A 57,671-nucleotide genomic window follows, 5' to 3' on the forward strand; every position below is an offset into this window, starting at 1 on the left:
ACCAATTCAAGGCTTTAATCATACGCTATGAAACCAGAGTAGATACGTGGGTAAATTTGTTAATTTTATCCTTTATGGTCATTTTTATCCGAAGAATTATCAAAAAAAATAAATCCTAAACAACCTCTAAATTAAAAAAAGGAAAATAAAGAAAGCTCAAAAAGAAACTTTATGTTATTTTCTTTGGTTTGGAGGGGCTATTTATCTTGAAAAGAAATTCCCTTGTAAATTGTATTCAGGGGCAATTCAACTCCTAATTTTTCAAGCCTGATGCTTTCGTTCAGATTTTCAAAGAAGCGGAAAATCCAGAAATCGCCGTTTCGTTCAAAGAGTTCTACTCGTGTTTTTTTGGAAAAGATAAGCAAATAATATTGCAAAGCAGGGATTTTGAAGTACCACGCTTTTTTATCTTGCATATCATAGCTTTGCGTACTTTCGGAAAGCACTTCGGCAATGAGCGAGGGGTATTTGATGAAAGTTTGCTCATCATCGCTAATATCTTCGGAGTGGCAAGTGAGTAAAATATCAGGATATACGTAGTAAGCGTTGGGGGCAAGCTCTAATTTAACATTTTCGGAAAAAACTTCACATTTTTGCTCTGCAAGTATTTCTTGCAAATAGCTCCATAGATTTCTTACGATTTTGTTATGCCGTAAAGTAGTACCTGCCATAGCAAACACTTCGCCGTAGTAATACAGAAAACGTTCTCCTGTTTCTTTTTCAAGGGTTTCGTATTCGGTGAAGGTGTAATGTTGTTTTTTTTCTTGGAGTTGCATATTGTTAGAAGTTAATACCTTTGTAAATTACGTTCAAAGGGAGTTTAAGGTTTAATTTTTCAAGGTTAATGTTATCGGTTAGATTTTCAAAGAAGCGGAAAATCCAGAAATCGCCGTTTCGTTCAAAGACTTCTACCCGAGGTTTTTTGGGAAAAATAAGCAAATAGTACTGCAAAGTAGGGATTTTGAAATACCACGCTTTTTTATCTTGCATATCATAGCTTTGTGTACTTTCGGAAAGCACTTCGGCAATGAGCGAGGGGTATTTGATGAAAGTTTGCTCATCATCGCTAATATCTTCGGAGTGGCAAGTGAGTAAAATATCAGGATATACGTAGTAAGCGTTGGGGGCAAGTTCTAATTTTACGTTTTCGGAAAAAACTTCACATTTTTGCTCTGCAAGTATTTCTTGCAAATAGCTCCATAGATTTCTTACGATTTTGTTATGCCGTAAAGTAGTACCAGCCATAGCGAATACTTCGCCGTGGTAGTACAGGAAACGTTCTCCTGTTTCTTGTTCTAACGTTTCGTATTCGGTGAAGGTGTAATGTTGTTTTTTTTCTTGGAGTTGCATATTGTTAGAAGTTAATACCTTTGTAAATTACGTTCAAAGGGAGTTTAAGGTTTAATTTTTCAAGGTTAATGTTATCGGTTAGATTTTCAAAGAAGCGGAAAATCCAGAAATCGCCGTTTCGTTCAAAGACTTCTACTCGAGGTTTTTTGGGAAAAATAAGCAAATAATACTGCAAAGTAGGGATTTTGAAATACCACGCTTTTTTATCTTGCATATCATAGCTTTGCGTACTTTCGGAAAGCACTTCGGCAATGAGCGAGGGGTATTTGATGAAAGTTTGCTCATCATCGCTAATATCTTCGGAGTGGCAAGTAAGTAAAATATCAGGATATACGTAGTAAGCGTTGGGGACAAGTTCTAATTTTACGTTTTCTGCGAAAACCTTGCATCTGTTTCTAAAAGTATCTTTCAAATAGTATGCAGTTTCAAGAACAATATCATTATGTCTTTTGGTAGTACCAGCCATAGCGAATACTTCGCCGTGGTAGTACAGGAAACGTTCTCCTGTTTCTTGTTCTAACGTTTCATATTCGGTGAAGGTGTAATGTTGTTTTTTTTCTTGGAGTTGCATATGGCTTTGATTTTGGTAAATTTACCCAAATTCTATAAAATTTGCAAGGCAATAAAGAACAAAATCTCACAGAAATATAAAGCAATAGCCACCGAATTAGTTTGAAAAGATTTTGAAAGAGTAAAAATCGTATGCAATATCAAGGCAGTTCCTGCCCAGCCTGCGTAGTTTTGTAAAGGTACGATGCCCCCTGCCCAATCCCAAAAATCAAAACGAATGGCAACGGGTTCTATGAGTACATCTAAACCCACCGTAAGCAATGTAGCAAGCAATATGTGTAACATCGGCGAAATTTTGAACAAACTCACTACCGCCTGACTCGTATAGATTACAATAAGCCAATTGACGGCAATTAGTAGGGGAACACCCCAAATTTTATAGCCCAAAGTGGTTTCGTACCAGTAATTTCCAAAAATAATTTGCGTCTGTACGCCCACGACTTCTATGCCAAAACCTGCAAGCATTACAAAAAGACAAGTTATGATAAACTTTTTTGTCCAATTTTGGTGAAAATGTAGCACCAGAGCTAAGTTAGCAAGCAAATTGAAAGGAACGAGCGAAAGAAAAACATTGCGAGTAAGTTCCCAAGAAAGACCCACAATGCCTGCCAAATGCATAGCTACGAGCAGAAAAATAGCGTTTATTTCTATGAAATTAATCGTCGAAAATGGATTTGAGAGGTTCTTCTTGATTGTTTTCATCAATTTCTAAAACTTGAATACTTACGCCATTATCTTTTTCCGTAGAGCCTTGTATTTGCACACGTTTTTTATCAATTTTTTTACTTATCAGAAAGTTCTGCACGGCTTTGGCTCTTTTTTCAGCTAAAACCAAATTTTGGGAATCTTGTTTATTTCCTTGTGCAAAAGCAATGATTTTGATAGCTACGTCAGGATTGTTTTCCATAGTTTTCTGCAAAACCTCCAATTCTGCGAAGCTATTTTTAGTAGGTTTATCGCTATTTTTCTCAAATAAAATTTGTGTGAGGTATAATTCATTTTTTCGTAAAGGTTTAAGACGAAAAAGCTTGAAAGTACGGTCTTTTTTATCGGCAACTTTTATGATTTCTGCATCACCAAAATAACCTTTTGTCCATACGGAAACCTCATACGAACCTTTATCCAAATTTTTTTCAAATTTTCCATCAGTATCTTGGTTGAATATTACTTTCTTGGCAGTAGTATTCACAATTCGCATAAAAACGGGGATTTTAGTTTGCGAAAAATCGTCAATTGCTTTTAAGATTGTAATACTTTTACGTTCGGGGTAGAGGTCAATTTCCAAAGTATCTCCTTCGGGGTGGCTCGCAATTTGTTCGGGAATAAGGGTGATTTCGGTGGTTTCAAAACCTTGCTTACTCACCGTGATTTGATAGTGCAAACGTTTATTGAAAAAATGCCTTGTGTTGCCATTTACATCTGTAAAATATACAGCAGTTTTTTGTTCGGTATTGATTTTAATTTCGGTGAGTGGTACAGGTTCGTTATTAGTTTCGTTGCGTGTGAGAATAATCATTTCATTGAAGCTACTCAATGGTTTTCGGGCAATTACTTCATAAATATCATCTTTGCCGGGTCCATCGCCTCGGTTAGAGGAAAGGAAGCCTCTTTTCGTTTTCGGATTGAAGAAAAATCCAAAATCATCTTTAGTAGAATTGATAGGGTAACCTAAATTTACCGGTGCAAGTAACTTGCCTCCTACGTTTTCTGCTATAAAAATATCTAAGCCGCCCAGTCCGCCGTGTCCGTTAGAAGCAAAATACAAATTTCCTTTGCTATCCACATAGGGAAAAACTTCGTGCCCGCGTGTGTTGAAAGTTTCGCCGAGATTTTGAGGTTCGCTCCACTTGTCGTTTTCAAAGCGAGAAACCCACAAATCCATTCCGCCGTGTCCGCCTGTTCTATCAGAAACAAAATAAAGTGTTTTGCCATCGGGGCTGAGAGCGGGGTGCATCGTAGAAAAATCAGCAGAATTGTGGGGAAATTCTTTTTCTTTGCCCCAAGTCCCATTTGCTTGTTTGTAGGCAAAAAAGAGTTTTAGTCTATTGAATTTGCTTGTGGAAGCAGGTGTTTTGGCATCAGCGGTGGGTTTAGACTTTTTTTGGCTGTTGCGGGTGTAAATAATGGTATCGCCTTTGGCTGAAAATACCGCAGGACCCTCGTGGTAGTTTGTTTTTTGTGAAAGAGGAAAAGGCTTTACTTTCTTTTTTTCATACATAAAAAGTTCCACAAAAGGAGAATTGTCCCACTGAAATTGTGTCCGCGAACGATAGTTTCGGTTTGAGGCAAAAACAATATTATTGCCACAATATACGGGTGAAAAATCAGATTCCGTGGAATTGAAGGGGGCTAAACGAATTTCATAATTCAAAGAGTCCTTGTAGAAATCTTGCAGATTTTGATAGGCAAGTGAAAAAGCCAAAGCCCTGCTATCATCTTTTACTTGCTTGGCATAGGCATTGTACCAAAGTTGGGCTTCGGCGTGCTTGTTGTTGCTGGCGAGGGCTTGGGCGTAATAAATTTTATCTTCGGGGTCTGTAATGGGTGAATGTACCACTTTGGCATACCAAATTTCTGCATTTTCGGTATCTTGCAATTTACGGTAGCAGTGGGCAATTTTTTCTTTGATAATAATATTGGCTGTGTCGTTTTGAAAGGCTTTCTGATATAACTCTAATGCTTTTGCATATTGCATTTTTTTGTAAGCCTTCTGAGCCTCTTCAAAGTTTTTATCTGCTTTGGGTTGTGCCCAAAGTCCAAAGCTCAACAGAAATAAAGTAAGGCTGATAAAATTTTTCATTGTTACTAAGTTCAATTTGAGTTTTGAGCTAAAATTACATATTTTTGGATAAATTTAAGCAATTTTTTGTTGAAAAGTTTTTTTATTTTGACAAAATTGCTATTTTCACAAACAAAATATAATTTTTCTAATGCAATTTCAATATTCTATTGTTCAAGAACTTTACGGCAACGATTACCGCATAGCTCGTGAGGTAATTCAGGAAATTAGGCAGTTAGGCTCGGCAGTAGAACAAGATTTGCTTGCTATTCTTGATGATGCCTTCCAAAATGCTGACTACTACGAAACTTTGCCTTCGGACGAAGGCAGATTTGCACCTTTGCACGCTGTTTTGTTATTGCGTGAAATTAGAAGCGGTAAAGTATGTAAGAAAATTTTGCAAATGCTTCAAGGTGATATTTGGGATATTGATCGCCTCTTTCACCCCGATTTTCTCACCGAAGAAATTTGGACGTATATTTGCCATTTAGGTCATCAAGACCTTGATGCCTGCAAAAGCATACTTTTTGAAGGTAATGCAGATGTGTATGCTCGTACAGCTATTTCTACGGGGCTTGCTCAAATGGCTTTGCATTATCCTGAAAAGAGAGAGAGTATCAAGAAAATTTACAAAAAGATTTTAGATTTTATTTTGGCGGAAGAGAGCCTTGAAATTTTAGCAGATGAGGAGGGTATTTTTGGCGATGAGCCTGATTTTGAAGCAGATATTGAGTTTATTTCTAATTTCGCTTGCGACCTCTTGGACGCTGATTTCAAAGAGTTTCAGACAGAATTGGATAGTCTTTTTGAAAACGGCTTGATTGATGAGGAAATTTTAGAGGAAACAAATGCTGTATTCAAGAAAAATCCACTTTCCTACAAAAGCATTGAAGAGTTTTATTTAGAAATGGAAAAATCCGCTCAAAGTGCTTTGGAAGAAGTTGATGAAGAGGAAAATGATGAACCCAAAATCAAAAAAATGAAGGAATAATTTGCAAGAAACAAAACTTTTGCTTACCTTTGCAGTCCTTAAATGGTCGAATGGCCGAGTGGCTAGGCAGAGGTCTGCAAAACCTTTTACAGCGGTTCGAATCCGCTTTCGACCTCTTAAACCCTAAGAGTTTTCTTGGGGTTTTTGTTTTTTATACTCTGCATTTAATTTTACACAATTTACTAAAATGACTTTCCAAGAAGCTACTGATTTTCTCTTACAAAAATTGCCTATTTTTCAAAATATTGGCGGGCAAGCCTACAAAAGTGGGTTAGAACGCATACAATTGCTTTGTAATGTACTGAAAAATCCTGAAAAGAAATTCAAATCAATTCATATTGCAGGTACCAACGGAAAAGGTAGTACTTCGCATTTTTTAGCATCTATTTTGCAAGAAGCAGGGTACAAGGTAGGACTAACTACTTCGCCACATCTTAAATCTTTCACAGAACGCATCAAAATCAACGGAAAAGAAATAGAACAAATCGCTCTTGCTGATTTTGTGAGTAAATATCAAAACCTTATAGAGCAAACGCAAGCCTCATTTTTTGAGGCTATGATTGCACTTGCTTTTTGGTATTTTGCAGAAAATCAAGTAGATATTGCTGTGGTAGAAACAGGTATGGGGGGAAGGTTAGACGCTACGAACATCATTTTACCTGAAATTTCCGTTATTACAACCATAGGCTATGACCATCAGCAGTGGCTTGGAAATACGCTTGCTCAAATTGCGTCTGAAAAAGCAGGCATTATTAAACGCCAAACACCCATAGTGATTAGTGAAAAACACCCCGAAACCATTTCTGTTTTCATACAAAAAGCTCAACAAGAAAATGCTCCTATTTATTTTGCACAGGAAAATTTTATTTTGTTGGAAAGCCATTTACAAATGCCTTTTTTAGAGCTTATTTACCAGAATACACGTACAGAGCAAATTTTAGATTTACAATCGGGTCTGCTTGGCAATTATCAGAAAAAAAACTTAGTAGGAGTACTTAAAACCATTGAGATTTTGCGGGAAAAAGGCTATCAAGTTTCAGAAAAAGCTCTCAAAGACGGCATAAAAAATGTTATTTCAAACACAGATTTACGGGGTAGGTGGCAAATATTGCAAGAAAATCCTCTGACCATTGCTGATATTGCTCACAATGAACAAGGAATCAGGGAAGTCGTAGAGCAAATCAATCAGACACCTCATCAAGATTTGCATTTGGTTTTGGGTTTTGTGAGTGATAAAGATGTAGAAAAATTGCTGTCTATTTTTCCGAAAAAAGCCTCATTTTATTTCTGCCAACCGAATATTCAGCGGGCTATGCCTGTGGAGAAGATTAGTTATTTTGCTGATAAAATATCTTTGAAATACAAAGTTTTTAATAGTGTAGTTGATGCTTATATTTTTGCACAAAAACAAGCACAGAAAGACGATTTGATTTTTGTAGGAGGAAGTACCTTTGTAGTTGCAGAAATTTGAATTTTTTGATTATTTTTAGGACGAACAGCGTAGAAGTTTAAGAGGGGTTTCTCAAAATATTTAGGTCTTAAATTTTTACTTATCTTTACGAAACTATTAGAATTTTATGTCCAAAGTGCAATATATCTATCGCGATGAGCATTTTCAAAATTCTGAACCTACTAAATTTCAGGAAATAGATTTGGCTGATGATGAAATGCTTATCAACTTTGGTCCTCAACACCCTTCTACACACGGGGTTTTGCGTTTGGAAGTAATTACAGATGGAGAGCTTGTAAAAAAAGTTGTGCCTCATATTGGTTATTTACATAGATGTTTTGAAAAGCACGCCGAAGCCTTACCCTACAATCAAATTATTCCCTACACCGACAGAATGGACTATGTAGCGGCAATGAATAATGAATGGGCTTTTGTAATGGGGGTTGAGCGTATGCTTGGCATTGAAAAAGATTTGCCCAAGCGTGTAGAATACATCAGGGTTCTGGTGGCAGAACTGAATCGGCTTGCTTCACATTTTATTGCCATTGGTACGTATGCTATTGATATTGGTGCTTTTACGCCTTTTTTGTGGATGATGCGAGATAGAGAGCATATCTTGCGTATGTTAGAATGGACTTGTGGTGCGAGATTGCTCTACAATTATATCTGGATAGGGGGGCTTTTTTACGACTTACCTATTGGTTTTGAGGAAAAATGCCAAGAGTTTATCCATTACCTTTTGCCTAAATTGCAAGAAACCGAAACCGTGCTTTTAGAGAATAAAATTTTTATTCAAAGAACTGCCAATGTGGGGGTATTGCCCTTGCAGGTGGCTATCAATTATGGTGTTTCGGGACCTATTTTGCGGGCTTCGGGGCTAAAATACGATTTGCGAAAAATAGATGCTTATTCCGTATATTCGGAAATAGATTTTGATGTACCCATAGGGCAGGGTATTGTAGGAAGTGTGGGCGATTGTTGGGATAGAACCTGGGTGCGTATGCAAGAATGTAAAGAAAGTGTGAAAATTATTCAGCAATGTCTGCAAAAACTTACTACTGACTGCAAACGAGGTAAAGAATTTGACCCACAGGCGCTTGTTCCCAAGAAAATTCGTCCCAAGGCAATGGACTTTTATATCCGAGCAGAAAACCCCAAAGGAGAACTTGGTTTTTTCTTTCGCAGTGATGGTAAAACAGATATTCCATTTCGTTGCAAAGCTCGTGGAGCTTCCTTTTGCAACCTTTCTGTACTGCCTGCACTTACTGAAAATGTACTCATTGCCGATTTAATAGCTATCGTTGGCTCACTAGACTTTGTAATGGGTGAAGTGGATAGATGAATGATGATGATGAGACATTAGAATATTTAGACATAAGGCATTTTGTTTGCTCTATTTTGATATTTCAACTATGTTTGATATTCAGTTAGGGAGGAAAAATTAACTTTTTAACCGAAACTATTTGTTTGCTCACGTAAATTTTCGTAATTTTTCACGGAAACAATTTCTGCTTTGTTCAAAAAAATTTACATAGCGAGTATTTTTTTGCTCTTTGGGCTTACAAGTTGTTGGAAAGAGAAACAGCATTTTGTAGCCCGAAAGGGGGTTTTAGACCTTTCTAACGAAAAAAAAATAGAACTCTTACGATTGAAAGGAGAGTTTTTTTTTGCTTGGCAGAAAGAATTTTCACCCAAAGAAATTTTGCGAAGCCAAACCTTTTTGCCCCTTCCTACCGAGTGGAACAAAAAGGGCTATCCACCGCAGGGCTTTGCTACATACAGCCTACTTATCAAATTGCCTCGTGGGAGTAAAGATTTAGGTTTGGAACTGCCTAATGTAGCTACGGCATATCGCTTGTGGTTCAATGATTCGCTTTATACAAGTATGGGTAATTTTGCTACCTCGGCAGATAGTTCGGTGGCTTCCTATCAGAAAAATATTATCAAGATACCCAATCAATTTCTTGTAAATAACACCCTACAAATTACACTTCAAATCAGCAATTATGAGCATTTTCGTGGGGGGATTTATTATCCAATGTATTTAGGTGCCTGGCAAGAGGTATATCGGAAGAATAAAAAAATACACGACTTTGAGCTTTTCATAATGGGGGCTTTGGTATTTATGGCGGTATTTCATAGTATTTTGTACTTTTTCCTTTCTCGACGCCAAAGCAATCACGATTCGCTTTACTTGGCTATTATATGTTTGTTGGTAGTTTTAAGAACTTCTTTGTTGAGTGTTGGTTCGCAGTATTGGCGTGAAATTTTCCCCAATAGTAGTTTTGAACTAATGATGAGAACCGAGTTTTTTTCGGCTTATGCTTTACCACTTGCTATTTTGCTTTTTCTTGATGCTCTTTTACCTGGGGTTTTGAGCCGAAAAGCATTTCGCATAGCTGTAATTATGGCTGTTGCGATGCTTTTACTAGCTTTTTTACCTATTCCTACTTATTTGCATACAATTCTTATTTACTACTTGGTGATTTATGCTTTGTATATTTTAGAAATTTATGCTTGCATAAAAGCCAAGCGAAAAGGAGTAAAAGAAGCATATTTGATTCTACTAGCTTTTCTTATGCCTCTGGTTTTCAGTTTTTTAGAAATATTGCATCATCAGGGTATTATTTTATTCAATTATGCCAACATTACTTCGTTGGGAATGCTTTTGTTTTTGTTTTTTCAATCTTTTGTAATTTCTTATCGTATTGCTCGTGCATATGCTCGTGCAGCTTATTTGAGTAAAAATTTAGAAAGGGAAGTTCTGAAAAGAACTCGCGAATTAGAGGAGCAGAAAGAAGAACTCACCCAAAGTAATGCAGCATTGGAAAATGCTAAAAATGAAATTGAACGTACAAGAGAAAATATTTTATCCAGTATTCGCTATGCTCAACGAATCCAGAATGCGATTTTGCCCAGTGAAAAGTATATGAGCAAATTTTTGAAAGAGCATTTTATATTTTATCAGCCTCGTGATGTAGTGAGTGGAGACTTCTATTGGTTTCAGGGAGATGAGAATTGTTTTTACATTGCTGTTGCCGATTGTACAGGACACGGCGTGCCAGGAGCTATTATGGCTACTATGGCAAACATCAGTTTGGATTATGCTTTTTTTAGAAAGGAGCATCAAAACTTGGGCGAGCTACTTACTATTTTTGATAGGGGGCTTGTCAAATTGCTTCATAAAAATGTTCAGCCTGATGAAGAACCAACCCAAGATGGGCTTGTAATAGCTTTTTGTAAAATCAATATGAAAACGCTTGAGCTACAATATGTTTCAGCAAGTACGCCTGTGTATATCGTAAGAAACGATGTACTTATAGAGCTATCCTTTGATAGGCACATCATTGGAGGAATGAGCAGAGAAGCAAAAGATTTCGTAGAGCAGAGCTTTCAGTTAGAAAAAGGTGATATGTTGTACCTATTTTCTGATGGCTATCAAGATCAATTCGGGGGTGAAAAAAAGAAAAAACTTGGCTACCGAAAATTCAAGGAACTATTGCAGAAAGCCGCTTTGATGAAAATAGATGAACAAAAAATTTTCTTGGAAAAAGAATTTAACGAATGGAAAGGCAATTTTAGTCAGATTGATGACGTGCTGGTTATAGGGATAAAAATTGAATAGAGTATAACAAAATTTCTAAAAAAGCGTTATCTTAACAGGCTTTTTGAATTTTTATGGAAACTACTACCTACACCGAAGCCGAAAAGCATAAAATATTCAATGAGGAACTTATCCCCCATTTGGATTCTATGTATAATTTTGCTTTTCGGCTTACCCTTGATGAAGATGATGCCAACGATCTTGTCCAAGATACTTATCTGAAAGCCTTTCGTTTCATAGACTCCTTTGAAAAAGGAACTAATGCCAAGGCTTGGTTGTTTAGAATATTAAAAAATAGTTTCATCAACGATTTTCGCAGAAAAAGCAAACAACCATCAAAAGTTGATTATCAGGAAGTTGAAACTTATTACAATTCCGAAGAGTTTGAGCCAGAAATTGAAGCTACTACCGACTTACGCAATGAAACCGTCCAAGAACTTATAGGTGATGAAGTAGCTAATGCAATCAACTCATTGGACGTAGATTTTAGAATAGCTATCATTCTTTGCGATATAGAAGGATTTACTTACGAAGAAATGGCAAAAATTCTGGATATTCCAATAGGTACGGTGCGTTCTCGTTTGCATAGAGCCCGTGGTTTATTGCGAGAAAAACTCACTGATTACGCTAAAAAACTCGGTTATTTGCAAAAATCTTGAAATATGAAGCCGCAAGAAACTACACCTAAATCACAACCTTGTACTTGTTGCTGTATAGAAACGCTCTATACTATTTTGGATAGTGAAAATGTTGTAGAAATTACACCTCAGTTGGTAAGTAAAATTGAAAAATGCCTGCCCTGCTACGAAGAGCACGATTTAGAAAAATCTATCAAAGAATTATTGCAAAGTCGTTTGCAGAAAATTTCTCCCCCCCAAGTTCTTTTAGATACTATCAGGGCTAAAATAGAAATTATCAATAGATTGGCTCAATAATTAGGCTGTTTCGCAAAGAAAATGTTTGTTTTCGTTAAATGTTTTGCCTCCTAATTATGGTTGAAAAATCCTTTGACGAAAAGAATAAAACCCCTCAATTTCTTTTTGAAGTAGGTAGTAGTTTTGAAAACAAGAACTTCAAAATTTCCTATTTTTTGCAAAAGCGATTTTGTTAAAAAAACACTTTTTTTTCTTGTCTTTTTGCTCTGAAAAGCATATATTTTCGCATTTAACACAAAATTTACGAAAATTTTATGATGTATAGCAAAGAGCAAATTACGAGAATGTTATTTTTGGACATTGAAACAGCACGAGCTACCCAAAATTTTCAGGAACTTTCCGAAGGAATGCAAAAAATGTGGGAATATAAGTCCCAGAACCTTGAACCCAAAGAAGCTACCGCCGAGGAAAAATACTACGAAAGAGCCGCTATCTATGCAGAATTTGGAAGAATTGTGTGTATTAGTTGTGGTTTTATCTATGAAAAAAATGAGCAGTTGTATTTCAGGGTAAAATCTTTTTTTGGCGAAAATGAAAAGCAAATTCTTACAGAGTTCAAAGAGTTTTTAGATAAAAAAGCAGGCAAAATAGATGGCTACGGTAACTTGATTGATAAAAATGGTAAAAGAATTTTTGATACCAATGGTAATAAGTTGAGTAACGAATGGCTTTTTCATTATTTAGTAGCTCATAATGGAAAAGAATTTGATTTTCCTTATTTGTGTCGTAGGTATATGGTCAATCAGTTGGCTTTGCCCGAAGCCCTTGAAATTCGTGGAAAAAAACCTTGGGATATTCAGCACCTTATAGATACAATGGAACTATGGCGTTTTGGAGATATAAAGAATTTTACAAAATTAGAACTGCTTTGTCATCTATTTGAAATACCAACCCCCAAAGACGATATAGACGGTAGTATGGTGAGCAGGGTTTTTTGGGAAGAGAAAAATTTTGATAGAATTGCTAAATATTGTGAAAAAGATGTTGTCGCAACCGCCCAATTGATGCTTAAATTTAACTTGTTTGACATTTTTCCGCAAGAAAATGTTGTTTATTCCGAGAAAAATGCTTATGCCAATACAATTACGATAAATTAGAATTATGCAAAATTTATTTGAAAATTTGTCTGATAACGTATTATTTCTCTACAAAGGCATTTTTTCGTATCCCGTGATTGTAGAAATCAGTCATCATATACGAAATGATTTGATGTTAGATGAGAAACTGCGTGAAAAGCTATTTGCCATTTTTGTAGAACTTGCTCAAAATGTAAATTCTTATTCGCAACAACGCACCAAGGTTTCTATTATCAACAAAGAAGTTGGCATTGGAGTTTTTTACATCACGGAGCATAAAAATTACGTAAAAATTACTACACTCAACCAAGTGGATAATGAGCAATTGCAAAGGCTACAAGATAGAGTTCATAAAATCAATTTATTAGACAGAAAAGGTTTGCGAAACCTAAAAATGAGTTTTCGTGATGAAGCTATCCAAGACCACGCTAATAGCGGAAATGTAGGATTGGTGGAAGTAGCTCTAAAAACTGCAAACCCTATTCTTTTAGATACTATTCATTTTCAAAATGCTCAATATGCTCTCATTACTGCTCAAATTAACAAAAAAACAGATTGAGTTATGGAAGATTTGATTATCAGAGGTGAAAAAAAAACCTACTTTACGCCTGACGTAAATTTTTCGGCTTCTACGGGAATTTGTACTATTTCTGGCGAATCGTATCAGGAAGAGACTTTTGAGTTTTTCAATAGACTTATTGCTTGGTTAGAAGAATATATTGTAAAAATACGCAAACCTATTGAAATGAATTACAAACTTACTTATTTCAATACTTCTTCGGCAAGAGCTATTCAGGAAATGGTGATTATGCTCAAAAAGTATAAAGACCAAGGGGGAAATGTAACTATCAACTGGTATTATGTAGATGAAGAAGATAGCACTTATGAAGAAGCCGAAGATATGCAAGCACAAGTAGGTATCAGGTTCAATATGATAAAAATGGAAGGGAACGATTAGCTTCTATTTTTCCAATTTTCAAAAATTGCCTGTAAGAATGGTTTCCAAGGCATAGCATTCATTATTTGTACATCTTCGTACCAATTGCTTTCTTCGTCTAAAAATCTAAAAATTCGCTGGATAGGGTGTTTGGCAAAAAGTATGCTAAACACTCTTTCGCTACTCATTCGGTTATGCTCTATTACATTAAGCAAAGCACTATCATACAGATGATACAGGGGTTTTTCTTTGGGTAAAATAGCTTTACCGCTTTTGGCGAGATTTTCTGCAATGAAATGCGTTTGTCTTTGTATTCTATCAAAGGCAAAGCCCGTACTGGCTTTTGCCGCTCCTGCTCGCGTGCCGATAGGGATAATTCTTTGAGATTTTTGGCTTAAAAATGGCTCGTCAAACATAGGAATAACCCCAAATTCAGTTTCACTGATTTCATAGTTTTGCAAGCCTAAAATATTTTCGGTATAGTTTTGCAATTCTGTTAAATATTCTTGCGAGCCAAGTAAATGATTGGAAAACACGGTGAATTCTACCAGAGCCTCTTGCGAGCTAAAAGGTAGCACATAACCAAATCGGACTTCACGCTCTTTTTGAGGTACGCGAAAATCCATATAATACATTTTATCCGCTTCAAATTTTGTTTCTTGTGTTTTCAGAAACCAGCCTTTGAAATGCTGAAACCAATAAAAATACCCTTTTTTACGTTCAAAGTTTTGGGGCAATTGCCAAAGCCCATTGAAAACATACCTTGCTTTTATTTCGCCTTGGGAAGTCTGTAAAATAACTTCATCGCTATTTTCTTGCATCTGATATATTTCTGCTTGCAGAAATTCAAAATCGCTATTTTTTTGGATAAAATTTTGTGTGTAAAGATAAAAATCAATGCCACGTATCATTTTGTAGTGATACGGTGCAATGTCTAAAGTTTTTTCCAAAAAACGGCTGAAAAAAGCTATTTTTTGCCATTTGCGAAAAATAATCTCTTCGAAAGGGGAGGTTTTTTTTTGCCAAAAACACCAAGTTCTATCGTTCTGATTTTTGAGGTTCTTATCTATGAGAAGTATTTTTTGATTTCGTAAAGAAGTTTGAGCCAAATAAAATGCCAAACTCAATCCTGCCGCTCCTGTGCCTGCAATCACGTATGGGTAAGTCATAAATTTTGAGTTAAAGTTTTGTTTTTCAAAGAATTTGTTTTAACTTTGGTGCAAATAAAAGACTTTTTTCTCTCTTAAAGCATATTTGAGGTATTTTGTTTGTCTGAAAATATAATTTCTGGGTTTTACATTTTGAACAAAACTTAATTTTTTTCTAAATGCCCTTTTTGAAGTATTTTTTGAGCATTCTATTGTTGCTTGCGGTACTTTCCACAAGTGGGCAGTCTTTGGTAATGAGTGGAAACGAAATTTTTGAACAAGAAAGTATTCCTCGCAAAAGCAAAGAAAAGGACAAAAATACTGAAAAGAAATATGTAAAAAATAAAGGGGAAGTTAAAATTCCTATTCTCAAAAAAGAAAACAATGGCACTCCTACGAATACCCCAAACAAGGAAAATAAACTAACTGAAAACGATAAAAAGCCTAAAATCAATACTACTTCGCAAGAAAATCCACGGGAAAGCAATACTTTAATGGAGGTTTTTTTCTTTATTGTCAAACTTTTTGTCAATCTCTTGCAAGTATGGGCTTAACTGATAAGGATTTGAAGGCTAAAAAAATTTGTTTTTTTGTGATTATTTACGTTCAGAAAGTTCAGCGTTGAGTTCAAGATTATTTGCTATTTTTGTATCTCACATCAGTTTTCTAAAAATCCTGTTTCTTGCTTCTTTTTTCTTGTTTCTATATGAGTATCTTTGGTTAAGCTCTAAACATCTAAGAGCAAATACAAGATTTTGCTTATCTTTGCGTTGAATGTGTATATTTTCTACTATCTATGCTACTGCTTACTCGTCTGATTTGGGAAAGTTTTTCTTTTGCACTGCAAGCTCTACGGGCTAATCTTTTGCGTACTGTTTTATCGCTTTTGGGAGTAACGATAGGGATTTTTGCTATTATTACCATTTTTACAGTGGTAGATTCTTTGGAGCGAAGCATCAGGCAAAGTTTGGCTTTTTTGGGTGATAAAGTGATTTACGTACAAAAATGGCCTTGGATTTTCGGACCTGATTATCCTTGGTGGCGATACATCAACCGCCCTGTGGCAAATTTAGAGGAAATGAAGTTTTTAGAGGAAAATCTAAAAACAGCTTCAGGGGTAGCTCTATATGTGGTACGTCCTAATGCAACTGCCAAATACTTGGGCAATAGTATGGAAGGGGTGAGCGTGATAGGGGCAACGTATGGCTATTCCAAGGTTTCGGAGGTAAAGATTCGTGAAGGGCGATATTTTTCACAAAAAGAAGTAGAGGCAGGCAGAAATATAGTGCTGATTGGTGATGAAGTAGCCAAAAAACTTTTTACAGGGCAAAACCCTTTGGGAAAGGAAATTCGTGTCAAAGGACAAAAATTTACCATTATCGGAGTAATGGAAAGAGAAGGAGAGAATTTCTTGGGAGCTCCTCGTCGGGATATTCAGTGTATTATTCCGTATGGTGCTTTTACGAGAATGTATAAAATTAGCATTTTTGGTATTCAGCCAACAATTTCTTTGAAAGGTTTTGATGAAGACAAAGACCTGATGAATCTTGAAGCAGAAACTCGTAGTTTGATGCGAATTAAAAGGGGCTTAAAGCCCAAAGATGAAGATAATTTTGCTCTTAATCGCCCTGAAATGATTGCCCGTGAGGTAAGTAGCATTTTTGGTGTTATTAGTTTTGCAGGGGCAATTATCGGTTCTTTTGCGATACTGGTTGGGGTTTTTGGTATTGCCAATATTATGTTTGTTTCAGTAAAAGAGCGGACGCACATTATTGGCATACAAAAGGCTTTGGGGGCAAAAAACTATTTTATTCTTTTTCAATTCCTTTTTGAAGCTATATTTTTGAGCCTAATAGGTGGGGCAATTGGCATAGGTCTGGTATTCTTGATAACACTTATCCCCCAAGAATCCCTTGAACTGCAAATGAGCCTAAAAAATATACTTGTTGGTTTTAGTGTTTCGGCTATGGCGGGGCTTATTGCGGGTATTATTCCTGCTTGGAATGCCTCTACATTAGACCCCGTGGAAGCCATCAGAAGCAAGTAGTCTTTTGTTGTATTATCCTTTTTTTTGAACTTTTTGAAAAAAAGGTATAAAATTTGCTTTTTCTTGAAAAAGTCTTATTTTTGAGCAATTTATGTTTCAGAAAATTTTAGGCTTATGTCGCATTTAGATTATATCAGAACCGTAGAAGACGCTTTCAAGAAACTGGGAATTAACCCCAACGATGCTAAAGCCCCTATTCAAGGAGCTTGGATATTCAAACGTGGCTCAGCTACAATTCGAGTGATGCTTAACTCTACACCCACTTCCGAAGGAGAGCAAAAAACCCTTGCTATGATGGCTCATATTTCAGAAATGCCTCGCCGCAAACAAAGGCAATTCTTCCGCCGCCTGCTGGAAATGAATAGCTCTTTTATTACCGAAAGATTTGAAATTTTTGATAACGAAATTTATCTAACCGCTTCACGTTATTTAGAAGGTTTAGATTCAGATGAAGTAGTAGATATGATGAAAGAAATCAGCGAAACAGCGGATTTCGTAGATGATAGAATAAAAAAAGAATTCGCCGATGCCTTCGGACCGCCTCAACCTAAAAGTAAAAAATAAATCCATTAAAATTCTCTAAAATCTGAGAACTATGAGAAAATTATGTTTATTATTCCTTCTTGCTTGTGCAAATTTACTTTTGGCACAAGATTTCAAAGTGCTGCACAGCTACGGAAATAACACCCTTAAAACGACCAAGAAAAAAATTTTCATTGGTACTTCCCTTAAAAATTCTGATGTTATTGTAGTGGGTGAAAATAGCTATATCAATCTGATGCACGAAAAAACAGGCAAAACCCTTGAAATTAAGCAAAAAGGAGAGTATTTGTTAGGCAACTTCAAAGTTCCTGCACAAGGTTCTTCTACGTTTGCCAAGTACGGAAGTTTTGTGCTTGGTGAAATGACCAAAGCTGAAAAGCAAGACATCAACAAAAATCATCGTAAATATATGGCTATGACAGGAGCAGTTTCTCGTGAGAGGAAATCTATTAGTATAGACAAAGCTATACCCCTGGTTGTTCCTCCAGAAAGCGAAAACTCTTATCTGTTCGGCAATAGTACAACAATTGTTTGGGTAGGTGAGGAAGGTAAAAAATACTATGTGCGAATAAAAACACTTGGCGGCGAAACAGTAGCTCTTTTAGAAGTTACCCAGCCAAAGTTTACTTTTAATTTTAGCTTGCTCAAAAAAAATAAAGACGGATTGGCGAATTATGAAGTGCTTGTATATGAAGCCGAAAATGAGAATGTAAAAGGCAGTTTTAACATTAGTCTTTTGGAAGCTCGCAACAGAAGCAACATAGAGAAAGAAATTAAAGACTTTCGCCCCGAAACAGCAATGGATTACTTGATACTGGCTCGTTTCTTTGAGGAGAATAAGCTACTATTTGATGCTCTTTCTTGCTACGAAAAAGCCCTTGAAATGCAAAATGATGAGTTTATCAAAACAACCTATATGGAGTTTTTGGTAAGAAACAGAATGGGATACACATACGCAGAAAACCAAGAGAAAAAATAAAATGGGACAGCTAAATGTTTTCGGTGAGCCACTCAAAATTTGTAGCGAAAAGCCACTTACAGGATATTTTCGCGATGGTTGTTGCAATACCGATGAAACTGATGTTGGCTCACACACGGTTTGTGCAGTGGTTACGGAAGATTTTTTGATATTTTCTTTGGAGCAAGGCAATGACCTTATTACGCCTGCTCCTTGGTATCAGTTTGAAGGTTTGAAACCCGGTGATAGATGGTGTTTGTGTGCTTCTCGTTGGTTAGAAGCTTATCGGGCTGGTAAAGCTCCCCTTGTAGATTTAGAGGCGACCAACGAAAAATGTCTTGAAATAATACCAATGAAAATACTTTTGCAATTTGCAGTGAGAGAAAATGCTTAGCTACTTAAAATTTTCTGCGTAGCTTCCCACAGATTTTCTGCATAAAAATCTACTTGTAATTCGCTGGTATAAGAACCTACTTTAATCGTTTTGATACCTAATTTTTGAGCAGGAATGAGGTCTCGGTCATTATCGCCTACCATATACGAAAGGGAAGGAGCAACATTGTAACGTGCTATCGCTCTTTCAAAAAGCAGACTTTCAGGCTTACGGCTTAATGAATTCGTATAATATCTATTGTAAGGCGAATAATACAAATCGTCTATCAAGTTTCCACATTTTTCTTGCAGAAAATAATGGCATCGCCAAACATCTTGAGCCGTATAAGTTCCTCGGGCTATGCCCCCCTGATTAGTAATAATAACCAAATAAAAACCTGCTTCTTTGAGCAATTTCAAAGCCTCACAAACTCTGTATTCTAAGATAAAATCCTCAATCTTGTAAGTATATTCACCTCTTTCTACATTCAAAACACCGTCTCTATCCAGAAAAACTGCTTTATTCATAGCTGAAAAAAATTATCTTGCAAAATTATCAAAAAAACTGAATTTTTCAAGAAATATTTTTGTTAAAAAAACAAAATCAAGACAATTATGGAATATCACATTCAAGTAGAAAACATCAAATGCGGTGGTTGTATAAATAGTATCAAAAAAGCCGTTTCATCTATTGCAGGCGTTGAAAAAGTAGAAGTAAATAAGGAAACAGAAACCGTTAGCGTTTTGGGGGGCGAAAATCTGCAAGCACAACTTGTAGAAAAACTTGCAGAACTTGGCTATCCCGAAAAAGGCAATAATAACCTTTGGCTCAAAGCCAAATCTTTTGTGAGTTGTGCTGTGGGGAGAATTAATAAAGAGGATTAGCAGAAAGATAGTTTCTCCTACTTTTCAGACCTTGCAAGCCATAAACTTGTAAGGTTTTATTTTTTTTCGTGTATTTGGAAAAATACTTTATTTTTGCAAGCGTTAATACAATAGTTGTACTCAAATTTGAAAGAAATGCGTTTTATACCTTCTTTTTTTCGAAAAAAAGACCCCAACAAGCCTAAAAAATCAAAACTTCGTGAATGGATAGATGCGATTGTTTTTGCTGTAGTCGTGGCTACTTTCTTGCGTTGGCTCTTGTTAGAAGCCTATACCATTCCGACCCCTTCAATGGAAGGCTCACTACTTACAGGAGATTTCTTGTTTGTTAGTAAATTACACTACGGAGCAAGAACGCCTAAAACGCCTTTGCAAGTGCCTCTTACTCACCAAAAAATATTTTTTACCAATATTCCTTCATATCTGGATTGGATACAACTGCCTCAATATCGCTTACCTCATTTTTCAGAAGTAAAAAATGGTGATGTTGTGGTTTTCAACTATCCCGGCTTTGAGGAAAAACAACCTCGCCACCCCGTAGATTTGCGTACCAACTACATTAAACGTTGTATTGCGATTGCAGGTGATACCCTTGAAATTCGCAATGCTGATGTGTATGTAAATGGCAAACGCTTTCCCGACCACGAAAAGACACAGTTCTCGTACAGTATTGAAGTAAAAGACGAAATACCACAAGAGGATTTAGAAGAATTGGGTTTATTTGTAGGTGATGATATTGAAAATCCTGATATTGAGTATTTACCCGCCCAAAATCGTTACGTAGGTTTTTTGAATGCAAAAACTGCCGAAGCAATTAGCAAATTGCCCCAAGTAAAAAAAGTAGAAAAAATTATTATGCCCGCGGGTAAAAAAGAAGAGGCAGGGCAGACGATTCTAAATGATAAAGGCAAAGGAGAAACTATTTTTGGCGAAAATGTGTATCCTGTATTTCCGCATAGTGCCAAATTCAATTGGAACAGAGATAATTTCGGACCGCTTTGGGTGCCTAAAAAAGGGGCAACTATTCCTATCAATGAAACTACCCTTGCTCTTTATGGCTTTACTATTCAAGAGTTTGAAGGCTATGATAAAGACGAGTTAGAAATCACCAACAATAATGAGCTAATTATTGATAAAAAGCCTGTTAAGACTTATACTTTCAAGCAAGATTATTACTTTATGATGGGCGATAACCGCCACAACTCACTGGATTCTCGTTATTGGGGTTTTGTTCCCGCCGACCATATCGTAGGAAAAGCCCTATTTATTTGGATGTCTTGGGAAAGCCGTGCCAAGTGGTATAAAAAAATTCGCTGGGGTAGATTGTTTAACGGAATTGATTAGTAAAAGATAAAAATCAGGAAGCAAGAAATAGGTTTTTCAAAGAATTGAGCCGAACCGCTACATATCGTTTCATAGCTCAACGCATAGCCAGCCCACAAATGCAAAAAAATGTGGGCTTGGGTTTTTCTGTGCTTGTTAGTAAAATGGCAGTCGTAAGTGTAGCTATTACGATAGTGGTGATTTTACTTTCTTTTGCTGTCCTTTTAGGTTTCAAAAATGCTATCAAAAGCAAAATATTTAGTTTCACAGGGCATATACGTATTGTAAAAACCAGCAACAATCAATCTTTCGAAGAACCTGCTGTGCCTATTCAGACAGAAATTTATCAGAAAAGAAAAAATGTTCCCTTTATTGAACATTTACAAGTGTATGCTCAAAAACCGGGCGTTATAAAGGTGAAAGAAAATGTACAAGGGGTGGTCTTGAAGGGTGTTGGTGAAGATTATCGCAAAGAAGATTTCTTAGAAAATCTGCAAGAAGGGCGTTGGCTTAATTTCAAAAATGGTACGGAAAGTAAGGAAACGCTTATCAGCCGAAGCATAGCTCGCAAACTCAATTTGAAATTAGGTGATTCGCTTATCGTAATTTTTGTGCAAGAACCGCCTCGTTTCCGCAAACTTGCTGTTGTAGGCATTTACGAAACAGGTGTAGGTATTTTTGATGAAAAATTTTTAATAACTGACCTGAAAACCATTCAGAAAGTCAATAATTGGGGTGATAGTTTGGTAAGTGGTTATGAAATCTTTTTGAAAGATTTTGATAAGCTCATTGAAAATTCACGAGAGTTAGAAAACCTGCTTCCTTATGATTTGAGCCAACAGCCTGTTACTGCCAAACATTTTGATACCTTTGAATGGCTGGAACTGCTGGATAACAACGTTGTGATTATTTTAGTCATTATTTTAGCAGTTACGGCATTTAATATTATTTCAGTATTGCTGATAATGATGATGGAACGAACGAATATGATTGGCATTTTGAAGGCTTTGGGGGCAGAAAACAAACAAATTGAACGCATTTTTTTCCTGCACGCTTTGCATATCGTGGTAAAAGGTTTTTTATGGGGAAATTTGCTTGCTTATTTGCTATATCTGATTGAGCATTACGGAAAACTTATTCCTTTGGACACCCAAAATTATTTGGTTAGCTACGTACCTGTACAATGGAATTGGCTCGTTTGGATATTAGCCAACATAGGAACTTTCTTACTCATTAGCCTTGTAATGTGGCTTCCTATACGTTTTGTGGTGAAAATACCTCCTATCAAAGCAATTCGTTTTGTATAAAAATTCTTTCAAGTAAGTTGAATAATTCCAGACCCCTCTGTTTTCAGTATGGTAAAACGGGCAAACAATTCTTCTTTGTACCAAGCTAATTTTTTTGTGAGTTGAATTACACGCTTGTGTTCAGGACTTTTATAGGCATAGTTGTTCATAGCTTCTAAATTTTCCCAAATGCTAAAAGTAGCTTGCTGAATTAGGGGTAGTTCGCCAATGCCTACCGAAAAAATAAGTCCTTCACGGCTTCGCATATTTTTACTTACGGGGCGGACCATACGCCAAAAGTGCCAAATTCTGTTCCATTTGATAGTAGCTCGTGTGATAACCGCTATTTTATCTTGATAGTTTACTTGCTTTTTTTGAGGAACAAAAGGCTCTATGCCGTCCCACTTGCCGTGAGCATTGAGCGTTTCAAGAAATAAAGTTTGATATTGGGAGGCTTTTTCTTTGAGTTTTAAGAAAATGCTTGAAAATTGGAAAAATCGCTGACATTCCTCTTCATTATTCCATACGCATAGCAAGCCATACAAACTAAAATTAGGGAAAATACTGAAACCACTTTGCCCTCCACTGCCGAGCATTTTTACGAAAGATAGCTCTTTGATTTGTTTGAGTAAATTAGGTAGCCTACCCATTTGCACAAATGCCCACCAAAGATTTTTTAAGCCCTTGTAACGAAAGAATGTAAGTGTAACTACTTGCTTATTATTCATAAATTGCAAAAGATTTACGAATAAACCATTTTTAGAGTAATTTTGTTAGGCGTTGGCATAATAGAAAATTGGACTATTGAAGTATTAAAACTAAAACTCCCTGAAAAAGGCAAGAATATTATCTACCTCGTAATCCCAATATTTGTAATCGTGGGCATACTGGGCAGGCAAATTGAGTTTTACTTTCAGATGAGGGTGATTTTTGCGTAAAGCCTCGTAAAAAATTTGCGTTTGTGAGTAGGGGCAGACTTTATCTTGCTTGCCGTGTCCTAAATAGATAGGGGTTTTCCATTTTTTTATTTGAAAAACAATATTCTCTTCTTCTTGCCAACGCTTCGGAAATTGCTGATACGCTCCCAAATAGCCAATATGTACTTTATCTTGTGGAATTTTGCTTTGCTCATAATCTCCTGAAAGTGCCGCAACCGCTGTGAAAAGTTCAGGTTTCTCTAATGCCACTACCGCTACACCTCGCCCCCCTGTGGAAAGTCCTACGGCAAAATTTTTCTGTGTAGGAAGCAGTAAGCAATATTTTTCTTGCAAAAACCGAAACACACTATCTGTGAGCCAATATTTTTGAGGTTCTTTTCGCCAGTCAGCTCGCGTTTCGGGGTAAAGTTTGCTCATATAATTGCTTTTTCCCATTTCGGGCATAATAAGAATGTACCCTTCGGCAAGGGCTTTCTTGCAAAGCAAACTTTTCTTGCACCAATCATCTTTGGGAAAAGCAAAACCCTGTAAAATCAGCAAATTACCTTTGATGGGTGTTTTTTTATCAGGCAAAGCAATATCTACTAGCCCACCTGCAATTTTCAAAGTCTGAAAACTTTGCAAGCTATCGCAGATGGGTTTATACTCGTTTATGGACTTATTATGAAAAATTTTGACCTCATTGATTTGTGATTTTTGAGGCTCTTGGTTGTTTTTTTCGCTACAAGCCCAAACCAGCAAAGAAAACCAAATCCATTTTTGCATACAAGTTTTGTTTATCTTTCAAAAGCCCCTATATCAGGCGGATTTTTGCGAGTTTTGCCTAAAATATCGGTTGTTATGGAAGTAGCTATTCCCTTTCCTATGGCGGGAGAAGTTGAAGGCAAGCGGTAATCAAATCGGCGAGGACTACGAAAAAGCGAATCAGCAGGAACATTCAACAAATTATTATTTACGTTCAGAACATCTCGGAAAGTTTGCGTTCTGAAAATATTGTTTGCGGCAGAAAGATTGATATTTTCGCCTGCAAAAAGAATTTCATCTCGCAAATTGCCCCAAAAAATATTATTGAACAAACGCACTTGCATTTCTCCTGCTCCTGTTTCATTGAAAAACACACTACCCGCCTCCTCCTGACGATTGAAGAAAAATTCATAATTAGCAAGCGTGCAATGTACCAATTCATACTCTCCGCCATTCGCCGCCTGAAAAAGTCGTAAAATAGCGTTATTGAGCAAGCAATTTCGCATAAAAATTTTAGCATTCACCCCTGCCAAAGTTGCTTCGGAGGCACTCTGCAAAGTTGCCCCTTCCAAAAGCACTTCCGAACTATCTACAAAAACAGCCACTTTTGCATTGGTAATTTTTGCAAAGCGAATTTGGTTATTAGTACTACTTTTTCGCAAACGCAAGCCCTGCCAAGCTCCTAAAAGGTTTTCAAAACCTGCTTCTCTGCGAAAATAACGAAAAACCGCATTGCTATCTGCTTTACCATTCACTTTTAATGAGCCTTTAATTTCCATTTTAGCATCGTTAAAAGCATAAATTTTTGTTGCGGGTTGTATAGTGAGCGTACAACCCAAAGGTACTTCTACATTCCCTTTGAGCAGGTAAGGTCTTTGTTTTGTCCAAATAGCATTGCAGGGCAAAACACCTGAAACTACATTGACATTTTCCGCCCAAGTGAGCAATTTTACATTTTGGGTTTGGTTCGTTAGCTCAAACATTAAAGAGTCATAAGCCTGATAAATTTCATCTTGATTGCGATTGCGTATGCGTGCCGAAATAATCACAAGCAGGCTATCTCTACCTAAAATGCTGACATTTTCAAAAATTTCACTTTTTTGAGCATTGATAATAATTTCGTAGTCATCGTTATTGCCACCGCCCAAAAAAATTTTTCGGATTTGTACTGCCTGTGAGTTAGGGTTATAGACTTTCAGTCTTTTGCTTGCCACAGGTACTCCTGCTACAATGGTATCAAAAATAATAGCGTCATCAGAAAAAACCAATGAGGCAGGATTATCTGTAAAAATTTCATTACGAGGTTTGCAAGCAAATAAAATAAGCCCACAAATGCTCCAAAAAAGCACCTTTTGCACCAGCCCGCAAAAAAAACTATTCACGTTACTAAACAAATGTTTCGGCTTTCTGTGCATTTTTGAGGGTTTTATTTTGAGATTTCAATTTGTTTATCAGAGCAATTATCAAGCCAACTACAATTATTAACGAACCACCCCAAAGCAAATTGATTTGAGGTTGTTCTATGGCTTTCATAATGATGTAATCTTTTTCGCCCACATCAGCCGAAAAAACCATTTCACCTTTTTGCGTATCAATATTTCGGAAAGTAATTCGGGCACCAATTTCAGGCAAAATATCAGCTACATTTGCCATTTGGCTTGTCGCCTGATTGACAACCAAAATAGGTTCTGCTGTGTGAATTTGTCCATTTTTGCCTAAAATTTTAATAACCGCCTTCACGGCAAGCTCATCTTGGGTGAGTTTTTGGGCGTCAATTTCGCGAATTGGCTCAACATTTTCCAAAATAGCAACAAAATCATTCAGCAGGAAAGTATCTTTGAGACGTACTCGCATTTCTTCGGTTTCGGTGTATTCCCTGCCTTTGCTGGGGTCGGGATAAATGCTACTTACGTGTGTGTAAAGGTCTTTGGAAAGCATTTTGTAAATATCAGGCGAAGCTACCATTTCCCCCTGCCTGATGCCATTCATTTGCACTCTTGGAAATAAATTAAACACTTTGCCACTTTCTTTGTGGCGATATTCTACTCGGTAATAGATATTTTCGGGACGTGTGCGAATAGTATCCCCTTTTTTGAAGTATAATTTGCCGTTGTAAAAAATATCCCTCACAACTACCAATTTTTCGGGTTTATCTATCAAACTTCTTACATATTTTTGGTTGATGTAGCCAGGGTAACCTTTGGCTTCAATGTACATTCCCTTGTAAGTGAGTTGATAATTTCGCATATCTGTTGGTTCTTCCAACCAAAGCAAAACGTTTTTTTTATTAAACTCTTCGGGGGCATCTTTGCTAAATACTAACCCCGAATTGTTATCGGAAATAATCTTGGAATAGCCCGCCGAGTACATTATGCCTAAAATCATTACAGCAAAACCGATATGAGCCACTGCTCCTCCCGAAAGCGAAGGCTTTTTACGAAAAACATCAATGATTAAGATTGAATTTGACAAAATAGAAAACCAGGAAGCAAAAATTACTAAAAAACTCAACGCATATTTGATATAAATAACGCCTGCTTTTTTCCAATCTTTGCCGAAGTTTTGAAGTTCTTTTTGCCAAGTTTCGTTAGGTTCTAAAAGCAAAATGAAAATCGCCGAAACTATCAGCGTAAGTAAAAGCGGAAAAGATAAAGTTTGATAGAACTTTTTAGTTTTTGCTCCTCTACGCCACCAATAATATTGCCCCCAAGCCGAAGCAATTGCAATAACCACCGCTAAAAAACCTTGCGAAATGCCATATAAGTCCATAGGATTAGTGGGCGGTGCTTGTCCCCAAACGGGGCGGGAAGTGAAAAATATCACAATAAACGCCGCAAGGCTCAAAAGCATTGCACTCGTAAATGTCCAAAATTCAGGGCTGTAAGTGGTGATTTCTTTGGCATCGGCAGGTATTTTTTTCCAATTCTTTATCATTATCCAAGCAGGAAGCACTACAAAAACAAGCATCAGAAAGACGAGTTGCCCACTTAAACCTAAATCGGTAAAAGAATGAACAGAAGCATCGCCCAGCACTCCGCTACGCGTGAGAAAAGTAGAGTAAAGCACTAAAAAGAAAGTTACGGCAAGCAAAATAATGGAGCTTTTCAGCGAACTGCTACTATTTTTGGCAGTAAGCATTGTGTGCAGTGCGGCAACAAGCGTAAGCCAAGGTACATAGACAGCATTTTCTACGGGGTCCCAGTTCCAGTAGCCTCCGAAATTAAGCGTTTCATAAGCCCAATAAGCCCCCATCATTATGCCCAAACCCAAAATAGCAATGCTTACGAGCGTCCAGGGCAAAGCAGGTTTTATCCACTCACGAATTTGATTTCTTTGCAAACCCGCCAATGCAAAGGCAAAAGGCACAAAAGTTATTGCAAAACCTAAAAAAATAGTAGGCGGGTGAATTACCATCCAGTAATTTTGCAAAAGTGGCGAAAGTCCGCCGCCATCAGCAGGAATGAAATTAGGGTTGTAAGTTTGGCGAAAAGCGGGGTTATAGACAGGTAAATCCAGAACCTCACGCGTAAGTACAAAAGGCGAACTACCAACTTTGAAAGTATCGGCAAACACTACTCCTAAAATCATTGAAGTCAGCAGTACTTGTAAAAGGCTAAATTGCCACATCACACCGCTTTCCCAAGATTTTAACTTTGGCAATAAAAGCAAAGCAATCAGAACGTTCCAGAAAATCCAAATCAGAAAGCTGCCTTCTTGCCCTTCCCAAAAACAGGCAATCATATATTGTACAGGCAAGCTATTAGAGGAATGGTCGTAGGCATAGAAATATTCATACATCTGATTATACACAATGGCAAAAAGTGTAATCACTACTCCCGTAACAGCCACACTATGTACCCAAAAAGCCCTCCGAGCAAAAATTAACCACGACTTTTGCTGAAAATCATCATATTTTTTGTACTGAGCCAAAATATAGCCAATGGTAGCAAGAATAGCACTTGCAAAAGAAATTAACACCAAAAGATGTCCAAGGTTGCCAATCCATAGATTAGGTTCTCGCATAAAATTATCTCTCAATTTGGTTCTGTGTAAAAAAGTTCTCTCTATTAACGATTTCTACAAGTAATGAGTTTGTTGTGTTTCGTAAAATTTACAAATTCTCTCAAAAAACCGAAATTTGCCTGTAAGTCCATTTTTTTTCAGGAGGTTCTTTTTGCCAAGCGAAAGAAAGTCCGATTTCGTGCAAACCGCCCACTCCTTTCAAGGAAAGTGGCAATCCGTAAGTGTAAGCCAGCCGAAAGCCATTTAATTTGAAAGCCGTTTGAAAATTGAGTGTAGTATTTTGCGTTTGCAAAGGAATATTTCTGCCCAAAATGCCCGCTTGAAAGTAGTCAGTTTCAAAAAAAAGACCCAAATCAAGCAGATGTAAGTTATTTTGAAAATTGTAAAACGCAACAGGCGAAAGATGATAATTTTCTGTTTCGTTGAGTGGGATTTTTATTCCTAAATGTCCTGAAATACGCAAAGGCACACGAAATTCATTTCCTAAAAATTCTCTTTGGGGCTGATTGAGATGAAAAGCCGAAAAACCTATCCAAGCATATTCATTATAGGCTAAAAAACCTGTGGAAACATCAAGAAAATCAATACTTTGAGAAGGAATTTGAGGCTCTTGGGTGGGGTTTCCGCTTAAACCTGTTTGCGTGAGTTGGTCGCCGTAAATTAAATGAAAGGTGTTCAGATTTTTATTTCCATAGCCTAAACTCACTGCCATTCGGATACGCCAATATTCGCCTGCGGGCAAAAGATATGCATAAGCAAGATTTACTTGTAAATTTCTAAAATTTCCGCCTGAAGCTACACCGATGCGGTCAGTTTTTAGAAAAAAGCCCAAAGCATTGCGTTCATCATCAAAGCTATGGTCGTAACTGATGAAATTAGTTACCAGCCCGCCTGTAAGGGTTGGGTAATGCACCGCATACAAAAAATCTGCCCTGCCCGCAACACTCGTACCCGTAAAAGCAGGATTTACAAACAAACGCCCTGAGCCATACTGATTTGGAAAAATATCTTGTGAAAAAGTTTTCCAAGAAAAGCAGTAACAGATAAGCAGAAAGAAAATTTTTACTAACAACTTCATCAGAACATTGGTTCAACCAAATTGCAAGGCAAAATTAGCAACAATTTTCAAACCAAAATTGCATTTTTTCGCTTTTTTAATTACCTTTTATGCCTGAAACGTATTCAACAGAAAATATGGCTCTATGAAAAAACATTTTACTTTTCTCTTTGTAGCTTTTCTTTTAGGCTTTTGCGTATATGCACAGGTGCGTTACACGCCATCGCAAGTTGTTTTTAAGTTGAAGCAAAACAGCTATTTAGATACCGATTTGTTGCACTCGCTTTCGGTGCGTCCTGCGGAGCGAGTTTTCCCTAATCATCAAGCCCCCAAAGAAGGCGAGGTGGGTCGTTGTGGTTTGCCCAAAGTAGATTTGAGCCGAATTTACTATTTGTACCTGAAAGACGGCGTAAGTGTAGAAAGTGCTTTGCAGGTTTTGCGTTCTCATAAATCTATTGAATATGCAGAGCCTTTACGCTTGGCAGACCCTCTGCTTGTACCCAATGACCCTGGGGCTAATACGCCAAGTTCTACCCCCGCCGACTATCATCAGTACTATCTGAATGTTATCAAGGCTTATGATGCTTGGGACGTTCAAACGGGCAACCCTTCCTCTATTATTGGCGTAATTGATTGGGGATTTCGCACTACTCATCAAGATTTGATAGCTAACCTGCACCCCGATTATATTGATTTAGGCAACAACGACTACAACCTGAACTTACCACATTCATTCAGCTATCACGGCGGGGCAGTAGCAGGAATTGCCGCCGCTACTCCCAATAACGCAATGGGGATTGCAGGGGTAGGGTATAACTGCCGCTACTTGCCTGTAAAGGCTGTCAATGATGCCCTTACGGTGCTTCGCTTTGCCGAATCGGTAGTGTATTTAGCTGATAGAAATGTGAAAGTTATCAATATGTCTTTTGGCTATGTGGGCGAGCCTGATGAATTTTGGGAAGATGTGGTAAATTATGCGGTTATCAATAAAGATGTGGCAATGGTCGCCGCCGCAGGCAACAATGGCGATACAGGACGATTTTGGCCCGCTTCTTACAAAAATGTAGTTTCGGTAACAGGTTCTACCTCAAATGATTTACGTTGGGGCGGAAGTAATTACAACTACGAAGTTGATATTACTGCTCCAAGTGAATTTACGCATACTACTTACTACAATTGCTGTGCATATAGCGGTATTTTCAATAATGACCATTCCTACATTCCTGCGGTAAGTTACAATATGAGCGGAACTTCTTTTGCCGCTCCGCAAGTTGCCGCCGCTATTGCTTTGCTTCGCACGCAATACCCCAGCTTAGACGCTATCCAAGCTATGGCAAGGGTAGTAGCTACTTCTGATAACATTGATGCCCTCAACCCTTCGTTTGCAGGACTTATCGGCAAAGGACGACTCAATGTACATAGAGCCGTCAGTGAAACGAATGTAAAAGCCCTGCGAATTGAAAACTATAACTTTGTAAATAATGCCTTCCCCTTTGCAGGAGCAAATGCTCAATTGGTAGTCAATTTCAAAAATTTGCTTTCACCTACTTCTAACTTGCAAGTAAATGTAGTTTCGCTTTCGCCACTTGTAAGCATCAGCAGTGGCAGTTTCAGTTTGGGAGCAATGAATACTAATGAAATCAAAAACAATCAAACTTCGCCTTTTATCTTGCAAATTTCCCCCAGCACCCCCTACAATACTGAAATTGTCTTACGTTTTGATTTTCAAGATGGTGCTTTCACAAGTTATGAGTATCTCAAAATTATCATCAACCCCGACTACCTGCATTTAGATATCAATAAACTCACGCTTCACGTAGGCAGTCGAGGCAAAATCGCCGAGTACAAATACCCTTATCGCAAAAGTGTAGGCTATACTACCTCCCAATACAACACCATTGCCACCGCAGGCGGTCTGATTATTGCCAGTCATACAGATAGTATTGTGAATTCTGTGCCTCAATACATTTCAGGCGACCCGCTCATTACTGAATTTGACGTTAATGGCTCTTTTACCCACAACAAAACAGCTACCTATCAAGAAATTATTGCAAATTTCAAAGATAATGTCTCCTACCGACCCAAATTGCGTATTACCAAGAAAGCATACGCCTACAAAGATAGCCCCAAAGATAAGTTTATCATCGTAGAATACGACATCACCAACGACTCTACCCGAACCATTCCTAATTTGTACGCAGGTGTTTTTACAGATTTTGACCTTTTAGAGTATGCCCGAAATCGGGCAGATTGGGACAATGCTCGTAAAATGGGCTATGCCTATCACTACCTCAACGGAATGTACGCAGGCATAAGACTACTTACCACAGAAACGCCTAATTATTATGCTTTCAATAACAACGGTAGCAGTGGCTCTATCAACTTGTACAATGGTTTCACCAAAGCCGAAAAATTTACAGCCATTTCCAATGGACTTTTGCGTACGCAAGCAGGTATGAGTGGGCTGGGAACTGATGTTTCTATGGCGGTAGGGGCTACCATATCCAATTTAGCCCCTAATGCTATGCGTAAAATTGCTTTTGCTTACGTGGCGGGCGATAATTTGGCAGAACTCCAAGCCAACGCCGATGAAGCCTTGAATACTTTCGTACAACTCAATACAACGCCTTTGCCTGATATTGCGAGCAACTTTGTAGTATGTAGTGGCAAAAATTTGATATTAGCCCCTACGAATGGCTCGGTATTTGATTTTTACGATAGTTTTCCACTTACTACGCCTATTCATACGGGTAGCAGTCTGACACTGACAAACATCACTACTAACCGAACTATTTACATCGTAGGACGAGACCGCTATTATCCCAGTCCTGTGAAGGTGGTAAATATTACGGTAGCTCCTATACATCAGGCGGTTATTATTGCTACGCTCTACGGCGGAACTACTTGGCTTTTTGAGGATTACAGCGGTAACGTAAGCTCTTCTGAATGGAACTTTGGCGATGGCAATACTGCCACAGGCAACCCCGTAGTGCATACCTTTGCACAAACAGGCAATTACCAAGTAACACTCAAAAGTACCAGCTTGCAAGGTTGTGAAAGCATTACTTCTAAAAATATTGGGGTAGTGTTATCGTTAGATAGTTTCAGTTCTCAAACCTTGCAGATTTATCCTAATCCTGCTTATGAAGAGGTTTTTGTGAAAGGAGCAGAAAATTTCTCTTGGGAACTTATGAATGTATTTGGTGATATTCTGCAAAGGGGTACTCATCAGATACGTCTTCGCAGAGAAATTGTGAATGGTTTGTATTATTTGAAAATTGCTTTGCCTTCGGGAAATTGCCAAGTATTTAAGTTGAGAGTGGAAAGATAAATCCCTTATACGCTTTCACACAAAAAAACCTGTAAGGATTATCAACCCTTACAGGTTTTTGTCTTTTCTTGTTTTTACATTTTGTTTATTTTCAATTCTTCCCTCTTTTTCTTGTCTCTTGCTTCCTGTCTCTTGCTTCCTGTCTCTTGCTTCCTGTCTCTTGCTTCCTGTCTCTCAACCACATTTCAATTCCACAATGGTACGATATAAGAGTTAGTAGATAGTAATTAGTAGAGAGTAGAGAGATTTCAATACAATAGTACGATTAAAAGTTACTCCCTACTATCATTTCAATTTCATAATGGTACGACTAAAAGTCCTGTGTCCTGTCTCCTGCCTCCTGCCTCTCTACAAATCAATATTTCAATTCCACAATGGTACGATTAAAAGTTTAGTTACACCCAAAAAAAAACTTGACAAAATTGAATTTCAATTCCACAATGGTACGATTAAAAGAATAAAACTCGATAGAGCAATAATAGACGAGGAAACATTTCAATTCCACAATGGTACGATTAAAAGGATTATTGCTCAAACGGCGGACGTTATGCAGTTACATTTCAATTCCACAATGGTACGATTAAAAGCAAATTTTCTTTTGCCAAAACAGCTTACAAGGTTCAGATTTCAATTCCACAATGGTACGATTAAAAGAAATCACTTCATCTAATTCCAACCTCAGCAAAGAATTTCAATTCCACAATGGTACGATTAAAAGCTTGCAGAAGAAGGATGGGAGGGAGATGTCCAATTAGATTTCAATTCCACAATGGTACGATTAAAAGTTTTCATCAAAATTTTTGTCGCACAGTGTTCCAATATTTCAATTCCACAATGGTACGATTAAAAGCCTTTTTGTACGAGTTCTTTTATGTTTCTCAAACGTTATTTCAATTCCACAATGGTACGATTAAAAGAATACTCAAGAAAGCTTTGCCTTACTTTACTTGTTATTTCAATTCCACAATGGTACGATTAAAAGCGAGCGGGAATATTTAGAGGGTGTTTTAACCTACACAATTTCAATTCCACAATGGTACGATTAAAAGGGGTTTTGCGTTTCATTGTGATTTGTAAAGTTTTATTTCAATTCCACAATGGTACGATTAAAAGTATCTGTTATGAAACTTGCAATGCTTGCGTAATTTTTATTTCAATTCCACAATGGTACGATTAAAAGTACGAATCAGAAGTTAAATCAGAAGTTAAAAGTTAAGATTTCAATTCCACAATGGTACGATTAAAAGTTGATAGATTTTGGCAAATATTCTATAACTTGTTATTTCAATTCCACAATGGTACGATTAAAAGAGGTTATATTCAGAGAGTATTAGGAGTTTTCCAATTTCAATTCCACAATGGTACGATTAAAAGTTACATTTGTAAATTAAGGGCAAAAACACCCAAATATTTCAATTCCACAATGGTACGATTAAAAGGCGTTATTTTCGTTGTAAAGGTATGCGAAAGAAATGAAATTTCCAAATTTTTTTTGAAAAATTTTTACAAAAAAGTCGTCGATCTCCAATCATAGGATTTTCCTTGGAGATCGACGACTTGCTGAAAATCAGGATATTAAGCCATTTTTAGGGCTAAAATTAGCTATACTAAATAAGCATAGTATACTTCTGAACAGTGTTCGACGACTTCAAAATAAAAAAGAAACTCATAATCAATGTTTTATATTTTTGGGGTGTTTGCAAAATAAATTTGAACTTCATTTTTTCAAAAACAAAAAACTCTAAAACTTTGAGGTTTTAGAGTTTTAGTTATCTGTTGTGGTGTGGGGCGGAATCGAACCGCCGACACAAGGATTTTCAGTCCTTTGCTCTACCAACTGAGCTACCGCACCAAACATTTCCTTTCAAAAAAGTGTTGCAAAATTAGAGCAAAAAACTATATTTGCAAAAAAATCCTAAAATTTTTTTTCTTAAAACTTGTAAAAATACTCATTATGAGCTACTTGTTGCAAATTCTTTTTGTTGCCTGCGTGGCTGTGGCGGGCTATTTGATATGGAAAAGAGCCAACCTTATCCGAAAAACTATTCTTTTAGGTAAAAGCACCAACCGCCTTGATAACCCCTCCAAACGTTGGAAAACAATGCTTCTGATAGCTTTCGGGCAGGGTAAAATGTTTCAAAAGCCGCTGGTAGGGCTTATGCACTTTATCATTTATGTGGGGTTTGTTATCATCAATATTGAGCTTTTGGAAATTATTTTAGACGGCATACTCGGCACACATCGTTTGTTTGCTCCTGTGATAGGTACAGAATTATACGCACTGCTTATCAATAGCTTTGAATTCTTGGCAGTGGGCGTAATAGTAGTGTGTATAGCTTTTTTAGCTCGCCGTAATATACTAAAAATCAAGCGTTTTTGGCAAAGAGAAATGACCAAGTGGCCCCGCACTGACGCCAATCTTATTCTCACATTTGAAATTATCCTGATGTTACTTTTTCTAACAATGAATGCCACCGATAGCGTTTTACAAAATAAAGGTGCAGAACATTACGAAAAAGTAGGCAGTTTTGCGTTTAGTCAGTATCTAATGCCCCTTTTTGAAAATATGAGTGTGGGTTCGCTCATTGCTATTGAACGCACCGCTTGGTGGCTGCATATCTTGGGTATTTTGGGTTTTGCTTTGTATGTAACTTACTCTAAACATTTGCATATTATTTTAGCGTTTCCGAACACGTACTTTTCAAACCTCAACCCCAAAGGCAAAATTGAAAATATGCCTGCTATTACGAATGAGGTTAAAATTGCTTTGGGGCTTATCAATCAGAATGATGTACCTGCCACGCAAATTGCACGTTTTGGGGCAAAAGATGTCAATGACCTTACCTGGAAACAGCTCCTTGATGCCTACTCTTGTACCGAGTGTGGGCGTTGTACTTCGCAATGTCCTGCTAATCAGACGGGTAAATTGCTTTCGCCTCGCAAAATTATGATGGATACCCGCGACCGCTTGGAAGAAATCGGCAGACAACTGCAAAAAGGCAAAACCATTGAAGAGGCTCTCAATGATGGTAAATCGCTTTACGGCAGTTACATTACCAAAGAAGAAATTCTCGCTTGCAATACTTGCAACGCTTGCGTAGAGGCTTGCCCCGTCAATATTGACCCGCTTTCTATTATTGTAGATATTCGCCGTTTTATTACAATGGAAGAAGCCTCTACGCCTGCCTCTTGGAATGCTATGTTTGCCAATTTAGAAAACAATATGGCTCCTTGGAAATTCTCCCCCTCCGATAGATTTGAATGGGCAAGTAAAGTGAATGTGTAAATTTATGTTTGCTATAAGCCTAAAAAAACATAAATTTGAAAAAGGAAAAAAATATGTTAGAACTAAACAAAGTATATCAAGGGGACTGCTTAAAACTTATTGAAGAGATAGATAGCGAAAGTGTGGATTTAATAGTTTGTGATGGTCCTTATGGGGTTACAACCAACGAATGGGATAAAGTAATAGATATCCAAACCTATAATTTGAATCTGATTAAGATTTTCTCCCGAGTGTTGAAACCCGGAGGGGCATTATACCTATTTGGTAAAGATGATTGTATAGATTTTATTGATTATAGACCTTTCTTGCGGCTTAATAGAAAAATTATTTGGTATCAACCCAGTCGTTTGGCACAAGGTAGGCTTAACTACACAAATAACTACGACCTAATTGCTTACTTTTCAAAAGGAAAAGCAAAAACTTTTAATCTTGATGACATAAGAGTTCCGCAATTAGTGGAACTTGAACATAGACTCCGTTGTGAAAAAGTACCTTCCGTAATCAATGGACAATATGGTAAAACAAAGTTTAACGATGAAGGAAAAAATCCGGGCGATGTTTGGGGCGATATTAAACAACTTACCTATAAATCAAAGGAGTTGATTAGCAGGGATTTGTTAAATACCATTCAAAAACCCGAAAAACTAATTGAGAGAATCGTGAAAGCAAGTTCTAACCCAGGCGACATTGTGTTAGACCCCTTTTCAGGAGTGGGAACAACTTTTGCCGTTTGCAAAAAATTAAACAGAAATTTCATAGGTTTTGAAATCAATCCAGATTATATCCAAATCACGAATGAGCGAATCCGTAAAATTGAATTAGAACGAGAATACAGCCTATTCTAATGAAAAAAGAAATCATTCAAACAATAATAAAATTAGTTTTGCAGGTTCAAGAACTTGCCTCAAAAATTGGAATTCCCAACATATTACAACCCGGACTTGTCAAAGAAATGATTATTGCAGAAACATTAGGACACGAACTCATACATTCTAAAAGAGATGCCGATGCCTGCGACCCGAATGATTCTTCTATAAAATATGAATATCTATCTTGCTATGAGGGTGGTTCAGGGCAACTTGATAGAATGTTTAAAGAACCCAAAGAAAAAAGAGAAGAGTCATTGAATAGAATTTGGAGAAATAAAAAGATTTATTTTGCTATTTTCTACAAAAATAACCCGCTAAAAATCAAAGTAATATATGAAATAGAGCCAAAAGTTCTTGTAGCAGAGACTGAAAGAAAACTTGATAAAAGCAAAAATGCAATTTCCCACGTAGGATTTACCGAAAAGTGGGCTAAAAGTAATGGAAAAGCTGTTTATAGGTCAGAAGATTGATAAATCTAAAAGCGTTTCCTGTGCAAGTGGCTAATAAATAATTCATCTAAATACACATATACGTACTCAAAATTTATTTTTGGGTGCGTATCAGTTTAATTGAACAAAACGAAACTTATGCAAAACATCTTAAAAATTTTTCTGTGTCTGATGTTTTTTGCTTGTGGCAAAACGTCCAAAGAACTTACTGAAGAAGCCCGCTTACTTTTGCAGAAACAAAGATACGAAGAGGCGATTTTACTGCTCAATAAAGCTATTGATAAAAACTCCAAAAATGCTGATGCCTTCAATGCTCGGGGAGTAGCTCTTTTTGAACTTGGTAAATATAATGATGCCCGTTTAGATTATGAACAAGCGATTCGTTTGGATAGCTCTGATTACAAACCTTTTTACAATCTTGCTGAACTTTACAGGGTGCAAAAAAAATACACCGAAGCCCTTCAAAACTACAACAAAGCCATTCAAAGAAATGCAGAAGTAGCGGATTTGTACGTAAATAGAGGGGTTTCTTACTACAATTTGCAAGATACTACCCAAGCCCTTACTGATTTTCGGAAAGCTGTAAGTTTGCAAAAAGATAATAAACAGGCTTGGTTTAATTTGGGAAATTTGCTTTTTTTCTCACAAAACCCCGAACACATTCAAGAAGCCGCCCTTTGCTTTGAAACAACTATCAATTTGGATACTACTTTTCAAAAGGCTTATGTAAATTTGGCTCAAAGTTATCTGCGTCTGAATCAAAAAGAAAAGGCTTGCCAAAAGCTCCTAAAAGCCAAAACAATGAATAATGCCGAAGCTATTCAACTTTATCAAATTTTTTGCACGCAACCTTAAACAATTAGCTTCAATTTTCAATCTTTTTATTAGAATTTGCTAATTTTGCAACTCAATTTTGGTATTACAATGAAAAACATTCGTAACTTTTGTATCATTGCTCATATTGACCACGGCAAAAGTACCCTTGCTGATAGACTTTTGGAATGGACAGGCACCGTGGATAAACGCCAAATGCAAGACCAAGTGCTTGACGATATGGATTTGGAGCGAGAAAGGGGGATTACTATCAAAAGCCACGCTATTCAGATGAAATACACTTATGAAGGCGAAACTTATACGCTCAATCTCATTGATACACCCGGACACGTAGATTTTTCTTATGAAGTTTCGCGTTCTATTGCCGCTTGCGAAGGAGCTTTGCTCGTGGTTGATGCTTCGCAAGGAGTAGAAGCTCAAACCATTTCTAATTTATATCTTGCCATTGGCAATGATTTGACTATCATTCCTGTATTAAATAAAATTGATTTGCCTGGGGCAATGCCCGAAGAGGTTTCCGACCAAATTGTAGAGCTTATCGGCTGTAAGCGTGAGGATATTATACGAGCCTCTGCCAAAGAAGGTATCGGTATAGATGAAATTCTGAAAGCAGTGGTTATGCGTATTCCGCCACCACAAGGCGACCCCAATGGCAAATTGCAAGCCCTCATCTTTGATTCAGTTTTCAATTCTTTTCGGGGCATAGAGGTTATTTTCCGTGTAAAAAACGGCACTATTCGCAAAGGTGATAAAGTGAAATTTGTTGCCACAGGCAAAGAATATATCGCTGATGAAGTAGGCATTTTGAAACTGCAAAAAGAGCCACGTGAGCAAATAGAGTGTGGAGATGTAGGCTATCTGATTTCGGGTATCAAACAAGCTCGTGAGGTAAAAGTAGGAGATACCATTACACACGTTCAGAACCCTGCGGAGGCTATCAAAGGTTTTGAAGATGTAAAACCGATGGTTTTTGCGGGCATCTATCCTGTGGAAACCTCTGAATTTGAAGACTTGCGAGAGGCAATGGAAAAATTGCAACTCAACGATGCCTCTTTGGTATGGGAGCCTGAAACTTCGGCGGCTTTGGGCTTTGGTTTTCGTTGTGGATTTTTGGGAATGTTGCATTTAGAAATTGTGCAAGAACGCTTGGAGCGTGAATTTGATATGACCGTCATTACTACGGTGCCTTCGGTGCAGTTCAAGGTTTATACCACCAAAGGCGAAGAAAAACTCATTCAAGCTCCTTCCGATATGCCCGAACCTGTGCATATTGAGTACATTGAAGAGCCTTTTGTAAAAGTGCAGATTATTACCAAAGCCGAGTATGTAGGTCCTATCATTACGCTTTGTATGGAAAAGCGTGGGGTAATCAAAAATCAAGTATATCTGACTACCGACCGAGTAGAGCTTTCCTTTGAAATGCCTCTTGCTGAAATTGTGTTTGATTTCTTTGATAAACTCAAAACTATTTCGCGTGGTTATGCTTCTTTGGATTACGAACTGGCGGGCTGGCGTGAGTCGGATATGGTGAAATTGGATATTATGCTCAATGGTGATACCGTTGATGCTCTTTCTGCTATTGTGCATCGCAAAAAAGCCTATGAGTGGGGCAAACGCCTTTGCGAAAAATTGAAAGATTTACTACCTCGTCAGCAGTTTGAAATAGCCATTCAGGCGGCTATTGGGCAGAAAGTGATTGCTCGTGAAACCGTGAAAGCCTTGCGTAAAAACGTGCTTGCCAAGTGTTATGGTGGTGATATTACCCGCAAACGCAAACTTTTGGAAAAGCAAAAGAAAGGGAAAAAACGTATGCGTCAGATTGGTACCGTAGAAGTTCCGCAAGAAGCCTTTATGGCGGTACTGAAATTGGAGTAACCCTTTTGTACCTTATGCAAACTTTCTACGAGGCTCACGAGTTTCCTGTTTTGCCTTTCGCCGTAGTGAGTAGTGGTACTTTCGACGGCGTTCATATTGGGCATCAAAGCATCTTGAAAAAAGTGGTAGAAACAGCTCGCCTGCATAACGGACAGAGCGTCATTGTAACTTTTTTTCCTCACCCAAGAATGTTTTTTGGGCAAGAAGTAAAACTGCTCAATACACTTCAAGAGCGAATAGAACTCATTGCCCAAACAGGGGTTGATTATCTTTTGGTGCTGAAATTTAATGAGCATTTAGCCAACTTTTCTGCTAATGAATTTGTAGAGAAAATCTATATCCAGACTACTCACGCCAAAAAGCTCATTCTCGGCTACGACCACCATTTCGGCAAAAATCGCTCAGGGAATATAGATTTTTTGAAAGCGAATTTATCTCGCTACTCTTTTGATTTAGAAGAAATTCCCGCCCAAGATATAGACCAAATTACTATTAGTTCTACCAAAATCCGAAGTGCTCTTTTTAGCAAGGATATTAGCACAGCCACCAAATATTTAGGTAGGTATTATACACTTTCGGGCAAGGTAATAGAGGGGGATAAAATTGGCAGAACCATAGGGTATCCTACGGCAAATTTACAAATGACTGAAAATTACAAACTTATACCCGCAGAAGGCATCTATGCTGTTTGGGTAAAGATTGATAATCAACGCTACGGTGGAATGCTTTACATCGGCAAACGTCCTGTAATTGATAAAAATTCTGAATTGCGTATTGAAGTCAATATCTTTGATTTTGACCAAGATATTTATGGGAAAACCATTACATTAGAATTTGTAAATTTTTTGCGAAATGATATGAATTTTGAAAGTTTAGAGGCTTTGCAAGCCCAACTTTCCCAAGATAAGTTAGCGGCTCTTGTAGCTTTGCAAAAAAAATCTTTATAGCCTCATTCCTACCACAAGTACATCGTCAGTTTGGGGAAAATTACCTTTCCAGTCCATAAATTTTTTGAGTAACTCTCTTTTTTGCTCTTGCAACGGAAGTTCTGCTACCAGCATAAAGGTTTCTTTGAGGTTTTTGTTCATAAATTTTTTGGGTTTTTCTGCATTGCCTCCGAATTGGTCTTGAAAGCCATCTGTACAAAGGAACAAAGTAGTTTTTTGAGGCAAAGTAGTTTCGTATTGGGTAAAATTTTTGTTTTCCTGAAAAATATTAAAGCCCAAAGAAAACATACCCGCAGGAACAATTTGCAAATTGCCGTTCTGACATACATAAAGAGGGTTTTTTGCCCCCGAAAATTGTAAAATTTGCTTTTTAGTATCTATGCAAATGAGTGAAATATCCATTCCATCGCTTTGGGGAATATTTCCATTTTCTTTGCCCGATTTGTTGAGAAACTGAATTATGAATTTATCCAATTCGTTTAGAATTTGGGCGGGTTCAAAGATTTTTCTTTCCATAACAATCTGATTGAGGGCAGAAATTCCCAAGAAAGTCATCATAGAGCCGGGAACGCCGTGTCCTGTGCAATCCGCTACAGCTATCCACTTGTACTGCTCGTGTTGGGCAGTCCAGAGAAAATCTCCCGAAATAATATCACGAGGTAGGTTGAGCACAAAACATTCCCCTACAAGCTCGGTAAGGTCTTGTTCTTGCGAAATTACTGCATTTTGTAGTCTTTCGGCGTATAAGATGCTATCGCGAATATGTGCGTAGGCTTGCGAAAGCTCTAAATTTTGTAATTTCATTTGTTCGTTGTATTCTTTAAGTGTTTCGGCTTGCGTTAAAATTTCTTCTCTTTGCAGACTTACTTCCTGATTTACCTCCTGTAAAAGCCTGTAAGCTATAATTTTTTTCCTGTGGGCATAAAACAAAGCCAAGAGCAAGGCTGAAAAAAGTATAATAAGTACAATAGAACTGATAGAAATAATGACTTGCAAGTGTAATTTTTGCTTATCTCTTTCATTCTGGATACGTAATTTTTCATTTTCTGCGGCTTTCAGTTTTTCTGATTCTTTGAGGAGCAGATTTTCTTTTTTGGTGAAATTTTGTAGTTCTGCGAGGCGTTTGTTTTCTAATTCTTTCATTTCTTGCTCTTGGCGAAGCAGTTCATTTTCCATTGCTTTTCTTTCACTTTCGGCACGTAAAAGGCGATTTTCTGTCATTTGGGCTGTTTGCATTTGCCTGAGAAGGCGATTTTCATTTTCTTTGCGTTCAGTTTCGTAGAGGGTCTGATAGCGGGCTATTTGTTCTGATTTTTCTTTTTTGAACATCTCCACTTCTAATTTTGCGAGTTTGCGGGCATTTTTGAAAGCACTTTCGTAATTTTTTTGTGCTGAATCTAATTTCACCATTGCCTCGTAAGCCTCCATCTCATTCATTTTGAACTGAAACTCTTGGGCAATTTTTAAGCCTTCTTCAATATGCTTGCGAGCATTATCGTAATCAGCAAGAGCTATCTGTGTAAAAGCTACTGCCAAATGATATTGGCTAATGAATTCATTTCTTTTTTGTTCTTGGGCGATATCTAAGGCTTTCAGATATAGCTTTAACGCTTCAGTATAGTTTTTTCTCGCATAATGAATATTAGCAATGTTGAAAATAGAGCTAAGTAGATTGTTACTATTGATTTTTTCACGAATTGCCATAGATTTTTGAAAATATTGCAGGGCTTCGTCGTATTTGTGTTGGTCATAGAAAACAACCCCTATATTGTTGTAAATATTGGCAATAGAGTGAGGCTTTCCTCCATTTTTTTCTAATATTTCCAAAGATTTTTGATAGTACTCAATGGCTTTATCGCCTTCTTTGAGTTGCTCGTAAATAATACCAATATCATTGTAGGTGTTGGAAAGTCCTAACAGATTATTGATTTCCTCTTTGATTTTAGCGGCTTGAAACAGATATTTCAAGGCTTCATCAAACCGCCCAAGATAGTCGCACATTATTCCCGCCATATTGAGCGAAATGGCTTGAGCCTTTTTATTGCCCATTTTACCGTATAAAATTGCAGATTGGTTGTAAAGTTCCAAGGCTTTTGCATATTTGCCTTGTGCCTCTTGACTGAGGGCTAAAAGCTCAAAACTGCGTGCTTCGCCAGATAAAAACTTAATTTTACGAGCCAAATCAAGACTTTTTTGAAAATAAAAAGAGGCAGAGTCGTTCAATTTTTTTTCATCAAGGTAAATTTTGCCAATATCCTGATAGGTCTTGACTAAATTGCTATCAGAGCGTATTTGATAGGTTTTCTGTACGAGTAAGGCAATATCGTTCTGAGCTGAAAGCAGATAAACGTTTTGCAAAAATAATATCAGAAGCCAATAACGCATTTGAATAAAGTCTGGAATTTTGAATTATACTCAATTTTTTTGATATTTTTTTGTAAATCTTGGTATAAATTTAGAAAGTTTTTGCTAATAAAAAAATCCCTCTTTTGGGGGATTTCAAAAAAATAAAAACTTGGAAACTAAATAAGTGTTATTGGTGTAAGTAGGCAGAATTTGAGCTAACTAAAAATAGCCACTAAAAAATGGGAAGACTTTCACCTGACTTACGTTCCCTGATGTATTAAAGTTGGTAGAAAAATTGTAGCTTTCGCCTACTGCAAGCGATTTTACAAAGTTATATTTATCAGTACCTACGGTGAAATTATACTTATTTACTTGAACGACTTTTCCTGCTTTATCGTATCCTGTAATTATGATTGCAGGATTTTTGCAGGCTTCTTTACCTGTGGCTTTGTAAGTGCCTTTTACCACGAAATTTTTACCTTGTGGTGTTATGCTCAAATCAGAAAGTGAAGCGGCAATAGGTACATTTTCTTTGAAAAGTAGCCCCGTAGCTTTGATTTTGCAAGAGCCAAACTGCCCCTTGATTTTATTCACATCTCTTATCCTCTGAAAAGGAGAGATTTCGCCGGGTAAAATAACATCTAGTTCGGCTGATGTTTCATCTTTTGCCATAGTACCCGCATCGCGAGCCGTAAATCTATCTACACCAAGAGGTTTGCCTGCTTTGTCGTAATACTCAATTTCAATCTTGACAAAACCCAAAGCATTAGGATAGGTATTTTTTACCTCTCCATAAACTTTTATGTAGCCTTCTTCTTCTTTGGCAGACCATTGTGTAATAGTAACTTCTCGCTCAGTCTGGGCAAAAACACAGATTGTTGTAAATAAGGAAAAAGTAACGAAAAAGATTGTTTTTTGCATATTTTTTTTAGGTTTGTTTCTATTCATACTACGTAAAACTTTTGTAAAAGTTTCGCAAAAGAGTGTTAAGTTTTGTTTAATTTTTCATTAATGTTGTTCAATATATTTTATTAGCAAATTTTTCTATCTTTGCTCAAAAAGCCTACGATGTTTGAAAACGCTCCCGCTGAAAGAATCACACTTTTTGCAGATGTAATTCTGCCTTTGCCTATACCCAAACTTTTTACTTATCGCATTCCCTTTGAACTCAATGAAATCGTACAGGTAGGGGCAAGGGTTATTGTTCAATTTGGGAATAAAAAAGTGCTAACGGCAGTCATAGCCAAATTACACCAAACTCCGCCCCAGCATTATCAAGCCAAATATATTCTGGAATTATTGGATACAGAGCCTATCGTTACGTTCAAGCAAATTGAGCTATTTCAGTGGCTTGCAGACTACTATCTTTGTAGTATAGGCGAGGTGCTGAATGTCGCTTTACCCTCGGGAATGAAAATCACAAGTCAATCAATGATTGAACTCAACCCCAATGCAACTTGGGAAAATATAGAACTTTCTGAAAAAGAAGAGAAATTACTCCAACTGCTCAAAGAAAAGAAAACACTTTCTTACAACGAAGCCGCTGTATTTTTAGAACTCAAAAATATTTATCATATCATCAAATCGCTCTCGCAGAAAGAGTTAATCATTGTTTATGAAGAAGTAAAAGAACGCTACCAACCTAAAAAGGTGAAAAAAATACGCCTTACAAGAGATTATTTAGATAAAGCAGACCTTGAAAAACTTTTCAAATATTTAGAGCAAAGAGAAAGCAAGCAGTTAGATGTTTTGCTGTTGTATTTGCGAAATGTGCCTGTTTTCAGAGATTGGACACTCAACGAAAACGGCTTGGAAAAGTCTATTTTTCGCTCTAATCCTCATATTTCTAACTCTTCTCTGGAAACGCTTATCAAAAATGGTGTTTTTGAGGAATTTGAAGTAATTGTTTCACGATTTGCCGATATTCAGCCTGCTGATAGTTACGAACTCAAGCTCACTTCTGAGCAAAGCGAAGTAGTAGATAAAATTATGGATTTATTTGCCGAAAAAGATACCGTATTGTTGCACGGCATTACAGGTAGCGGAAAAACAGAAATTTATATTGATTTAATTCAGAAAGTTCTGGAATCAGGCTCGCAAGTTTTGTATCTTTTACCTGAAATAGCTCTTACTACACAAATTGTTGCTCGTTTGCGAAAAATTTTTGGCGATAAAATGGGAGTGTATCATTCCAAATTTTCTGATAATGAAAGGGTAGAAGTTTGGAAAGGGGTTGTTCAGCAGAAATTTTCTTTTGTGGTAGGGGTGAGGTCTGCAGTATTTTTACCCTTTGACAATCTGGGCTTAATTATTGTTGACGAAGAACACGAACCTTCATACAAACAGCAAGAACCAGCTCCTCGCTATCACGCTCGCGATGTTGCCGTGATGATAGCCCATCTGCAACACGCCAAAGTACTTTTAGGTTCGGCTACGCCTGCTGTTGAAACTTACTACAATGCTCAAATAGGCAAATATGGCTTTGTTGCTTTACGCAAACGCTATGGGAATGCTCAAATGCCTGAAATTGAGCTTGTGGATATGAAAGAGCAACGTAAGCAAAAGAAAATCAGACAGAATTACTCTGAGCCTCTTTTACAACATATCCAAGAAACTATCCAAAAGCAAGAGCAAGTTATTTTATTTCAAAATCGTAGGGGATATTCACCTTATCTGAATTGTGTAGATTGTGGCTGGATACCCAAATGCTCTAATTGTAATGTAAGTCTGGTGTATCATCAGCACGCAGGCGAATTACGTTGCCATTATTGCGGTTTTAAGATGGCTACCCCGCAAACTTGCTTTGCTTGTGGCTCTACAAAAATGAAAAGTGTAGGCTATGGTACTGAAAAATTAGAAGATGACTTGAAACTCCTCTTGCCCAATGCACGCATTCGCAGAATGGATTTAGATACTACTCGTCAGAAAAATGCCTATCAGAACCTTATACAAGAGTTTGAGGCAGGGCAAATTGATGTGCTTGTAGGTACGCAAATGATAAGCAAAGGGTTAGACTTTGATAAGGTCAGCCTTGTGGGTATTTTTGATACCGATAGGCTCTTGTATTTTGCCGATTTTCGTTCCCAAGAGCGTGCTTTTCAATTGCTTACGCAAGTTAGTGGTAGGGCAGGCAGGAGAGAAACACAAGGCAAAGTAATTGTGCAAACGAATAACCCTGAAAATCACACCTTGCAAAAAATCAAAAACAATAACTACGAGAGCTTTTATCAAGAGGAAATTTTAGAGCGTGAAAAATATCATTATCCGCCTTTTTCAAGACTTATTCGGATTGCTATAAAACACAGGGAAAAAGATTATGCCCAAGATGCCGCCTTGTGCCTTGCCGAATTGCTTCGTGAGAAGTTAGGCAAACCACGTGTATTGGGACCTGAAGCTCCGCTCATTGATAGAGTTCGCAATCAATACATCAAACACATTCTAATTAAATTGGAGCGTGAAAAAACCAATTTGAAACCCGTAAAACATTTCATTGCCCAACAATGTCAGAAAGTAATGCTGGATAAGCGTTTCAAGAGCGTACAGGTAGTAATAGACGTAGATCCAATTTAAGTTTATTTGCTTATCTTTTGTACTTTTATTTCACCATTGGCAAGCCAAATTCTGGCAGAATAAATACCTTTGGCAAGGTGTTTTACAGAAAGAATATTTGTTTTTTCCGCTTCTAAAAGAATCTGTCCCAAATGATTGTAAAGACATATTTTTTCCACAGGTACTGCCGAACTCACTTGCAAAACGCTTTCCATCGGATTAGGATAAATCAAAAACTCTTGATGGGGTTGCAAATGGTTTATGGGGTCAAAAGTGGTGAATTTCCAAGTGCTTTCTCCTGAAAATCCTGCAAAAAAGTTCATTACCCTATCTCTTACTACTTTATTTTCCATTTCTACAAAGTAGCTTTGGGCAGGCTGAAAACTTTGAGGTGCTTTCAGACGTAATTTTTTGCCGTTAATGCTTACACCTGCTCCGTTTATTTCAAATTCGTGAAAAATAGCATTGTTTTCAGCATTTTTTACCCAAATTTTACCTGTACCTGCAAAAATATTTTCATCAAAAGTAACTTCCAAAGGGCTATCTATTGCTACTTGGGTAGCCAAATGAGCAGGACGCAACTCTACAATTTGTGGCGGATTATCTTCTACAATAAGCGTATTGTCGTAAGTTAGAGTGCTTTTGGCAACTAGAAACACACGAGGGTCAAAACTGATGCTTGCAACTTGCGTAGCAAAAGGGATTTTATGTTTCTGAAAATTAGCATTTTGAGCAAAGCGTACAATGGTAGTATTGCCATTGATGTCAGTGATAGCAAGTTCAAAAGGCATCTTGAAAAAAGGTGTAACCGAAGGTTTTGAAGTGCTTTGCTCTGAAATTAGATGAAAATAGCCATCTTTCCAATTCCAAGTAATTTTGTAAGTAGGATAGCCTTCACCTCTGAACCATTGAGGCAAAAAATCTTGCGTAAGATTTACACCTGTTACACTCTGCACCACTCCTGCAAAAAGATTGTAATTCACATTTTGATGCTTGTAAGTATTTGTGAAAGTATTAACTGCTTGCCAAAAAAGGGCATCGTTATTGACAAGATAGCGAATCATATGTATCAGGCAAGCTCCTTTTTGGTAAATGAGACGGCTATCAAACATTGCCGTAGTATTGAGCGAATCAGCCAAATATACACTGCCGCCGGGTTGGCTCATTACGTTGTTTCGCCAATTGCTGTAGGTATTCTGAGCAGAAGTAAGGCTCACAAAATGCTCACGATACAGATATTCAGAGTAAGTAGCAAAACCTTCGGTAAGTCCTATTTCGCTGAAAGAAAACAGCGTAAGGGCATCTCCAAACCACTGATGAGCAAGCTCGTGGGCTATCACGGTATTCGGAAAGCCCATCATAGAAGACATTGTTTGATTTTCCAGATAGAAATTATGCGGCACTTGGCAATGCCCATATTTTTCATTAGCAAAGGGATATTCGCCAAAAAGCTCGCAAAACTTTTCAAGAGTAGCTTTGGTTTGGTTCAGATTGGTTTGGTTGGCAGTGATAGAAGCACTATCGTAAAGATAGTTGATGATAGGAATAGTTTTAGAGTTAAAGTTCGCATTTACAATGTAATCAGCGTATTCGCCTACGGCAAAAGAAATCAAATAATAGGCGATAGGATATTTACTTTCCCACTCATAACGCAATTTGCCGCCTCCTACATTGACAATTTGTTTCAGTACCCCTTGCGAGCCTACTCGGTTAGTGGCAGAAGTAGTGATATAAACTTTTACGGAATCGGCTTTATCGGCAAGAATTTGCTTAACAGGCATCCAATCGGCAGTGCCATAGGGCTGGCTCATTGTGTAGGTGTATTTTTTGCCATTAGAGGCGGTTCTTTGACAAAAACCTGCATCGGGGTTGCTATTATCTACGGGTCCATTGCCGCTATAATAGATTATTGCTTCAAAAAATTCTCCTTCATTGATAGCGGCTATTAAATTTACACGAATTTCGTTATTAGAGTGTGTAATAGCCGAACCCGTGTGCGTAATACTTTTTACCACTACCGAGCTAATTGTATAATTAGGGTGCAATTCAAAGGCAAACGTAGTAATATTGTCATTGGCTTGGGCAAAAATTCGTACATTACCTGAAATAAAAGTAGTGTTGGTTTCTACGTTCAGATTCAGATGATATTGCTTTACATCATAGAGCATCATTTTGTTGTAAAGGTCTTGGGAGAAATTGAGCCGTTCATTTTGCAAGCGGGCTAAATGAGTGTGATTTAAGCAAGGTTCTTCCAGATTTTGGGCTTGGGCAGTGAAAATGAAAAAAAGTCCCAAAAGAAAAGTAAAAACTTGTTTCATAGGCGTTTTGCAAAGATTTTTGCCCAAGTTACAAATTTTTTTTGACTTTTTATGTAACCTTTTGAAAATTCTTGCGTAATACAAATAAAAGGGTATCCTTATTCTATGGCGAAATGTAGCGTTTCAGTAGAGCTTTGAAGGAAAAAACTTTATTTTCTCTTTTTTTCCTATAAAAAACGAAAAGCCCGCAAGAAACTTCCGGGCATTTCAGTAGAGCTTAAATCTCAAACTTTATTTCCGTTACAAAGTTACGCAACTTTTACGTGTTTTCAAAAAAAATATTTGCTTTTTTTTCAGGCTATTAGTCTAAAAATTGTATTTTTTAAGATAGAAAATAATTTTTATTTTGTAAAAAGTTATTTTTAGATGCTAAAATTATACAAATTTCTTGTTATTTTTTTTTGTAAAATACTCATTTTGTAGAAATTAAAACATTTTTTGTTCTTATTCAAAACTACAAAAAACACGTGTAATTTTTTTTATTTTTTTTCTTGAAAATGTTGCCAGCCTTGTGCTTGTATTTTTACCAAACTGCCTGAACGTAAAACTAAATGTATATCCTTTTCAGGTTCGGTAAAATAGCCGATGGTACTAATTTCGGGGTGTAGTTTAATTTTCTCGTAATCCTCTTGCCTAATGCTAAAAAGTAACTCGTAATCTTCACCGCCATTCAGGGCGGCAGTAATGGGGGAGATGTTAAAATCATTTATGGCCGTATCATAGGTTTCTTGGGCTATGGGCAGTTTATCCTCATAAATCATTGCTCCTAAACCCGACTGCTTGCAAAGATGTAAAACCTCCGAAGCCAAACCATCAGAAATATCAATCATTGCCGTAGGTGTTACGCCTAAATCGGCAAGTTCGTAGATAATATCAGTGCGAGCTTCGGGACGAAGTTGCCTGCGAACTACATAATCCCTACCTTCTAATTGAGGTTGCATTTGAGGATTTGCTAAAAAAACTTGCTTTTCACGCTCCAAAATCTGCAAACCCATATACGCCGCACCCAAATCACCCGTAACGCAAATAATATCACCCTTGCGAGCTGTACTTCGGTAAGTGATTTTTTCTTTTTCCGCTTCCCCCAAAGCTACCACTGAAATAAAAAGACCACTTCGCGAAGCAGTAGTATCGCCCCCTACCAAATCTACTTTGTAGTTTTGGCAAGCTGTGTGTATGCCTTCGTAAATTTCTTGCAAAGCCTCTACCGAAAAACGATTACTTACTGCCAAAGAAACAAGCACTTGTGTAGGACGAGCATTCATAGCGGCAATATCTGAAATATTGACGGCTATGGTTTTGTAGCCTAAATGTTTCAGTGGCATATAAGTTAAATCAAAGTGTATGCCTTCTACGAGCAAATCGGTAGAACAGACTAAATATTTTTCGCCCATATCCCATACGGAGGCATCGTCTCCTACTCCTCTGATAGTTTGTGGGTGAAAGTGTTTTGTTTTTTCGGTAAGAACTTTTATCAAACCAAATTCGCCAAGTGTGCTGATTTCTGTGCGTTTCATTCGGAAAAAAAAGGTAAGTTTTTCAAAAAGAGGACTTCGCCCAAAAGCGAAGCCCTTACATTTTCGCAAGCAAAATTAAGAGAAAAAATGAAAATTTTATCGTAACGCTTCTACTTCTGTTTCTTCTTTGTGCAAAGAGCCATTGCTTGAAAGTGGAGTTTCTAATTCTTTTTTTCCGAAAAATTTTTGCAAACGCATTTTCCAATTTTGAGCAATCCAATACATCAGTGGTACAAGTACCAAAGTAAGAATAGTGGCAAAAGTTAATCCATAAATCATCGTCCAAGCAAGCGGTCCCCAGAAAGCCACGCTATCGCCGCCGAAGAAGATATTGGGGTTGCCTTCGGAAAAGAGTTTGGCAAAATCAATATTTAGCCCCACAGCCAAAGGAATAAGCCCTAAAATAGTAGCAGTCGCAGTCATTAGTACGGGGGTCATACGGTCTTTGCCAGCCTCTACTATGGCTTGTTTGATTGGCAAGCCTCGCTCTCGCAGAATGTCCGTAAACTCAACCAACAAAATACCATTTCGTACCACAATACCCGCCAGAGCTACAATACCGATGCCCGTCATTACGATAGAAATCTTCATTCCTGTAATCGCCAATCCTAATAGCACTCCAATTACGCTAAATACAATTTGTAGCAAAATGATAAAGGTTTTGGAAATAGAGTTGAATTGCAAAAGCAGGGTAATCAGAATGAGGGCAACCGAAATGAGCATTGCCAACCCCAAGAAAGCCGAAGTTTCTTTCTGTTGCTCTTGCTCACCGCCCATTCGGATAGTAATTCCTTCAGGAACGTTATACTTATCTTTGAATATGGCGATTTGGTCTTCTACGTCTTTCACTACGGCAGCAGGGTTAAAACCAAAAAGGATATTAGACGAAATCGTGATGATTTTTTTCTGATTTTTCCGTTTAATTCCCCCGAAGGTGTTGTCGTATTTAAGCTCGGCAACTGCCGAAATAGGAACTTGACGCAAGACACCGCCTTTTGCCATGTCTCGGAAGGTAATCTTATGATTAATTAAAGCGGCGAGGTTGTCTCTTTGTTCTTTGGTATAACGCAGCATAATGGGATATTCGTCTTCGCCTTCCTTAAACTTAGAAACCTCTCTTCCCAAAATCGCTGTACTAACTTCGCTACCAATTTGCCCTGTAAATAGCCCTTCACGCAAGGCACGCTCACGGTCAATGACTACCCGTAATTGAGGTTTATTTTTCTGAATATCGGATTGTAGCTTTTCAACACCTGCGATCTGTTGGTTTTCTAAGAATTTTTGAAGCGAATCGCCTACCAAAATAAGCTCGTCTAATTCTTCTCCCATTATCTCGATGGCAATAGGTTTGCCGGTGGGCGGTCCGTTACGTTCTTTTTCTACGGCTATTTTGATTGTATGAGGTAAATCTAATTTATTGATTTCCTCTCGGATTTTATCCATATACACTTGTGTAGATTGCCCGTTGCGTTTGGCAAACTCTACAAAAGCTACCTGAATTTTACCTTTGTGCGGTGTTGGGCTTCGGTCGTTTTGGTCTTCGCTTGCTCCAATGGTTACGTTGGTAATCACCGAAGTCACCAGAGGGTTAGGTTTGTTATCGGGATAAATCACTGAGTTGACTCTTTTTTCCAACACTTTCATCACCGAGTCGGTGTAGTTCTGGTCTGTACCAATGGGCAAAGATGCATACACATAGACAAAATTGGGTTCGGCTTGTGGGAAGAACTCTATTGTAGGTTTTCGAAGGATAAGAGCCACGATGCTAATAATAAACAAACCTACCGCCCCAAGCATCAGCAGAGCAGGGCGTTTGCCCACGAGCGTCCAAGAGAGCAAGCGTTTGTAGGCATTTTGTACCGAAGGCCAAGTTTTATTCTGAAATCTATAAATGATTTTAGATAAAAGGAATCTGTTGAGTAAGAACAAGGCAAACAGCGTCAGCGTGAAATTCGCCATTCCGAAGAAACCACTTGCATAGAAAATAGCAGCAAAAATGGCAAAAATAACTCCTACGCTTATCATACCTTTATTTCTTTGGTAGAACGTACCCTCTGGCTTTTTGCTGTGGTCTCTATGAGGTTTCATAAAATCGACCGCAAAAACAGGATTGATGGTATAGGCAATCACCAACGAAGCGAGCAAGGTAATAATCAGAGTTACAGGCAAAAAGTACATAAATTTACCAATAATACCAGGCCAAAAAGCAAGCGGTACGAAAGGAGCAAGCGTAGTGGCTGTTCCTGAAAGCACGGGCAAGAACACCTCCCCAGCGGCTTCTTTGGCTGCCTTCTTGATGGGCACTTTTCCGTTGTCGAAGATTCGGTGCGTGTTTTCTATCACTACAATCGCATCATCTACCACAATACCCAAGGCGAGCAAAAAGGCAAAAAGCACAATAAAGTTGAGGGTAAAGCCAATAGTAGGAAATATCAAGAAAGCCAGAGCCACCGAGAGCGGCACCGAAGCGGCAACAAACATTGCATTAGTAGCCCCCATAAAAAACATCAAAATCACCGTAACCAAAATAAACCCGATGATGATGGTATTGATGAGGTCGTGCAAGGTGATGCGAGTATTTTTAGATTGGTCGCCTGTGAAATCTACTGCTAAAGCAGAAGGCAATTTGCTATCGGCTTGCATTTGAGCCACTAATTCTTTGATTTTATCAGCGGCAGAAATTAGGTTTTCACCTCCTTTCTTAATTACGCTCAAAGTAACCACGGGCTTGCCGTTCATTCGGGCAAAACTTTCTTGCTCCTTGAAGCCGTCTTTCACTTCGGCAATATCTTTGAGGTAAATATTGCCACCCAAGCCACTTCCTACGACCAGATTTTTAATAGTTTCTACATCTTTGAACTGCCCTGAAATATTCACAGAACGCCTTACGCCATCAATTTGGATAGTACCTCCGGGAATAGTAACATTTTCCGAACTCAAGGCTCGCTCTATATCGCCAAAGGAAATCGTAGCCGCCTCCATTTTGTACTTATCCACATTGATTTGAATTTCCCTATCCAATGCTCCAATAATATCCACACGCCGAATTTCAGGGAAACCTTCAATTTTTTCTTCCAAAAGTTCTGCATACTTTTTGAGCCTATCCAAACCGAAATCGCCTGAAATATTTACGTACATTATGGGAAATTCTGAAAAATCAATTTCCTGAATAACAGGCTCTTTGCGAAGAGAACTATTAGGCAATTTGGGTTTAGCTTTATCTACGGCATCTTTTACACGTTGTTTGGCTTCTGCTACACTTACATTCGTACCAAATTCCACAATAATAGATGAAAAACTTTCAACTGAATTAGAGGTTACTTTTTTGATGTCTTTGACAGACTTCAATTCATCTTCAATGGGTTTGGTAACCAAGTTTTCCATATCTTTGGGCGAGGCACCTACATACGTATTCTGTACGTAAATCGTAGGCACTACAATGTCAGGAAATTGCTCTTTGGGAATTTTCTCGTAAGAATACAAACCTGCAATTACCAAAAAAATGGTAATGGCATAAATAACGGTTTTATTATCTATCGCCCAACTGGAAGCAAAAAATTCTTTGATTTTATGATTCATAACTATTCGGAAATTGAAAGGTGAATTTAGCCGGTTTTGCGTTACATTTTATAGCTGATTAAATCGCCATCGTTCAAATCCTGATAGCCTGTGGTGATAATTTTATCTCCCGCCTGCAAGCCACTTATTATTTCTGCAGAACGATTGTAGATTTGTCCTACTTCTACTTTGCGTCTGCGAGCTATTTTTTGTCCATTTTCCTCAACAGCTACCATAATGTATGAGCCTTCCAATGCATTCTGTACTACATTGATAGGCACAACAATTGCCGAGTTTTTAGCATAATTTTCTACTTTAAGTGTAGCAATCATATTCGGTTTGAAATCTTTATCGTAAGGAATAGCAACTTCTACCCGAAAACTGCGAGAAATGTTATTGATAGTTTGAGCAATAAAAATTACTCTTCCTTTTATATTTCTTTTCAAATCAGGAATAAAAATTTCTACTTCTGCCCCTTGGCGGATTTGCCCGCTGTATGCTTCGGGGACTTCGGCAACGGCTCGCAATTCGGCAGAATTGACAATCTTAATACCCGGCATACCCGGACTTGCCATTTCGCCTACTTTCATCATTACATCTTCTACTACACCCGCCATTGAAGCCACTACACGCGTTTTAGCGTATTGCTCTTGCAGAGTGGCAAGTTGTTGCTCCAAACTTTCCAAATTGGTTTTTGCCTGCAAATAAGCAACCTCTGTACCTACTTTCTGTTCCCAAAGGGCTTTTTGCTTTTCATATACGGTGCGGGCAAGTTCTATTTGAGCTTTGAGAGGTTGCATATTTTTGAGTATCAGACTGCCGTCAATATCGGCTACCACTTGCCCTGCCGCTACAAAATCACCTCTGCGTACATACACGCCTTTCACAACCCCCGGTGTTTGAGCACTAATATTGACAATTTTATCTGTTTCCAAACGCCCCTGAATTTCAATATAATTAGCAAAATTAGAAGTTTGCAGGGCGGTTACTACTACATTTTTGGCTTTCATTATTTTGGTATTTGTGCCAAGTTCTTTTTCTAGTTGAGCAATTTTAGCCTCAATTTCTTGTTTTTGCTTTTTCAAAGCCTCTAATTCGGCTTTTTTATCAGTTTTTTCTGCATTACAAGCCACAAGTAATGCAATGAGTGCGAAATACTTTGCGATTTTCATATTTGTAGAATTATTTTTTTCGTTTTCTGAATTTTTTAACTTATATTTTTTTATCTTGCTTCCTGTTTCCTGCCTCTTTTTTTACCTCATTTTCCTAATTTCCCGAGTGCTTTATCCAAATCTACTTTGGCAATAAGGGCATCGTACAGAGCGGCGAAATAATTTGTTTCAGCCTCTTTGTAAGCGGTTTCTGCATTGATAATCTCTACGCTTGAACCTACCCCTTGTTTATATTTGATTTGAGAAACTCTTAAAACTTCTTTGGCAAGTTCCATATTACGTTTTTGAGCTTCCAAGGTGGTAAGAGCATTTTTGAGTGTAATTTGGGCTTGAGTAGCCTGAAAATCAATGGCTTTTTCAAGATTGCGTTTATCTTGTTCTAATTTAAGGATTTCTATGCGGTTTTGCTCAACTTTATACTTGCGTTGCATTCCGTTGAAAATAGGCAAATTCAGTTGCAAGCCTACCGTACCATAGCCCAGCCAGCGATTGGAAAAGTCGCCAATGTTGGAAAAATACCTTGCTCCCGTAGCATATCCCATCTGTCCGATAGCTACCAAACTCGGATAAGCCCCAACCTGTTTGTTTTTCAAATCTAATTTTGTCAGAGCAATGGCTGTTTCAAGCACCTGATACTCGGCTCGGTTTTTGTAGTCGGCTCTTACTTCACCATCGGGAATTTGCTCTAACTGATAATCTCGCAAAGAACCTGTTACTTCAATTTTTTCTTGCACAGGCATACCCATCTGGAATTTGAGCAGTTCTTGGCTAAGCTCAATGAGGCGTTCAACTTTCATTTTTTCGGCTCGTAAGTTATTGGCAGTAACTTCTAAACGGGTAACTTCAATATTTTCCGCAAACCCTTGCTTATTGAGAGCCTTCACATCTTTAATGAGGCTATCCAAACGGGCAATGTTGGCATCAATGAGTTTAGCCCGCTCTTTGGCAACAAGAAGCGAAAAATAGGCTTTGGTAACATTTTCGGCAATGGTAACTTTATTTGACGCGGTAGTTTTTTTAGTGAGTTCTTTATAGGTTTTTGAGGCTTGCAAACCAACAAAATAAGAACCATTAAAAATAAGCTGGCTTACCGTAATACCCGCATCACCCTGATAGCGAGGAGCAAAAATGCCTCGTACAGGAACAAACTCTGCATCGGGGTCGGGGGGGGAGCCACTGCCCTGTGAAAGAAAAAAAGCAGGCAAAAAGGCTGGTCGCAACTCAAAATTATAGAGCAATTGTGCCGAACCATTGATTTGTGGCAGACCTATGCCAATAGTTTCTTTTACACGAGCTTCTGCAATTTGCTCATCAAGTACCGATTTTTGCATTAGAGCAGTGTTCTGATAGGCATATTCTATGCACTGCTCCAAAGTCATTGTTCGTTTTTCTTGGGCAAAGGCACTTTGCCACAATAAACTCAAAAATCCTAAACTCAAAAATAATTGTTTCATAACATTTTTTACATCATAGCGGGTTGAAGATGGATATATTAGAGAAATTGAAAACTTTTTCATATTTTTGTAAGGTTTTTTCTAAAACTTCCAACCCTTTGCTGGTTACGATACCCCGAATAAAATGCTCCAAGAAAGTCATTTGCAGGCTTACCAAATCAAACTTATCAGGTGGAAAAAGCTGAATATCAAAAGACATTTCTATTTCTGCAACTCTTAAAATCGCCAATGCCTCTATATGCAAATCGGGTCGGTATAAGCCCTCTGAAACACCTTGTTCTAAATTTCTACGAACTTGTGCAATAATAAAATTACGTTTATGCTCCTGCCACAAAGCCCAAGTTTTGGGGTGATAGCGTTGGAGGTCAAAAAAAACAGAAGGATTGACACCTTTCAAACGATTTTTAACGTGTTGGCTCATCAAAATTACTTCATCAATAGCATTTTCGGTATGTTCAGAGATTTTGCAGATTTGTGTTTCATCTTGACGAAAATGCCTATCTGCCACTTGTTCAACAAGAGCATCTTTATCCTGAAAGTATTGGTAAATAGTTTTTTTGGAAATAGCCAGCTCACGAGCAATATCGTCCATCGTGATACTTCTAATTCCATAACGCATAAACAATTCTTCGGCTTTGGCAAGTATTCTTTCTTTGTGTTCCACCGCTGAAAAATTTTATCTCCTCAAACAAAAATGATTTCGGATACAAAACTACGGAAACTTTGAAAATGTTTCAAGTTTCTTGTGTTTTTTTTATGAAGTTTTTGTTAATAATTTTGAAAACCCAAAAAACTTCCGAAATTTGCGAGCAAAAACATAAAATTATGGCAGGTAATAGAACTTTTTCAATGATTAAACCCGATGCAGTCCAAGCAGGAAACACAGGAGCTATTTTGAAAATGATTGAGGAAGCAGGTTTTCGCATTTCCGCTATGCGTATGACCAAACTTTCCAAGCAAAGGGCAGGGCAGTTTTATGCTGTGCATAAAGAAAGACCTTTCTATAACGACCTCTGCGAGTATATGTCATCAGGGCATATTGTGGCTCTCATTTTGGAAAAAGAAAATGCAGTAGCTGATTTCCGCAAACTCATAGGAGCCACAGACCCCGCCAAAGCCGAAGAAGGCACTATTCGCAAACTTTTTGCTA

General features: G+C 37.6%; 46 protein-coding genes, 2 tRNA genes and 1 CRISPR repeat array (1 of these 49 running past the window's edge). Of the genes, 27 read left to right on the forward strand and 21 right to left on the reverse strand.

What is annotated here, in order from left to right; translation table 11 throughout:
- Window positions 1-197: 197 nt before the first annotated feature.
- Genes Rain11_RS04685 through Rain11_RS04705 form a run of 5 tightly spaced genes read right to left on the reverse strand, consistent with a single transcriptional unit; the run spans window position 198 to window position 4,720 of the window.
- Window positions 198-776 carry a Uma2 family endonuclease gene (locus Rain11_RS04685; protein ID WP_101358186.1) on the reverse strand — a complete coding sequence of 193 codons (579 nt, stop codon included), beginning with the start codon at window positions 774-776 and terminating at the stop codon, window positions 198-200.
- Between the two features lie 4 nt (window positions 777-780).
- A complete protein-coding gene (locus Rain11_RS04690) occupies window positions 781-1,350 on the reverse strand; it encodes a Uma2 family endonuclease (RefSeq protein ID WP_101358187.1) in 570 nt (189 codons plus the stop codon).
- A 4-nt stretch (window positions 1,351-1,354) separates the two neighbouring features.
- Window positions 1,355-1,921, reverse strand: a complete 567-nt coding sequence (locus tag Rain11_RS04695; RefSeq protein WP_101358188.1) for a Uma2 family endonuclease — start codon at window positions 1,919-1,921, stop codon at window positions 1,355-1,357.
- A 32-nt stretch (window positions 1,922-1,953) separates the two neighbouring features.
- Window positions 1,954-2,622, reverse strand: coding sequence for a carotenoid biosynthesis protein (locus Rain11_RS04700; RefSeq protein WP_101358189.1), 669 nt, complete (start codon window positions 2,620-2,622; stop codon window positions 1,954-1,956).
- A complete protein-coding gene (locus tag Rain11_RS04705; RefSeq protein WP_101358190.1) occupies window positions 2,576-4,720 on the reverse strand; it encodes an OmpA family protein in 2,145 nt (714 codons plus the stop codon). Before Rain11_RS04705 ends, Rain11_RS04700 begins: the two co-directional genes overlap by 47 nt.
- A 130-nt stretch (window positions 4,721-4,850) precedes the next feature.
- Here Rain11_RS04705 and Rain11_RS04710 point away from each other — a divergent pair, with 130 nt between their 5' ends.
- The 10 genes from Rain11_RS04710 (at window position 4,851) to Rain11_RS04760 (ending at window position 13,713) form a co-directional block, all read left to right on the forward strand.
- Complete coding sequence (locus Rain11_RS04710) at window positions 4,851-5,690, forward strand: DUF1186 domain-containing protein (RefSeq protein ID WP_101358191.1); 840 nt, start codon at window positions 4,851-4,853, stop codon at window positions 5,688-5,690.
- Window positions 5,691-5,734: 44 nt separating this feature from the next.
- Window positions 5,735-5,805, forward strand: a tRNA-Cys gene (locus tag Rain11_RS04715).
- Between the two features lie 72 nt (window positions 5,806-5,877).
- On the forward strand, window positions 5,878-7,161 hold the full coding sequence (locus Rain11_RS04720; protein ID WP_101358192.1) for a bifunctional folylpolyglutamate synthase/dihydrofolate synthase: 1,284 nt from the start codon (window positions 5,878-5,880) through the stop codon (window positions 7,159-7,161).
- 106 nt (window positions 7,162-7,267) lie between these two features.
- Window positions 7,268-8,482, forward strand: a complete 1,215-nt coding sequence (locus Rain11_RS04725; RefSeq protein WP_101358193.1) for an NADH-quinone oxidoreductase subunit D — start codon at window positions 7,268-7,270, stop codon at window positions 8,480-8,482.
- Window positions 8,483-8,653: 171 nt separating this feature from the next.
- The gene (locus Rain11_RS04730) at window positions 8,654-10,765 is read left to right on the forward strand and encodes a PP2C family protein-serine/threonine phosphatase (RefSeq protein ID WP_101358194.1); all 2,112 of its coding nucleotides are present in this window, start codon (window positions 8,654-8,656) and stop codon (window positions 10,763-10,765) included.
- Between the two features lie 53 nt (window positions 10,766-10,818).
- Window positions 10,819-11,403 (forward strand): sigma-70 family RNA polymerase sigma factor, encoded by a 585-nt coding sequence (locus Rain11_RS04735; protein WP_101358195.1) that lies wholly within the window; start codon window positions 10,819-10,821, stop codon window positions 11,401-11,403.
- Window positions 11,404-11,406: 3 nt separating this feature from the next.
- On the forward strand, window positions 11,407-11,679 hold the full coding sequence (locus Rain11_RS04740) for an anti-sigma factor (RefSeq protein WP_101358196.1): 273 nt from the start codon (window positions 11,407-11,409) through the stop codon (window positions 11,677-11,679).
- Window positions 11,680-11,933: 254 nt separating this feature from the next.
- Window positions 11,934-12,776, forward strand: a complete 843-nt coding sequence (locus Rain11_RS04750) for a ribonuclease H-like domain-containing protein (RefSeq protein ID WP_243390544.1) — start codon at window positions 11,934-11,936, stop codon at window positions 12,774-12,776.
- A 4-nt stretch (window positions 12,777-12,780) separates the two neighbouring features.
- Entirely contained in the window at window positions 12,781-13,314 is a 534-nt protein-coding gene (locus Rain11_RS04755; protein ID WP_101358199.1) for a SiaB family protein kinase, read from the forward strand.
- Between the two features lie 3 nt (window positions 13,315-13,317).
- Window positions 13,318-13,713: a DUF1987 domain-containing protein gene (locus Rain11_RS04760; protein ID WP_101358200.1), complete on the forward strand. Its 396-nt coding sequence runs from the start codon at window positions 13,318-13,320 to the stop codon at window positions 13,711-13,713.
- Here the strand turns inward: Rain11_RS04760 and Rain11_RS04765 are convergent.
- Window positions 13,710-14,861 carry a lycopene cyclase family protein gene (locus Rain11_RS04765; protein WP_101358201.1) on the reverse strand — a complete coding sequence of 384 codons (1,152 nt, stop codon included), beginning with the start codon at window positions 14,859-14,861 and terminating at the stop codon, window positions 13,710-13,712. The two genes, Rain11_RS04760 and Rain11_RS04765, sit on opposite strands and share 4 nt — an antisense overlap.
- Before the next feature lie 158 nt (window positions 14,862-15,019).
- On the opposite strand from Rain11_RS04765, the gene Rain11_RS04770 reads away from it, so the two are divergent.
- From Rain11_RS04770 to Rain11_RS04790, 5 genes are all read left to right on the forward strand, one after another.
- The gene (locus Rain11_RS04770; protein ID WP_101358202.1) at window positions 15,020-15,394 is read left to right on the forward strand and encodes a hypothetical protein; all 375 of its coding nucleotides are present in this window, start codon (window positions 15,020-15,022) and stop codon (window positions 15,392-15,394) included.
- A gap of 242 nt (window positions 15,395-15,636) precedes the next feature.
- Window positions 15,637-16,887: an ABC transporter permease gene (locus Rain11_RS04775; RefSeq protein WP_101358203.1), complete on the forward strand. Its 1,251-nt coding sequence runs from the start codon at window positions 15,637-15,639 to the stop codon at window positions 16,885-16,887.
- 114 nt (window positions 16,888-17,001) lie between these two features.
- The gene (locus tag Rain11_RS04780; RefSeq protein ID WP_101358204.1) at window positions 17,002-17,451 is read left to right on the forward strand and encodes a YbjN domain-containing protein; all 450 of its coding nucleotides are present in this window, start codon (window positions 17,002-17,004) and stop codon (window positions 17,449-17,451) included.
- A gap of 31 nt (window positions 17,452-17,482) precedes the next feature.
- Window positions 17,483-18,409 (forward strand): hypothetical protein, encoded by a 927-nt coding sequence (locus Rain11_RS04785; protein ID WP_101358205.1) that lies wholly within the window; start codon window positions 17,483-17,485, stop codon window positions 18,407-18,409.
- 1 nt (window position 18,410) lies between these two features.
- Entirely contained in the window at window positions 18,411-18,782 is a 372-nt protein-coding gene (locus Rain11_RS04790) for a DUF2237 family protein (protein WP_101358206.1), read from the forward strand.
- Here Rain11_RS04790 and Rain11_RS04795 read toward each other — a convergent pair.
- Window positions 18,779-19,288 carry a D-glycero-alpha-D-manno-heptose-1,7-bisphosphate 7-phosphatase gene (locus Rain11_RS04795; protein WP_101358207.1) on the reverse strand — a complete coding sequence of 170 codons (510 nt, stop codon included), beginning with the start codon at window positions 19,286-19,288 and terminating at the stop codon, window positions 18,779-18,781. The genes Rain11_RS04790 and Rain11_RS04795 overlap by 4 nt on opposite strands.
- A gap of 87 nt (window positions 19,289-19,375) precedes the next feature.
- Here Rain11_RS04795 and Rain11_RS04800 point away from each other — a divergent pair, with 87 nt between their 5' ends.
- The 3 genes from Rain11_RS04800 (at window position 19,376) to Rain11_RS04810 (ending at window position 22,275) form a co-directional block, all read left to right on the forward strand.
- Window positions 19,376-19,645 (forward strand): heavy-metal-associated domain-containing protein, encoded by a 270-nt coding sequence (locus Rain11_RS04800; protein WP_101358208.1) that lies wholly within the window; start codon window positions 19,376-19,378, stop codon window positions 19,643-19,645.
- A 135-nt stretch (window positions 19,646-19,780) separates the two neighbouring features.
- Window positions 19,781-20,989 (forward strand): signal peptidase I, encoded by a 1,209-nt coding sequence (gene lepB, locus Rain11_RS04805; protein ID WP_101358249.1) that lies wholly within the window; start codon window positions 19,781-19,783, stop codon window positions 20,987-20,989.
- A gap of 44 nt (window positions 20,990-21,033) precedes the next feature.
- Entirely contained in the window at window positions 21,034-22,275 is a 1,242-nt protein-coding gene (locus Rain11_RS04810; protein WP_101358209.1) for an ABC transporter permease, read from the forward strand.
- Between the two features lie 8 nt (window positions 22,276-22,283).
- Here Rain11_RS04810 and Rain11_RS04815 read toward each other — a convergent pair whose 3' ends face one another.
- The 5 genes from Rain11_RS04815 to Rain11_RS04835 all read right to left on the reverse strand — a co-directional run bounded on the left by Rain11_RS04815 (window position 22,284) and on the right by Rain11_RS04835 (window position 29,037).
- Window positions 22,284-22,982 (reverse strand): hypothetical protein, encoded by a 699-nt coding sequence (locus Rain11_RS04815; protein WP_101358210.1) that lies wholly within the window; start codon window positions 22,980-22,982, stop codon window positions 22,284-22,286.
- 90 nt (window positions 22,983-23,072) lie between these two features.
- Entirely contained in the window at window positions 23,073-23,957 is an 885-nt protein-coding gene (locus tag Rain11_RS04820) for a prolyl oligopeptidase family serine peptidase (RefSeq protein ID WP_101358211.1), read from the reverse strand.
- Between the two features lie 11 nt (window positions 23,958-23,968).
- Entirely contained in the window at window positions 23,969-25,285 is a 1,317-nt protein-coding gene (locus Rain11_RS04825) for a choice-of-anchor Q domain-containing protein (RefSeq protein ID WP_133121509.1), read from the reverse strand.
- Between the two features lie 37 nt (window positions 25,286-25,322).
- On the reverse strand, window positions 25,323-27,959 hold the full coding sequence (gene ccsA / locus Rain11_RS04830) for a cytochrome c biogenesis protein CcsA (RefSeq protein WP_101358213.1): 2,637 nt from the start codon (window positions 27,957-27,959) through the stop codon (window positions 25,323-25,325).
- A 100-nt stretch (window positions 27,960-28,059) separates the two neighbouring features.
- Window positions 28,060-29,037, reverse strand: a complete 978-nt coding sequence (locus tag Rain11_RS04835; protein WP_101358214.1) for a PorP/SprF family type IX secretion system membrane protein — start codon at window positions 29,035-29,037, stop codon at window positions 28,060-28,062.
- A 124-nt stretch (window positions 29,038-29,161) separates the two neighbouring features.
- Between Rain11_RS04835 and Rain11_RS04840 the strand changes: the two genes are divergently transcribed.
- A complete protein-coding gene (locus Rain11_RS04840) occupies window positions 29,162-32,347 on the forward strand; it encodes a S8 family serine peptidase (RefSeq protein WP_101358215.1) in 3,186 nt (1,061 codons plus the stop codon).
- A 182-nt stretch (window positions 32,348-32,529) separates the two neighbouring features.
- A CRISPR array of direct repeats spans window positions 32,530-33,786; the repeat unit is 30 nt; unit sequence ATTTCAATTCCACAATGGTACGATTAAAAG.
- A gap of 340 nt (window positions 33,787-34,126) precedes the next feature.
- Here the strand turns inward: Rain11_RS04840 and Rain11_RS04845 are convergent.
- Window positions 34,127-34,199 (reverse strand) — tRNA-Phe (locus tag Rain11_RS04845).
- 102 nt (window positions 34,200-34,301) lie between these two features.
- Here Rain11_RS04845 and Rain11_RS04850 point away from each other — a divergent pair.
- The 6 genes from Rain11_RS04850 (at window position 34,302) to Rain11_RS04875 (ending at window position 40,607) form a co-directional block, all read left to right on the forward strand.
- Window positions 34,302-35,633, forward strand: coding sequence for a (Fe-S)-binding protein (locus Rain11_RS04850; protein WP_101358216.1), 1,332 nt, complete (start codon window positions 34,302-34,304; stop codon window positions 35,631-35,633).
- 53 nt (window positions 35,634-35,686) lie between these two features.
- Window positions 35,687-36,478, forward strand: coding sequence for a DNA-methyltransferase (locus Rain11_RS04855; protein ID WP_101358217.1), 792 nt, complete (start codon window positions 35,687-35,689; stop codon window positions 36,476-36,478).
- A complete protein-coding gene (locus Rain11_RS04860; RefSeq protein ID WP_101358218.1) occupies window positions 36,478-36,972 on the forward strand; it encodes a PDDEXK family nuclease in 495 nt (164 codons plus the stop codon). Before Rain11_RS04855 ends, Rain11_RS04860 begins: the two co-directional genes overlap by 1 nt.
- Window positions 36,973-37,089: 117 nt before the next feature.
- Window positions 37,090-37,806, forward strand: a complete 717-nt coding sequence (locus tag Rain11_RS04865; protein WP_133121510.1) for a tetratricopeptide repeat protein — start codon at window positions 37,090-37,092, stop codon at window positions 37,804-37,806.
- Between the two features lie 69 nt (window positions 37,807-37,875).
- Window positions 37,876-39,660: a translation elongation factor 4 gene (gene lepA, locus Rain11_RS04870; protein ID WP_101358250.1), complete on the forward strand. Its 1,785-nt coding sequence runs from the start codon at window positions 37,876-37,878 to the stop codon at window positions 39,658-39,660.
- A gap of 14 nt (window positions 39,661-39,674) precedes the next feature.
- Window positions 39,675-40,607 carry a bifunctional riboflavin kinase/FAD synthetase gene (locus Rain11_RS04875; protein ID WP_101358220.1) on the forward strand — a complete coding sequence of 311 codons (933 nt, stop codon included), beginning with the start codon at window positions 39,675-39,677 and terminating at the stop codon, window positions 40,605-40,607.
- Here the strand turns inward: Rain11_RS04875 and Rain11_RS04880 are convergent.
- Both Rain11_RS04880 and Rain11_RS04885 read right to left on the reverse strand, forming a co-directional pair.
- Window positions 40,602-42,992, reverse strand: coding sequence for a tetratricopeptide repeat protein (locus Rain11_RS04880; RefSeq protein WP_101358221.1), 2,391 nt, complete (start codon window positions 42,990-42,992; stop codon window positions 40,602-40,604). The two genes, Rain11_RS04875 and Rain11_RS04880, sit on opposite strands and share 6 nt — an antisense overlap.
- Window positions 42,993-43,172: 180 nt before the next feature.
- A complete protein-coding gene (locus tag Rain11_RS04885) occupies window positions 43,173-43,874 on the reverse strand; it encodes a hypothetical protein (protein WP_133121511.1) in 702 nt (233 codons plus the stop codon).
- Between the two features lie 147 nt (window positions 43,875-44,021).
- Here Rain11_RS04885 and priA point away from each other — a divergent pair, with 147 nt between their 5' ends.
- Window positions 44,022-46,523, forward strand: a complete 2,502-nt coding sequence (gene priA, locus Rain11_RS04890; protein ID WP_101358223.1) for a replication restart helicase PriA — start codon at window positions 44,022-44,024, stop codon at window positions 46,521-46,523.
- A gap of 2 nt (window positions 46,524-46,525) precedes the next feature.
- Here the strand turns inward: priA and Rain11_RS04895 are convergent, their stop codons facing one another.
- The 6 genes from Rain11_RS04895 to Rain11_RS04920 form a co-directional block, all read right to left on the reverse strand.
- Window positions 46,526-48,820, reverse strand: a complete 2,295-nt coding sequence (locus Rain11_RS04895; protein ID WP_133121512.1) for a M1 family aminopeptidase — start codon at window positions 48,818-48,820, stop codon at window positions 46,526-46,528.
- 479 nt (window positions 48,821-49,299) lie between these two features.
- Window positions 49,300-50,337, reverse strand: coding sequence for a thiamine-phosphate kinase (gene thiL / locus Rain11_RS04900; protein WP_101358225.1), 1,038 nt, complete (start codon window positions 50,335-50,337; stop codon window positions 49,300-49,302).
- 96 nt (window positions 50,338-50,433) lie between these two features.
- Window positions 50,434-53,916: an efflux RND transporter permease subunit gene (locus Rain11_RS04905; RefSeq protein ID WP_101358226.1), complete on the reverse strand. Its 3,483-nt coding sequence runs from the start codon at window positions 53,914-53,916 to the stop codon at window positions 50,434-50,436.
- Window positions 53,917-53,957: 41 nt separating this feature from the next.
- The gene (locus Rain11_RS04910) at window positions 53,958-55,067 is read right to left on the reverse strand and encodes an efflux RND transporter periplasmic adaptor subunit (RefSeq protein WP_101358227.1); all 1,110 of its coding nucleotides are present in this window, start codon (window positions 55,065-55,067) and stop codon (window positions 53,958-53,960) included.
- Between the two features lie 86 nt (window positions 55,068-55,153).
- Window positions 55,154-56,521 carry a TolC family protein gene (locus Rain11_RS04915; protein WP_165778079.1) on the reverse strand — a complete coding sequence of 456 codons (1,368 nt, stop codon included), beginning with the start codon at window positions 56,519-56,521 and terminating at the stop codon, window positions 55,154-55,156.
- Between the two features lie 13 nt (window positions 56,522-56,534).
- A complete protein-coding gene (locus Rain11_RS04920; RefSeq protein ID WP_101358229.1) occupies window positions 56,535-57,185 on the reverse strand; it encodes a TetR/AcrR family transcriptional regulator in 651 nt (216 codons plus the stop codon).
- A gap of 161 nt (window positions 57,186-57,346) precedes the next feature.
- Between Rain11_RS04920 and Rain11_RS04925 the strand changes: the two genes are divergently transcribed.
- Window positions 57,347-57,671, forward strand: partial view of a nucleoside-diphosphate kinase gene (locus Rain11_RS04925; RefSeq protein WP_101358251.1) — the 5' portion only. Its footprint extends 95 nt past the window's final position; the window shows 325 of its 420 coding nt (coding positions 1-325); its start codon is at window positions 57,347-57,349; its stop codon lies beyond the right edge, outside the window.

Origin of the sequence: Raineya orbicola (assembly GCF_002843425.1) — a bacterium.
In the GTDB taxonomy this organism is placed as follows: domain Bacteria; phylum Bacteroidota; class Bacteroidia; order Cytophagales; family Thermonemataceae; genus Raineya; species Raineya orbicola.

Bases quoted from the DNA above. Each gene is read 5' to 3' on its own strand.
- Rain11_RS04685 (WP_101358186.1), bottom strand. From the start codon at position 776: ATGCAACTCCAAGAAAAAAAACAACATTACACCTTCACCGAATACGAA.
- Rain11_RS04690 (WP_101358187.1), bottom strand. From the start codon at position 1,350: ATGCAACTCCAAGAAAAAAAACAACATTACACCTTCACCGAATACGAA.
- Rain11_RS04695 (WP_101358188.1), bottom strand. From the start codon at position 1,921: ATGCAACTCCAAGAAAAAAAACAACATTACACCTTCACCGAATATGAA.
- Rain11_RS04700 (WP_101358189.1), bottom strand. From the start codon at position 2,622: ATGAAAACAATCAAGAAGAACCTCTCAAATCCATTTTCGACGATTAAT.
- Rain11_RS04705 (WP_101358190.1), bottom strand. From the start codon at position 4,720: ATGAAAAATTTTATCAGCCTTACTTTATTTCTGTTGAGCTTTGGACTT.
- Rain11_RS04710 (WP_101358191.1), top strand. From the start codon at position 4,851: ATGCAATTTCAATATTCTATTGTTCAAGAACTTTACGGCAACGATTAC.
- Rain11_RS04720 (WP_101358192.1), top strand. From the start codon at position 5,878: ATGACTTTCCAAGAAGCTACTGATTTTCTCTTACAAAAATTGCCTATT.
- Rain11_RS04725 (WP_101358193.1), top strand. From the start codon at position 7,268: ATGTCCAAAGTGCAATATATCTATCGCGATGAGCATTTTCAAAATTCT.
- Rain11_RS04735 (WP_101358195.1), top strand. From the start codon at position 10,819: ATGGAAACTACTACCTACACCGAAGCCGAAAAGCATAAAATATTCAAT.
- Rain11_RS04740 (WP_101358196.1), top strand. From the start codon at position 11,407: ATGAAGCCGCAAGAAACTACACCTAAATCACAACCTTGTACTTGTTGC.
- Rain11_RS04750 (WP_243390544.1), top strand. From the start codon at position 11,934: ATGATGTATAGCAAAGAGCAAATTACGAGAATGTTATTTTTGGACATT.
- Rain11_RS04755 (WP_101358199.1), top strand. From the start codon at position 12,781: ATGCAAAATTTATTTGAAAATTTGTCTGATAACGTATTATTTCTCTAC.
- Rain11_RS04760 (WP_101358200.1), top strand. From the start codon at position 13,318: ATGGAAGATTTGATTATCAGAGGTGAAAAAAAAACCTACTTTACGCCT.
- Rain11_RS04765 (WP_101358201.1), bottom strand. From the start codon at position 14,861: ATGACTTACCCATACGTGATTGCAGGCACAGGAGCGGCAGGATTGAGT.
- Rain11_RS04770 (WP_101358202.1), top strand. From the start codon at position 15,020: ATGCCCTTTTTGAAGTATTTTTTGAGCATTCTATTGTTGCTTGCGGTA.
- Rain11_RS04775 (WP_101358203.1), top strand. From the start codon at position 15,637: ATGCTACTGCTTACTCGTCTGATTTGGGAAAGTTTTTCTTTTGCACTG.
- Rain11_RS04780 (WP_101358204.1), top strand. From the start codon at position 17,002: ATGTCGCATTTAGATTATATCAGAACCGTAGAAGACGCTTTCAAGAAA.
- Rain11_RS04785 (WP_101358205.1), top strand. From the start codon at position 17,483: ATGAGAAAATTATGTTTATTATTCCTTCTTGCTTGTGCAAATTTACTT.
- Rain11_RS04790 (WP_101358206.1), top strand. From the start codon at position 18,411: ATGGGACAGCTAAATGTTTTCGGTGAGCCACTCAAAATTTGTAGCGAA.
- Rain11_RS04795 (WP_101358207.1), bottom strand. From the start codon at position 19,288: ATGAATAAAGCAGTTTTTCTGGATAGAGACGGTGTTTTGAATGTAGAA.
- Rain11_RS04800 (WP_101358208.1), top strand. From the start codon at position 19,376: ATGGAATATCACATTCAAGTAGAAAACATCAAATGCGGTGGTTGTATA.
- lepB (WP_101358249.1), top strand. From the start codon at position 19,781: ATGCGTTTTATACCTTCTTTTTTTCGAAAAAAAGACCCCAACAAGCCT.
- Rain11_RS04815 (WP_101358210.1), bottom strand. From the start codon at position 22,982: ATGAATAATAAGCAAGTAGTTACACTTACATTCTTTCGTTACAAGGGC.
- Rain11_RS04820 (WP_101358211.1), bottom strand. From the start codon at position 23,957: ATGCAAAAATGGATTTGGTTTTCTTTGCTGGTTTGGGCTTGTAGCGAA.
- ccsA (WP_101358213.1), bottom strand. From the start codon at position 27,959: ATGCGAGAACCTAATCTATGGATTGGCAACCTTGGACATCTTTTGGTG.
- Rain11_RS04835 (WP_101358214.1), bottom strand. From the start codon at position 29,037: ATGAAGTTGTTAGTAAAAATTTTCTTTCTGCTTATCTGTTACTGCTTT.
- Rain11_RS04840 (WP_101358215.1), top strand. From the start codon at position 29,162: ATGAAAAAACATTTTACTTTTCTCTTTGTAGCTTTTCTTTTAGGCTTT.
- Rain11_RS04850 (WP_101358216.1), top strand. From the start codon at position 34,302: ATGAGCTACTTGTTGCAAATTCTTTTTGTTGCCTGCGTGGCTGTGGCG.
- Rain11_RS04855 (WP_101358217.1), top strand. From the start codon at position 35,687: ATGTTAGAACTAAACAAAGTATATCAAGGGGACTGCTTAAAACTTATT.
- Rain11_RS04860 (WP_101358218.1), top strand. From the start codon at position 36,478: ATGAAAAAAGAAATCATTCAAACAATAATAAAATTAGTTTTGCAGGTT.
- Rain11_RS04865 (WP_133121510.1), top strand. From the start codon at position 37,090: ATGCAAAACATCTTAAAAATTTTTCTGTGTCTGATGTTTTTTGCTTGT.
- lepA (WP_101358250.1), top strand. From the start codon at position 37,876: ATGAAAAACATTCGTAACTTTTGTATCATTGCTCATATTGACCACGGC.
- Rain11_RS04875 (WP_101358220.1), top strand. From the start codon at position 39,675: ATGCAAACTTTCTACGAGGCTCACGAGTTTCCTGTTTTGCCTTTCGCC.
- Rain11_RS04880 (WP_101358221.1), bottom strand. From the start codon at position 42,992: ATGCGTTATTGGCTTCTGATATTATTTTTGCAAAACGTTTATCTGCTT.
- Rain11_RS04885 (WP_133121511.1), bottom strand. From the start codon at position 43,874: ATGCAAAAAACAATCTTTTTCGTTACTTTTTCCTTATTTACAACAATC.
- priA (WP_101358223.1), top strand. From the start codon at position 44,022: ATGTTTGAAAACGCTCCCGCTGAAAGAATCACACTTTTTGCAGATGTA.
- Rain11_RS04895 (WP_133121512.1), bottom strand. From the start codon at position 48,820: ATGAAACAAGTTTTTACTTTTCTTTTGGGACTTTTTTTCATTTTCACT.
- thiL (WP_101358225.1), bottom strand. From the start codon at position 50,337: ATGAAACGCACAGAAATCAGCACACTTGGCGAATTTGGTTTGATAAAA.
- Rain11_RS04905 (WP_101358226.1), bottom strand. From the start codon at position 53,916: ATGAATCATAAAATCAAAGAATTTTTTGCTTCCAGTTGGGCGATAGAT.
- Rain11_RS04910 (WP_101358227.1), bottom strand. From the start codon at position 55,067: ATGAAAATCGCAAAGTATTTCGCACTCATTGCATTACTTGTGGCTTGT.
- Rain11_RS04915 (WP_165778079.1), bottom strand. From the start codon at position 56,521: ATGAAACAATTATTTTTGAGTTTAGGATTTTTGAGTTTATTGTGGCAA.